58 protein-coding genes and 1 pseudogene (2 of these 59 running past the window's edge) are annotated in these 55,014 nt (G+C 70.9%); 27 read left to right on the forward strand and 32 right to left on the reverse strand.

Annotation, left to right across the window (positions count from 1 at the left end; genetic code table 11):
- The 4 genes in view from RAN62_RS28075 to RAN62_RS28090 are tightly spaced (at most 31 nt apart) and all read right to left on the reverse strand, a layout consistent with a single transcriptional unit that may run on beyond the window.
- On the reverse strand, positions 1-862 hold the 5' portion of the coding sequence (locus tag RAN62_RS28075) for a hypothetical protein (protein WP_305787778.1). 263 nt of this gene lie to the left of the window's left edge; the window shows 862 of its 1,125 coding nt (coding positions 1-862); it begins with the start codon at positions 860-862; the stop codon falls past the left edge of the window.
- Positions 843-1,370, reverse strand: coding sequence for a SigE family RNA polymerase sigma factor (locus RAN62_RS28080; protein WP_305787779.1), 528 nt, complete (start codon positions 1,368-1,370; stop codon positions 843-845). Before RAN62_RS28080 ends, RAN62_RS28075 begins: the two co-directional genes overlap by 20 nt.
- 31 nt (positions 1,371-1,401) lie before the next feature.
- The gene (gene mqnP / locus RAN62_RS28085) at positions 1,402-2,301 is read right to left on the reverse strand and encodes a menaquinone biosynthesis prenyltransferase MqnP (RefSeq protein WP_305787780.1); all 900 of its coding nucleotides are present in this window, start codon (positions 2,299-2,301) and stop codon (positions 1,402-1,404) included.
- Entirely contained in the window at positions 2,298-3,755 is a 1,458-nt protein-coding gene (locus tag RAN62_RS28090; RefSeq protein ID WP_305787781.1) for a menaquinone biosynthesis decarboxylase, read from the reverse strand. Before RAN62_RS28090 ends, mqnP begins: the two co-directional genes overlap by 4 nt.
- A gap of 75 nt (positions 3,756-3,830) precedes the next feature.
- Between RAN62_RS28090 and RAN62_RS28095 the strand changes: the two genes are divergently transcribed.
- Together RAN62_RS28095 and RAN62_RS28100 are read left to right on the forward strand one after the other, a co-directional pair.
- The gene (locus tag RAN62_RS28095; RefSeq protein ID WP_305787782.1) at positions 3,831-4,697 is read left to right on the forward strand and encodes a hypothetical protein; all 867 of its coding nucleotides are present in this window, start codon (positions 3,831-3,833) and stop codon (positions 4,695-4,697) included.
- Between the two features lie 24 nt (positions 4,698-4,721).
- Positions 4,722-5,528: an LLM class flavin-dependent oxidoreductase gene (locus RAN62_RS28100; protein WP_305787783.1), complete on the forward strand. Its 807-nt coding sequence runs from the start codon at positions 4,722-4,724 to the stop codon at positions 5,526-5,528.
- Positions 5,529-5,550: 22 nt separating this feature from the next.
- Here the strand turns inward: RAN62_RS28100 and ccsB are convergent, their stop codons facing one another.
- Genes ccsB through hemL form a run of 6 tightly spaced genes read right to left on the reverse strand, consistent with a single transcriptional unit; the run spans position 5,551 to position 11,455 of the window.
- Positions 5,551-6,528, reverse strand: coding sequence for a c-type cytochrome biogenesis protein CcsB (ccsB, locus tag RAN62_RS28105; protein ID WP_305787784.1), 978 nt, complete (start codon positions 6,526-6,528; stop codon positions 5,551-5,553).
- Complete coding sequence (gene resB / locus RAN62_RS28110; RefSeq protein ID WP_305787785.1) at positions 6,528-8,132, reverse strand: cytochrome c biogenesis protein ResB; 1,605 nt, start codon at positions 8,130-8,132, stop codon at positions 6,528-6,530. The genes ccsB and resB overlap by 1 nt, the downstream gene beginning before the upstream one ends.
- The gene (locus RAN62_RS28115; protein ID WP_305787786.1) at positions 8,129-8,890 is read right to left on the reverse strand and encodes a cytochrome c biogenesis CcdA family protein; all 762 of its coding nucleotides are present in this window, start codon (positions 8,888-8,890) and stop codon (positions 8,129-8,131) included. The genes resB and RAN62_RS28115 overlap by 4 nt, the downstream gene beginning before the upstream one ends.
- Positions 8,890-9,456, reverse strand: a complete 567-nt coding sequence (locus RAN62_RS28120) for a TlpA family protein disulfide reductase (RefSeq protein WP_305787787.1) — start codon at positions 9,454-9,456, stop codon at positions 8,890-8,892. The genes RAN62_RS28115 and RAN62_RS28120 overlap by 1 nt, the downstream gene beginning before the upstream one ends.
- Positions 9,453-10,109, reverse strand: coding sequence for a histidine phosphatase family protein (locus tag RAN62_RS28125; RefSeq protein WP_305787788.1), 657 nt, complete (start codon positions 10,107-10,109; stop codon positions 9,453-9,455). The genes RAN62_RS28120 and RAN62_RS28125 overlap by 4 nt, the downstream gene beginning before the upstream one ends.
- Positions 10,106-11,455 carry a glutamate-1-semialdehyde 2,1-aminomutase gene (gene hemL / locus RAN62_RS28130; protein ID WP_305787789.1) on the reverse strand — a complete coding sequence of 450 codons (1,350 nt, stop codon included), beginning with the start codon at positions 11,453-11,455 and terminating at the stop codon, positions 10,106-10,108. Before hemL ends, RAN62_RS28125 begins: the two co-directional genes overlap by 4 nt.
- A 134-nt stretch (positions 11,456-11,589) precedes the next feature.
- On the opposite strand from hemL, the gene RAN62_RS28135 reads away from it, so the two are divergent.
- Positions 11,590-11,910, forward strand: coding sequence for an STAS domain-containing protein (locus RAN62_RS28135; protein WP_305787790.1), 321 nt, complete (start codon positions 11,590-11,592; stop codon positions 11,908-11,910).
- On the opposite strand, the gene RAN62_RS28140 is transcribed toward RAN62_RS28135, so the two are convergent.
- The gene (locus RAN62_RS28140) at positions 11,900-12,811 is read right to left on the reverse strand and encodes a LysR family transcriptional regulator (protein ID WP_305787791.1); all 912 of its coding nucleotides are present in this window, start codon (positions 12,809-12,811) and stop codon (positions 11,900-11,902) included. The two genes, RAN62_RS28135 and RAN62_RS28140, sit on opposite strands and share 11 nt — an antisense overlap.
- Positions 12,812-12,881: 70 nt before the next feature.
- Here RAN62_RS28140 and RAN62_RS28145 point away from each other — a divergent pair, with 70 nt between their 5' ends.
- A complete protein-coding gene (locus tag RAN62_RS28145; protein WP_305787792.1) occupies positions 12,882-13,781 on the forward strand; it encodes a DMT family transporter in 900 nt (299 codons plus the stop codon).
- A gap of 105 nt (positions 13,782-13,886) precedes the next feature.
- Here RAN62_RS28145 and RAN62_RS28150 read toward each other — a convergent pair whose 3' ends face one another.
- On the reverse strand, positions 13,887-14,435 hold the full coding sequence (locus RAN62_RS28150; RefSeq protein WP_305787793.1) for a response regulator: 549 nt from the start codon (positions 14,433-14,435) through the stop codon (positions 13,887-13,889).
- A gap of 2 nt (positions 14,436-14,437) precedes the next feature.
- A complete protein-coding gene (locus tag RAN62_RS28155; protein ID WP_305787794.1) occupies positions 14,438-18,835 on the reverse strand; it encodes a hybrid sensor histidine kinase/response regulator in 4,398 nt (1,465 codons plus the stop codon).
- Positions 18,836-19,014: 179 nt separating this feature from the next.
- On the opposite strand from RAN62_RS28155, the gene RAN62_RS28160 reads away from it, so the two are divergent.
- Genes RAN62_RS28160 through RAN62_RS28170 form a run of 3 tightly spaced genes read left to right on the forward strand, consistent with a single transcriptional unit; the run spans position 19,015 to position 22,273 of the window.
- Entirely contained in the window at positions 19,015-21,027 is a 2,013-nt protein-coding gene (locus tag RAN62_RS28160; RefSeq protein ID WP_305787795.1) for a SpoIIE family protein phosphatase, read from the forward strand.
- A gap of 32 nt (positions 21,028-21,059) precedes the next feature.
- Complete coding sequence (locus tag RAN62_RS28165; RefSeq protein WP_305787796.1) at positions 21,060-21,620, forward strand: dihydrofolate reductase family protein; 561 nt, start codon at positions 21,060-21,062, stop codon at positions 21,618-21,620.
- 8 nt (positions 21,621-21,628) lie between these two features.
- Complete coding sequence (locus RAN62_RS28170; RefSeq protein WP_438874563.1) at positions 21,629-22,273, forward strand: dihydrofolate reductase family protein; 645 nt, start codon at positions 21,629-21,631, stop codon at positions 22,271-22,273.
- On the opposite strand, the gene RAN62_RS28175 is transcribed toward RAN62_RS28170, so the two are convergent.
- The gene (locus RAN62_RS28175) at positions 22,266-22,805 is read right to left on the reverse strand and encodes a TetR/AcrR family transcriptional regulator (RefSeq protein ID WP_305787798.1); all 540 of its coding nucleotides are present in this window, start codon (positions 22,803-22,805) and stop codon (positions 22,266-22,268) included. The genes RAN62_RS28170 and RAN62_RS28175 overlap by 8 nt on opposite strands.
- A gap of 65 nt (positions 22,806-22,870) precedes the next feature.
- On the opposite strand from RAN62_RS28175, the gene RAN62_RS28180 reads away from it, so the two are divergent.
- On the forward strand, positions 22,871-24,850 hold the full coding sequence (locus tag RAN62_RS28180) for an SDR family NAD(P)-dependent oxidoreductase (RefSeq protein ID WP_305787799.1): 1,980 nt from the start codon (positions 22,871-22,873) through the stop codon (positions 24,848-24,850).
- On the opposite strand, the gene RAN62_RS28185 is transcribed toward RAN62_RS28180, so the two are convergent.
- Positions 24,847-26,016 (reverse strand): FAD-binding oxidoreductase, encoded by a 1,170-nt coding sequence (locus RAN62_RS28185; RefSeq protein ID WP_305787800.1) that lies wholly within the window; start codon positions 26,014-26,016, stop codon positions 24,847-24,849. The genes RAN62_RS28180 and RAN62_RS28185 overlap by 4 nt on opposite strands.
- Before the next feature lie 127 nt (positions 26,017-26,143).
- On the opposite strand from RAN62_RS28185, the gene RAN62_RS28190 reads away from it, so the two are divergent.
- Entirely contained in the window at positions 26,144-28,231 is a 2,088-nt protein-coding gene (locus RAN62_RS28190; protein ID WP_305787801.1) for a S9 family peptidase, read from the forward strand.
- A gap of 34 nt (positions 28,232-28,265) precedes the next feature.
- Here the strand turns inward: RAN62_RS28190 and RAN62_RS28195 are convergent, their stop codons facing one another.
- Genes RAN62_RS28195 through RAN62_RS28210 form a run of 4 tightly spaced genes read right to left on the reverse strand, consistent with a single transcriptional unit; the run spans position 28,266 to position 31,982 of the window.
- Positions 28,266-29,678 carry an FtsX-like permease family protein gene (locus RAN62_RS28195; RefSeq protein WP_305787802.1) on the reverse strand — a complete coding sequence of 471 codons (1,413 nt, stop codon included), beginning with the start codon at positions 29,676-29,678 and terminating at the stop codon, positions 28,266-28,268.
- Positions 29,675-30,364, reverse strand: coding sequence for an ABC transporter ATP-binding protein (locus tag RAN62_RS28200; protein ID WP_305787803.1), 690 nt, complete (start codon positions 30,362-30,364; stop codon positions 29,675-29,677). Before RAN62_RS28200 ends, RAN62_RS28195 begins: the two co-directional genes overlap by 4 nt.
- A complete protein-coding gene (locus RAN62_RS28205) occupies positions 30,361-30,897 on the reverse strand; it encodes a PadR family transcriptional regulator (RefSeq protein WP_305787804.1) in 537 nt (178 codons plus the stop codon). Before RAN62_RS28205 ends, RAN62_RS28200 begins: the two co-directional genes overlap by 4 nt.
- A gap of 32 nt (positions 30,898-30,929) precedes the next feature.
- The gene (locus RAN62_RS28210; protein ID WP_305787805.1) at positions 30,930-31,982 is read right to left on the reverse strand and encodes a DUF2293 domain-containing protein; all 1,053 of its coding nucleotides are present in this window, start codon (positions 31,980-31,982) and stop codon (positions 30,930-30,932) included.
- Positions 31,983-32,066: 84 nt separating this feature from the next.
- Here RAN62_RS28210 and RAN62_RS28215 point away from each other — a divergent pair, with 84 nt between their 5' ends.
- Both RAN62_RS28215 and RAN62_RS28220 read left to right on the forward strand, forming a co-directional pair.
- The gene (locus RAN62_RS28215) at positions 32,067-32,762 is read left to right on the forward strand and encodes a type IV toxin-antitoxin system AbiEi family antitoxin domain-containing protein (protein WP_305787806.1); all 696 of its coding nucleotides are present in this window, start codon (positions 32,067-32,069) and stop codon (positions 32,760-32,762) included.
- Positions 32,759-33,667, forward strand: a complete 909-nt coding sequence (locus tag RAN62_RS28220; protein ID WP_305787807.1) for a nucleotidyl transferase AbiEii/AbiGii toxin family protein — start codon at positions 32,759-32,761, stop codon at positions 33,665-33,667. The genes RAN62_RS28215 and RAN62_RS28220 overlap by 4 nt, the downstream gene beginning before the upstream one ends.
- A 17-nt stretch (positions 33,668-33,684) precedes the next feature.
- Here RAN62_RS28220 and RAN62_RS28225 read toward each other — a convergent pair whose 3' ends face one another.
- From RAN62_RS28225 to RAN62_RS28255, 7 genes are read right to left on the reverse strand one after another with little or no spacing between them, the layout of a single operon-like run.
- Positions 33,685-34,212, reverse strand: coding sequence for a TIGR03086 family metal-binding protein (locus RAN62_RS28225; protein WP_305787808.1), 528 nt, complete (start codon positions 34,210-34,212; stop codon positions 33,685-33,687).
- Positions 34,213-34,245: 33 nt separating this feature from the next.
- Positions 34,246-35,787 (reverse strand): SpoIIE family protein phosphatase, encoded by a 1,542-nt coding sequence (locus RAN62_RS28230; protein ID WP_305787809.1) that lies wholly within the window; start codon positions 35,785-35,787, stop codon positions 34,246-34,248.
- On the reverse strand, positions 35,784-37,130 hold the full coding sequence (locus tag RAN62_RS28235) for a sensor histidine kinase (RefSeq protein ID WP_305787810.1): 1,347 nt from the start codon (positions 37,128-37,130) through the stop codon (positions 35,784-35,786). Before RAN62_RS28235 ends, RAN62_RS28230 begins: the two co-directional genes overlap by 4 nt.
- Positions 37,127-38,158 carry a SpoIIE family protein phosphatase gene (locus RAN62_RS28240; protein WP_305787811.1) on the reverse strand — a complete coding sequence of 344 codons (1,032 nt, stop codon included), beginning with the start codon at positions 38,156-38,158 and terminating at the stop codon, positions 37,127-37,129. The genes RAN62_RS28235 and RAN62_RS28240 overlap by 4 nt, the downstream gene beginning before the upstream one ends.
- Positions 38,155-38,574, reverse strand: coding sequence for an ATP-binding protein (locus RAN62_RS28245; protein WP_305787812.1), 420 nt, complete (start codon positions 38,572-38,574; stop codon positions 38,155-38,157). The genes RAN62_RS28240 and RAN62_RS28245 overlap by 4 nt, the downstream gene beginning before the upstream one ends.
- Positions 38,571-38,987 carry an STAS domain-containing protein gene (locus RAN62_RS28250; protein WP_305787813.1) on the reverse strand — a complete coding sequence of 139 codons (417 nt, stop codon included), beginning with the start codon at positions 38,985-38,987 and terminating at the stop codon, positions 38,571-38,573. The genes RAN62_RS28245 and RAN62_RS28250 overlap by 4 nt, the downstream gene beginning before the upstream one ends.
- Complete coding sequence (locus tag RAN62_RS28255) at positions 38,988-39,827, reverse strand: STAS domain-containing protein (protein WP_305787814.1); 840 nt, start codon at positions 39,825-39,827, stop codon at positions 38,988-38,990.
- A 183-nt stretch (positions 39,828-40,010) separates the two neighbouring features.
- Between RAN62_RS28255 and RAN62_RS28260 the strand changes: the two genes are divergently transcribed.
- The 3 genes from RAN62_RS28260 (at position 40,011) to RAN62_RS28270 (ending at position 41,429) form a co-directional block, all read left to right on the forward strand.
- Positions 40,011-40,364 carry an STAS domain-containing protein gene (locus RAN62_RS28260; RefSeq protein WP_305787815.1) on the forward strand — a complete coding sequence of 118 codons (354 nt, stop codon included), beginning with the start codon at positions 40,011-40,013 and terminating at the stop codon, positions 40,362-40,364.
- Between the two features lie 328 nt (positions 40,365-40,692).
- Entirely contained in the window at positions 40,693-41,136 is a 444-nt protein-coding gene (gene mscL, locus RAN62_RS28265; protein WP_305787875.1) for a large conductance mechanosensitive channel protein MscL, read from the forward strand.
- A 59-nt stretch (positions 41,137-41,195) separates the two neighbouring features.
- Positions 41,196-41,429, forward strand: coding sequence for a hypothetical protein (locus RAN62_RS28270; RefSeq protein ID WP_305787816.1), 234 nt, complete (start codon positions 41,196-41,198; stop codon positions 41,427-41,429).
- Between the two features lie 76 nt (positions 41,430-41,505).
- Here the strand turns inward: RAN62_RS28270 and RAN62_RS28275 are convergent, their stop codons facing one another.
- The gene (locus RAN62_RS28275; RefSeq protein ID WP_305787817.1) at positions 41,506-42,627 is read right to left on the reverse strand and encodes a zf-HC2 domain-containing protein; all 1,122 of its coding nucleotides are present in this window, start codon (positions 42,625-42,627) and stop codon (positions 41,506-41,508) included.
- A gap of 70 nt (positions 42,628-42,697) precedes the next feature.
- Positions 42,698-43,300, reverse strand: a complete 603-nt coding sequence (locus RAN62_RS28280; RefSeq protein ID WP_305787818.1) for a CGNR zinc finger domain-containing protein — start codon at positions 43,298-43,300, stop codon at positions 42,698-42,700.
- A gap of 91 nt (positions 43,301-43,391) precedes the next feature.
- Here RAN62_RS28280 and RAN62_RS28285 point away from each other — a divergent pair, with 91 nt between their 5' ends.
- The 7 genes from RAN62_RS28285 (at position 43,392) to RAN62_RS28315 (ending at position 48,802) form a co-directional block, all read left to right on the forward strand.
- Positions 43,392-44,198: a L,D-transpeptidase family protein gene (locus tag RAN62_RS28285; RefSeq protein ID WP_305787819.1), complete on the forward strand. Its 807-nt coding sequence runs from the start codon at positions 43,392-43,394 to the stop codon at positions 44,196-44,198.
- A gap of 56 nt (positions 44,199-44,254) precedes the next feature.
- A complete protein-coding gene (locus tag RAN62_RS28290) occupies positions 44,255-44,590 on the forward strand; it encodes a hypothetical protein (protein ID WP_305787820.1) in 336 nt (111 codons plus the stop codon).
- Entirely contained in the window at positions 44,587-45,078 is a 492-nt protein-coding gene (locus tag RAN62_RS28295) for a hypothetical protein (protein WP_305787821.1), read from the forward strand. Before RAN62_RS28290 ends, RAN62_RS28295 begins: the two co-directional genes overlap by 4 nt.
- Before the next feature lie 65 nt (positions 45,079-45,143).
- Positions 45,144-47,147, forward strand: a complete 2,004-nt coding sequence (locus RAN62_RS28300; RefSeq protein WP_305787822.1) for a phosphocholine-specific phospholipase C — start codon at positions 45,144-45,146, stop codon at positions 47,145-47,147.
- A gap of 166 nt (positions 47,148-47,313) precedes the next feature.
- Entirely contained in the window at positions 47,314-47,655 is a 342-nt protein-coding gene (locus RAN62_RS28305) for a histone-like nucleoid-structuring protein Lsr2 (protein ID WP_305787823.1), read from the forward strand.
- A 60-nt stretch (positions 47,656-47,715) separates the two neighbouring features.
- A complete protein-coding gene (locus RAN62_RS28310) occupies positions 47,716-48,087 on the forward strand; it encodes a VOC family protein (RefSeq protein ID WP_305787824.1) in 372 nt (123 codons plus the stop codon).
- A 55-nt stretch (positions 48,088-48,142) separates the two neighbouring features.
- Complete coding sequence (locus RAN62_RS28315) at positions 48,143-48,802, forward strand: ribonuclease H family protein (protein ID WP_305787876.1); 660 nt, start codon at positions 48,143-48,145, stop codon at positions 48,800-48,802.
- Positions 48,803-48,844: 42 nt separating this feature from the next.
- On the opposite strand, the pseudogene RAN62_RS28320 reads toward RAN62_RS28315, so the two are convergent.
- Both RAN62_RS28320 and RAN62_RS28325 read right to left on the reverse strand, forming a co-directional pair.
- Positions 48,845-49,084, reverse strand: a pseudogene (locus RAN62_RS28320) (type II toxin-antitoxin system RelE/ParE family toxin); the annotation flags it as partial.
- 174 nt (positions 49,085-49,258) lie between these two features.
- The gene (locus RAN62_RS28325) at positions 49,259-49,474 is read right to left on the reverse strand and encodes a hypothetical protein (RefSeq protein ID WP_305787825.1); all 216 of its coding nucleotides are present in this window, start codon (positions 49,472-49,474) and stop codon (positions 49,259-49,261) included.
- Positions 49,475-49,734: 260 nt separating this feature from the next.
- Between RAN62_RS28325 and RAN62_RS28330 the strand changes: the two genes are divergently transcribed.
- Genes RAN62_RS28330 through RAN62_RS28350 form a run of 5 tightly spaced genes read left to right on the forward strand, consistent with a single transcriptional unit; the run spans position 49,735 to position 53,356 of the window.
- Entirely contained in the window at positions 49,735-50,682 is a 948-nt protein-coding gene (locus tag RAN62_RS28330) for a metal ABC transporter substrate-binding protein (protein WP_305787826.1), read from the forward strand.
- Between the two features lie 2 nt (positions 50,683-50,684).
- A complete protein-coding gene (locus RAN62_RS28335; protein WP_305787827.1) occupies positions 50,685-51,428 on the forward strand; it encodes a metal ABC transporter ATP-binding protein in 744 nt (247 codons plus the stop codon).
- Positions 51,425-52,273: a metal ABC transporter permease gene (locus RAN62_RS28340; protein ID WP_305787828.1), complete on the forward strand. Its 849-nt coding sequence runs from the start codon at positions 51,425-51,427 to the stop codon at positions 52,271-52,273. Before RAN62_RS28335 ends, RAN62_RS28340 begins: the two co-directional genes overlap by 4 nt.
- Positions 52,257-53,075, forward strand: a complete 819-nt coding sequence (locus RAN62_RS28345; protein WP_305787829.1) for a metal ABC transporter permease — start codon at positions 52,257-52,259, stop codon at positions 53,073-53,075. Before RAN62_RS28340 ends, RAN62_RS28345 begins: the two co-directional genes overlap by 17 nt.
- Complete coding sequence (locus RAN62_RS28350) at positions 53,072-53,356, forward strand: metalloregulator ArsR/SmtB family transcription factor (RefSeq protein WP_305787830.1); 285 nt, start codon at positions 53,072-53,074, stop codon at positions 53,354-53,356. The genes RAN62_RS28345 and RAN62_RS28350 overlap by 4 nt, the downstream gene beginning before the upstream one ends.
- Positions 53,357-53,365: 9 nt before the next feature.
- On the opposite strand, the gene RAN62_RS28355 is transcribed toward RAN62_RS28350, so the two are convergent.
- Positions 53,366-53,905, reverse strand: a complete 540-nt coding sequence (locus RAN62_RS28355; protein WP_305787831.1) for a hypothetical protein — start codon at positions 53,903-53,905, stop codon at positions 53,366-53,368.
- Between the two features lie 454 nt (positions 53,906-54,359).
- Here RAN62_RS28355 and RAN62_RS28360 point away from each other — a divergent pair, with 454 nt between their 5' ends.
- The gene (locus RAN62_RS28360; protein ID WP_305787832.1) at positions 54,360-54,818 is read left to right on the forward strand and encodes a hypothetical protein; all 459 of its coding nucleotides are present in this window, start codon (positions 54,360-54,362) and stop codon (positions 54,816-54,818) included.
- A 100-nt stretch (positions 54,819-54,918) separates the two neighbouring features.
- On the opposite strand, the gene RAN62_RS28365 is transcribed toward RAN62_RS28360, so the two are convergent.
- Positions 54,919-55,014, reverse strand: partial view of a WxL protein peptidoglycan domain-containing protein gene (locus RAN62_RS28365; RefSeq protein WP_305787833.1) — the 3' end only. 957 nt of this gene lie beyond the right edge of the window; only the last 96 of its 1,053 coding nucleotides appear in the window; its start codon lies off the right edge, out of view — the gene reads right to left on this strand; it ends in the stop codon at positions 54,919-54,921.

Raw genomic sequence — 55,014 nt, forward strand, 5'->3', positions numbered from 1 at the left:
CGTACGGGTCGAGGATGTTGTCCTTGAGGCCCGTGAACGGCAGGTCGCCCTTGAGCAGCAGCGCGTAGGAGCTACCCTCCAGCGGGATGGCCATCTCGTTGTACGTGGTGCCGGCGGCGGCCAGCTCGTAGCCGTCGGGCACGTAGCCGAGCTTGAAGCCGATCTTCACCGGCGCGGTCGCGCCCACCTTGAGGCCCTTGGCGACGGCGGCGAGCTCCTTCGCCTGCAGCTCCTCGCCGCCGTGGAACTTGATGACGGCCCAGGCGTCGTCCGCGTACTCCCAGGCGTAGGTGCCGTCGTTGCCCGGCTTGCCCTTCTTGGGGTCACCGCCGACGCCCTCGGTGAAGTACGCGTCGCCGGTCTTCTCGCCCTTCTTGACCACCGACGGGTCGAAGGCGCCCGGCTTGAAGACGGTGAGCGCGGCGACCTGGTTGCCGACGTCCCGCTGCTTGCCGTTCTCGTCCTCGAAGACCTGACCCCGGCCCGGGGCGGTGATCGACGCCACCTCGTAGCCGGGCGTGACCAGGATCGCCTTGGAGACGGACAGGTCACCGACGCGGTAGGGCGCGAAGTTGGCGGTGAAATCGCCGTCGGGGTAGGTGAACGGCTTGGCCGACGGCTTGGCGGCCGGGGCCGCGACCTGGGTGGCGGGGGTCGTCGTTTCGCCCCCCGGCAGCAGCTGCGGGACGGCGACCGCACCCGCGACAGCGAGGACGGCGGCGGCCGCGCCGGTGCCCACCCACATGGTGCGCACCTTGCGCTGCTGCTTGCGGCCGGCGGCGACGAAATCGTCGACGGAGTAACGGGGACTGGGCGCGTCCGACTTCGCGTCGCGCAACATGTCAGACAGCTCGGGCTTCACGACGGTTCTCCTTGGTGATGAAGACCTCGGTGCCGAGGATCTGGCGCAGCGCGTCCAGCCCCCGGGAGGTGTAGCTCTTGACCGTTCCCTCGGGGCAGCCCAGCGTCTCGGCGGTCTCCCGGACGCTCAGGCCCTCCAGATAGCGCAGGGTCAGCACGGCCCGTAGCCGCTTGGGCAGCTGCTGCAACGCCTGGCGGACCTTGAGGCGGTCGTCGACGTGGCCGGTGCTGTCGTAGGGCAGCGGCCGGTCCGGCATCGCGTCGCTCTGCGCCCGCTCCCGCCGCCACCAGGGGCGCCGGGTCTCGTCGATGGCCGCGCGGACCACCGCGGTGCGGGCGTAGCCGGCGTGGTTGTCGATCCGCCGCCACTTCACGTACAGCTTCGCGAGGGCGGTCATCACCGCGTCCTCGGCCGCCTGCCAGTCGCCGCACGTGAGATACGCCAGGCCGCGCAGTGAGTCCATCTGCGCGGTGACGAAGTCTCGAAACTCCGTGTCTCTGTCGCTCACGGGGATTAGACGGGAACGGCGGCCGAGGAGGTTACATCACGATCAGGTCAAGGAGCGCGAACACGAAGAGGGCGATGCCCACGAACCCGTTCGCGGTGAAGAAGGCCCGGTTGACCTTGGTGAGGTCGTTCGGCGTGACGACGACGTGCTGGTAGACGAAGGCCGCCGCGGTGAGGAGCAGTCCGATCCAGTAGAACCAGCTCAGATCGACGAGGAAGCCGAACCAGACGAACAGCGCGAACGTGACGACGTGGGTCACGGTCGAGATGTGCAGCGCGGTCCGGACACCGAAACGGGCCGGGGTGGAGTGCACCCCGATCTGCCGGTCGATCTCCACGTCCTGGCAGGCGTAGATGATGTCGAAGCCGCCGATCCACAGGCCGACCGCGACGCCGAGCACCCAGGCCGGGCCCGAGCCGTCGAACGTGCCGGTGATCGCCAGCCAGGCGCCGACCGGGGCCACCGCCTGCGCCAGCGCCAGCACGTAGTGCGGGAAGTTCGTGAACCGCTTCGCGTACGGGTAGACGACGAGCGGGATCACGGCCAGCGGCGACAGCGCCAGGCACAGCCAGTTGAGCAGGGCCGCGGCAGCGAAGAACACCACCAGCGAGACGGCCGCGCCGGTCCACGCCGTGCGCACGCTCACCGCGCCGGTGACGAGCTCCCGGTTCTTCGTACGCGGATTGAGGGCATCGATCTTGCGGTCGAGGATGCGGTTGGCCGCCATGGCGAACGTGCGCCCGGCGACCATCGCGACCGTGACCAGCACCAGGTCGAGCCAGTGGACGCCGGTGCCCAGGCGGTCCATGGCGACCAGCGCCGACAGATAGGCGAAGGGCAGCGCGAACACCGAGTGCTCGATCGCCACCAGCCGCAGGAAGGCCTTGACCTTGCCCGGCTTCTCGGGTGCCGCCGGCGCCAGCGCTGTCATATGCCGTATTCCTTCCACCGCTTGTCCACCAGGGCGCTCACCTCGGGCGCCATGGTCATCGCCTCCGGCCAGCCCCGCGTGTAGCCCTCGGTAGGCAGCTTACGGGTGGCGTCGATCCCCGCCTTGCCGCCCCAGAACTGCTGGTAGGACGCGTGATCCAGGTGGTCCACCGGGCCCTGGGTGACGACCAGGTCGCGGTCGTAGTCGACGTTGCCGAAGGCGCGGAAGGCGACCTCGTTGTAGTTGTGGACGTCGCAGTCCTCGTCGACGACCACGATCAGCTTGGAGAGCGACATGAGGTGGGCGCCCCAGATCGCGTTCATGATTTTCTGCGCGTGCTTGGGGTAACGCTTGCGAATCGAGACGATGACGCAGTTGTGGAAGACGCCGGCGGCCGGCATGTCGTAGTCGACGATGTCCGGGATCAGCATCTTGAGCAGCGGCAGGAAGATGCGCTCGGTCGCCTTGCCCAGGCCGTGGTCCTCCTGCGGCGGCTGCGACGTGACGATCGAGTGGTAGATCGGCTGCTTGCGCATGGTCATGGTCTCGACGTGCAGCACCGGGAAGGGCTCGACCGGCGTGTAGAAGCCGGTGTGGTCGCCGAAGGGCCCCTCCGGCAGCCGCTCGCCCGGCTCCAGATAGCCCTCGAGGACGATCTGCGCCTCGGCCGGCACCTGCAGCGGCACGGTCAGGCAGTCGACCATCTCAACCCGCTCGCCGCGCAGATAGCCCGCGAACAGGTATTCGTCGATGTCGCCGGGCAGGGGCGCGCTCGCCGCATAACTCACGACCGGGTCGCAGCCGATCGCGATGGCCACCGGGAGCCGCTGCCCGAGCCGCTCGGCCACCGCGTGGTGAGCGGTGGAGTCCTTGTGGATCTGCCAGTGCATGCCCAGCGTGTTGCGCGAGTGCTGCTGCAGCCGGTAGAGCCCCAGGTTGCGCTTGCCGGTCTCGGGGTGCTTGGTGTGGGTCAGCCCGAAGTTGTGGAAGATGCCGCCGTCGCCCGGCCACACCTGCAACCCGGGCAGCTTGTTCAGGTCGACCTCGTCGCCGGAGAGCACGACCTCCTGGCAGGGGGCGCTCTTCACCTTCTTGGGCGGGAGCGACTTGAGCTGCAGCACCTTGCCGAGCCCCTCGCGGATGCCGGACCAGCCGACCGGCAGCTCGGGCTTGATCATGGCGCCGATCCGGTCGCCCACCTCGTCGAGCCGGTCGACACCCAGGGCCATCGCCATGCGCTTCTCGGTGCCGAAGAGGTTGATGACGATCGGCATGTCGCCACGCGTCGGATTCTCGAACAGCAGCGCCGGGCCGCCCGCCCGGACCGTGCGGGTGACGATCTCGCTGATCTCCAGCGTCGGATCGACCGGGACGCGCACGCGGCGCAACTCGCCGGCGGCCTCCAGGGCCGCGATGAAGCTCTGCAGATCGGGGTGAGGAAAGCCGCTGGCCATGGGGACCAGTCTTTCACCCGTCACCCGTGGATCACGGCTTCCGTTGCATCAAAGAAGTGTGATGAGGGAGGCTTCTTGAGGTTCCGGCTGTCCGCCTTCGCGGGCCTGATCGCCGTTCTGGGGGCCACGCTGGGGGCCGCCGCGCCGGCCCAGTCGCGGCCGAAGGAGCTGCCGGCCTGCGGCAAGGGCAAGGCGTCGACCACGGCCCCCACCACCCGGCCGAGCATGAGGGCGGCCGGCGCCTGCCGCGCCACCGGGCGGGTCCTCGAGGCGGGGGTCGACATCAACCAGGTGCGCACCCACTACACCCCGAGCGGCTACCACCACCTGGGCGCGGGCACGGCCGGCGAGTGGGGCGGCGTCTCCGGACGCATCGAGGTCGTCGACGGGGCGGTGCGGCCCAACACGTACGACTTCGTCGCCGGCCGCTTCATGGTCAAGCGCGACCTCGGCGGCGGCAGCATCTCGTGGCTGGAGGCCGGCTGGGCCGAGACCGGCTGGGCCGGCCAGGGCCGCCAGCACATCTACACGTTCAACACCAACACGAAGACCTGGCAGTTCTACGACCAGTACCACCTGCGCGCCGGCGACCGCGTCTGGCTCGACCTGCACACCGACGCGGACAATGTCTGGCAGGCGTGGCTGTGGTGGAACAACCGCTGGAACCTCCTGACCGCCCAGCGCCTCCCGGTCGGCCAGAGCGCCTACGTCGAGCAGTACGTCGAGGTCCACGTCGACCCCTCGAAGCCCGCCCACGTCCTGGTCCCGACGGTCACGGTCGACAATGTGCAGCTGCGGGCGCCGGGCGGCGGGCCCTATCGCTTCTGGCGCGAGGATGTGGGCACACTCACGGCCGACGCTGCCAAGCAACGCAACGGCGGGTTCTGCCTCAACTGGCGGACGCTCTACGACACGTGGGACGCCGGCGACTGCCCGGGCTGATCCCGACGCAGAGGGGATAACGGCATGACGAGACCGTTTCGCTTCGGAGTGGTTGCCCCGATCACCACTGACCGGCCGACGTGGCTGGCCCGGGTGCGCCGCATCGCCGACAGCGGCTACTCGACGCTGCTGATGCCCGACTTCCCGCTGCTGCAGCCGGCGCCGGCACCCACGCTGGCCACGGTCGCGGCCCTGACCACCTTGCGCGTGGGCACCTGGGTGTACGCCTCCCCGCTACGCCCGGCCTGGCTGACGGCGTGGGAGGCGCACTCGCTGTCGCAGCTCACCGACGGGCGCTTCGAGCTGGGCATCGGCACCGGCCGGCCGGGAATCGACGACGAGCTCCGTGACAAGGGAATGCCCGCCGTCCCGCCGGCGGAGCGGCTGGACCGGATCCGCGACACCGTCCGGCGGCTGCGCGATTTCGACGGCCCCGACCGGCACACGCCGATCGCGATGGCCGTTCGCGGCCCGAAGGCTCGCGCACTGGCGGCCCAGGTCGCCGACACGGTCACCTTCGTGCAGGCGCCGGACGAGCCCCGGGCCGAGGTCACCCGGCTGGCCCGCGACCTGCGCGCCGCCCGGGACGTCGAGCTCGCGAACGCCGTGGCGGTCATCGGCGACCGGGTCGCGGCGCACATGGCACCGCCCGGCACCGACACTGCCGCGGCTCGTGCGGCGGACTCGCTGGTCACGCTTCCGGAGGATCCGGCGGCCGCCGCCGAGGAAATTCAGCGGCGACGGGAGGAGATCGGTTTCTCCTACTTCGTCATCGGCGCCGACGCCGCCGACGCATTCGCTCCGGTCGTAGCCAAGCTCGCCGGGCGATAGTCGCCGGCGAACTCGTTGCTGCTCACATGCCGCCGGCGTTGGCGTAGGAGTGGAGGCCGGTGAAGAAGAGGTTGACGCCGAAGAGGTTCATCAGCATCGTCACGAAGCCGAGCAGGGCGATCCACGTGGCCGTCGTGCGCTTGACGCTCGGGGTGGCGCGGGCGTGGAGGTAGGCGGCGTAGACGACGAAGGAGATGAAGGCCCAGACCTCCTTGGGGTCCCAGCCCCAGTAGCGGCCCCAGGACGCCTCGGCCCACAGGGGACCGGCGATCAGGGCGCCGAAGGTGAAGAGCGGGAAGCCGAAGGCGTGCAGGCGGAAGGTGAGGCGTTCGAGGGCGGCGGCCGCCGGGACCTTGGCCCCCAGCGCGTACGGGAAGCGGCGCTTGCCCTGGTCGTAGCCGGTGCGGATCAGGAACATGGCCGCCGGGACGCCGCCGATCAGCAGGATGCCGCTGGCCAGGATGATCGAGGAGACGTGGATGATGAACCAGTACGAGTTCAGCGCGGGCACCAGCGGCCCGACCGGCGCATAGGCGATCAGCCCGTCGGCGCCGAGCAGCACGGTCAGCGCGAGCGTGGCGAAGAGGCCGAGGTGGCGGATGCCGGGCCAGCGGGTCAGCACGCCGAGCCACACCGCCGAGCCGACCAGGCCGACCGTGAGGATGTACTCGTACATGTTGCCCCAGGGCATGCGGTCGGCCGCGATGCCGCGGGTGACCACCGTGCCGAGGTGCAAGGCGAAGGCCAGCCAGGTGAGCCCGACGGCGATCGTGCCGAGCAGCTCACCGCGGTCGCGCTTCGGCTCCGCCGCCACCGCTGGCGATTCGTCCGAAATGTCGTCAGTCGGCGCGCCGGCGCCGACGAGCTGCCGGGCGGGACGAGCCGCCGCCCGCCCGATGTGGCTGCGCGCACCGAACGCGTACTCCGCCGCATAGAACACCATGGCCAGCAGGTACGCGAGCACCGTGATGCCCATCAGCTGGTTGGACAACTCCGCCATCAGGGCGTCCCTTCCTCCGGGCCGCGCGCGGCCCCCACAAGTCGTCCGAACTCGTCCGTGAAGCCCGGATAGTCGGAGCGCGGCAGGCCACCGGCCTCCACCAAACTACCGGAGCCCTCCCGGGGCGTGATCCGGAACCACATCCTGCGCCGATGCCCCGACAGCGAGAGCATCAGGCCGAGCAGACCCACGACCGCACCCCCCAGTACGTACGGCTGCGCGGGGTCATAGCGGACCGAGATCGTCGCGAACTCGCGGGTGCCCACGAACTCCAGCTTCGTCCCGTCGTCCAGGGTCATCGTCTGCCCCGGGGTGAGCCGCTGCGGGCGGTCACCGCTGATCTTCTTGAGCGCGCCGTTGTCGATCTGATCCTGGTTGAGCGAGTAGACCGACTGCGGCAGCCCCACCTCGACGCCCAGGTCGCCCCGATAGGCTGTGAGGAACAGCACCGGGTCGTTCTCCGCCGGGAAGATCGAGCTCGCGCCGCCGTTCGGGTCGACCGTGGGCAGGAACACGCCCTCGAAGCCGAGCTGCAGCTTCACGTCGCGCTTGTTGGTCTTCGGGTCGATGTTGATGTCCGGGAACTGCGCCACGCCCTCGCTGGTGAACATCCCGTCGCGGGGCAGGAACGGCACCACCTTGGTCTGCGACACGCCGTAGCGGTCGGTGTAGCGCAGCACCATCGCGTAGCCGTGGCCAAGCGGATAGATGTTGCCCTGGGACAGGCGCAGCGGGCTGTTGACCGAAAACTCCTTCGGCGCCCACGGGCCGTCCTGCTTCGTCTGCAGCTCCACCTTGGCCGCGAAGGACTTGGCCTGCCCGCTGTCCTGGTAGGTCGCCGCGAAGTCGTCGAGGCGCAGGCAGAAGAACGGCAGGTCGGAGGGCTGGACGCGGGGCCCGAGCGAGGACTCGTCGTACTGCGTGACGCTGTTGCAGAACGCCTGGTCCTGGCCCTCGACGAGGATGCGGTTGCCGTGCCACCCGTACCAGTAGCCGAAGCCGACGCCGAGCAGCACCGTGAGCATCGCGGCGTGGAAGAGCAGGTTGCCGGTCTCCTTGAGGAAGCCCTTCTCCGCGGAGACCGTCCAGCTGCCGTCCGCGTGCTCGCGAATCTTCGTGCGGAAGCGCTCGCCGCGCAGGGCCTTGGCCGCCAGCTGCGCCGCCTCGGCCGGAGCGTCGGTGCGCTCCTCGCCGGCGGCGTGCTGGGGCAGGCGGTCCATCCGGCGCGGGGCGTCCGGCGGCACGGTGCGCAGGGCCCGGATGTGGTCCCGCAGCCGGGGCGCCACACAGCCGACGAGCGAGGTGAAGAGCAGCAGATAGATCGCCGCGAACCAGGCCGACGAGTAGACGTCGAACGCGCCGAGCGTGTCCAGCTTCGGGGCGAGGTCCGGGTGCTCGCGGAAGTACTGCGTCACGCGCTCCGGGCTGACCGGGCGCTGCGGCCACACCGAGCCCGGGATCGCGGCCACCGCCCAGAGGAAGAGCAGGACGAGGGCCGTACGCATGCTCGTCAGCTGGCGCCACGAGTTGCGCAGCAGCGTGACCGCTCTATGGGGCCGGCGTGGGGCCGGAGCGGGCGCGGGGCGTTCCTGAACGGCCGTCACAGCAGCGTCCCCGAGTCGAAGTTGAACGTGGTCTGCAGCCAGATGAGGAAGCTGTCCCAGCCCCCGGTGACCAGCGTGACACCCACGAGGATGAGCAGTGCGCCGCCGATCCGGGTCACCCAGCGGCTGTTGCGCCGCACCGCCTTGAACAGGCCGAGCAGCCGCCGGAAGAACAGCCCGAACAGCACGAACGGCACGCCCAGTCCCAGGCTGTACGCCAGGGCCAGCACCACCGCCCGGTCGGTCTCGCCGGCGCGGGTGGCCAGGCCGAGCACGACACCGAGGGTGGGACCGACACACGGCATCCAGGACAGCGCGAAGATCGCCCCGAAGATCGGCGCGCCGATGAGCCCCGCGTTCGGCAGTTTGGTGATGCGCAGCTCGCGCTGCATGCCCGGGACGAATCCGAGGAAGGCCAGTCCCAGGATGATGATCAGGATGCCCAGCACGATGTTGAGCGTGTTCTTGTGGACCAGCAGCGTCTTGCCGATGTTCGCGACCAGGGTGGTGGTCAGCGTGAAGACGATGGCGAAGCCCAGGACGAACAGCCCGGTGCCCGCCAGGATCCGGCCCTTCACCCTGGTCTGCTGCCGGGCATCCAGATCGGACCCGGCCAGGCCGGTGACATAGGAGAGGTAGCCCGGCACGAGCGGGAGCACGCACGGCGACAGGAAGCTGACCAGCCCGGCCACCGCGGCCACCAGCACCGCCAGCAGCAGCGGGCCGCTGCCGGCGACGTCGGCGAAGGTGTCCCCCATCAGCCCTTCGCCTCCGCGGCTATCCGCTCGACCAGCGGCTGCAGCTCGGCGATCGTGGTCGACCGGCGGATGGCGGCCGCGATCCGGCCCTCCCGGTCGAGGATCAGCGTGGCCGGCGTGGTGGTCTGGGTGACGTCGAACTTGAGCGCCACGGCGCTGCTCGGGTCGTAGATGCTCGGATAGCTGACCTGGAAGGCCTGCTCGAAGCGCTTGGCGGCGTCCCGGTCGTCACGCACGTTGACGCCGACGAAGGCGACATTTTTCGCCTTGGTCGCCTGGAACGTGCCCTCGAGGTCATCCGCCTCGGCCCGGCACGGGTTGCACCAGGAGCCCCAGAAATTGACGACGACGACCTTGCCCCGGTCGTTGGCCACGTCGTAGGTGCCGCCGTCGAGCTGCTCGCCGGTGACCTCACGGGCCTCCGGGCGCTGCTCGGGCGTGCACTCGACCACGTCGTCCTTGCTCGTCGTGCACTTCGACGCCCAGCTCGAACTGCCGCACCCCGTCAGGGCACCGGCCGCGACGGCGGCGGTGAGCACGACAGCGGCGAGCCGGCGCATCGTCATGCCCCCTTGGCCGTCCGGGCGCCGGGCGACATCGCGACCAGCGCCGCCGCGGGCTCCGCATAGTCGATGCCGACCACCTTCGCCCCCTCGAAGCGGAAGGAGGTCAGGCTGGCCAGGCCGCACTGCCGGCGCCGCGGGTCGTGCCAGAGGCGCTTGCGCTCGACATAGCGCCGCAGGGTCCAGATCGGCAGCTGGTGCGAGACGCAGACCGCCTCGTGGCCCTCCGCGGCGACCCGGGCGGCCTGGACCGCCTCGAACATCCGCTGCGCGATCTGCAGGTAGGGCTCGCCCCAGCTGGGCGTGATCGGGTCGCGCAGGACCCACCAGTTGCGCGGGTTGCCGAACGCCCCGTCACCCACGGCCACCTTCTTGCCCTCGAAGAAGTTCGCGGACTCGATGAGCCGGGTGTCGGTCGCCGTCTCGAGCTTGAAGTGCGCCGCGAACGGCTCGGCCGTCTCCTGGGCGCGCTCCAGGGGACTCGCGACGACGTGCGTGATGTCGCGGTCGGCGAGCCACTCGGAGGCGGCCTTGGCCATCTGCCGGCCGAGCTCGGAGAGGTGGAAGTCGGGCAGGCGGCCGTACAGGATCTTGGCGGGGTTGTGCACCTCGCCGTGCCGCAGCACGTGCACCGTGGTCCTGGTCTGCTCGGTCATGCTCTTTCCCCCGCTGCCGCGGCGGCGCGCGCCGCGATGGGCAGCGCCGCACCGATGGTCTCCAGCGCCGCGTCGTCCAGGGCGGTCGACACGAACCACGACTCGAAGGCGCTCGGCGGCAGATAGACGCCCTGGCGCAGCATCGCGTGGAAGAAGGCCTTGAACGCCGCGCCGTCCTGCGTCTTCGCCGTGTCGTAGTCCACGACGTCGTCCGGCGTGAAGAAGATCGAGAACATGTTTCCCGCGTACGACAGCCGGTGCGCCACCCCCGCGTCGTTGAGCGCCGCGGACGCCAGCGCGCCGACCGTCGCCGACAGCTCGTCGAGGCGCTTGTAGACCGCGTCGTCCGCCAGGCGCAGGCTGGTCAGCCCGGCCGCGCAGGCCAGCGGGTTGCCGGAGAGCGTGCCGGCCTGGTAGACCGGGCCGGCCGGCGCCAGCCGGGACATGATCTCCGCCCGCCCGCCGAAGGCCGCCGCGGGCAGCCCGCCGCCCATGACCTTGCCGTAGGTGAAGAGGTCGGCGTCCACCGGGTCGAGCCCGGTCCAGCCGCCCGCGGACACCCGGAAGCCGGTCATGACCTCGTCGACGACGAGCAGCGCGCCGTGCCGGTGGGCGATCTCGGCCAGCCGCTGGTTGAAGCCGTCGCGCGGGGCCACCACGCCCATGTTGCCGGCGGCCGCCTCGGTGATGATCGCGGCGATGGCGTCGCCCTGCTCGGCGAAGACCGCCTCGACCGCGGCCGGGTCGTTGTAGGGCAGCACGATCGTCTCGCTGGCCGCCGCGCCGGTGACGCCGGGCGAGTCGGGCAGGCCAAGCGTGGCCACGCCGGAGCCGGCCGCGGCGAGCAGCGCGTCCACGTGGCCGTGATAGCAGCCGGCGAACTTCACGATCTTGGACCGGCCGGTGAAGCCCCGGGCCAGCCGGATCGCGGTCATCGTCGCCTCGGTGCCGGAGCTGACCAGCCGCACCTGCTCGACCGGGGTGCGCCGGACGATCTCCTCGGCCAGCTCGACCTCCCCCTCGGTCGGGGTGCCGAAGCTGGTGCCGTGGGCCGCGGCGGACTGGATGGCGGCCACGATCTCCGGGTGGGCGTGGCCGTGGATCAGCGGCCCCCACGAGCAGACCAGGTCGACATAGCGGCGGCCGTCGGCGTCGAAGAGCCACGGTCCGGCGCCGCGCGCCATGAACCGGGGCGTCCCCCCGACCGCACGGAACGCTCGCACGGGTGAATTGACCCCGCCGGGCACGGTGGCCTGGGCGCGGTCGAACAGGGCCTGGGAGACCGGGGCCTCGTCCGGGTAGGGACGGCCGTCGGCGTGGTATGAGGTGGTCACAGCGACATCCATTCTGTCAGCGCGGGCCTGGGGTCGTCCTGCCAGCCCCGCCCCGGGTTGCGGAAGTCACCTTGCTCCCCGCGCGCAACGCTTGTCCCGATCGCGCCCGGCAGGCCGGATCACGCTGCTCGCGATAGGGTGACGGGGTGGAGCGACCGGAGCTGTCCATCACGGTTGATAGTGCTCCCGACGAGGTCGTGTTCCACCTCGCCGGGGAGATCGACGTGCTCACCGTGGCGAAGCTGTCGGCGATGGTCAACGAGACGCTGGCCGATCCGCCGGGCCGCATCGTGCTCGACATGTCAGGTGTCACCTTCTGCGACTCGCAGGGGCTGGGCACCCTGGTGGTCCTCAGCCGCAAGGCCCAGCATGCCCGCGCGGTGCTGTCGCTGGCCAACGTCGGCGACTTCCTCATGCGGGTGCTCGACATCACGGGCCTGCGCTCGGCCCTCATGATCACTGTGTGAGAGCAGGCAGGGCAGCGACCGTTTCGCGCAGCGCCCGGGCCAGGTCGTCGGCCGGCGGGTTCGGGCGGGCGCGGCGGGCTGTGACGATGCCGACATAGCGGGTCGGGCACGGCTGCTCCAGCGGCACCATCGCCAGGCCGCCCGGCTCCCCGCTCAGCGCGATGCGCGGGATCATGCTGATGCCCACCCCGGCGCGGACCAGCGACTGGGCGAAGACATAGTCGGTGCCCCGGCAGGCGATGCGCGGCTCGAAGCCGGCCGCCGCCGCATAGTGGCCGAGGATGTCGTCGATGATCAGGCAGCCGTGCACCCAGCGCTCGACGGCCAGATCCGAGATCGTCAGCGACTCCCGGGCCGCCAGCGGGTGCCCGGCCGGCAGCACGATCCACATCGGGTCGTCGAGCAGCGGCGTCCAGGTCAGACCGGAAGGCACGGGCATCTGCGGATCGTCGAAGGTGTAGACCAACGCCAGGTCGGCCGCCCCCTCGCGCACGAGCGGCAGGCTGTCCTCGGGCTCGTTCTCCAGCACGGTCAGCTCGACGCCGGGGCGCTCGGCGGCGAACCGGGTCAGCGCCGCCGGCAACAGCCGCTGTCCACCGCTGGTGAACGTGGCCACGGTCAAGGTTTCCCGCTCACCGTCGGCCAGGCGGGCAATCTGACTCTCGGCGTACGCGATCTCCGCCGCGATCGCGTCACCCGCCTCGGCCAGCACCCGGCCCGCCCCGGTGAGCTCGACGCCACGGGTGCTGCGCCGCACCACGGGCGTGCCGACCGTGCGTTCCAGGGCGCTGATCTGCTGCGACACCGCCGACGGGGTGATGCGCAGCGTGGTGGCGGCCCGATTGAAGCTGCCGTGGCGGGCGACTTCCCGGAGCACGGCGAGACGGCGCACGTCGATCATCAGCTGTCCTTAACACGGCACAAGCAAGTGGCCACTACCGCTTACCACGGTAACCGGTGACGCTGGAATCGTGAATCGTCGCGCTTGGTCGCTCTTCCTCCTCGTCTCCATCCTGTGGGGCATCCCGTACTTCCTGATCAAAATCACCCTCGAGGACCTGTCCCCGATCGTCGTCGTGGCCGGCCGCATCGCCGTCGGCGCGCTCGTCCTGCTCCCGGTGGCCGCGCTGCGCGGGAGCCTGGCCGCGCTGCGGGGGCACGCCCGCCCGGTGCTGGCCCTGTCGGTGGTGCACATTCTGATCCCGTTCACGCTGATCACGTACGGGGAAACGCACATCAGCTCCTCGCTCACCGGCCTGCTGATCGCCATCGAGCCGGCCGTCATCGCCCTCCTGATGGTCCGGGCCGAGCCGCTCACCCGGGGCCGGACGACCGGCCTGGTGCTGGGCTTCGCGGGCGTCGCCGTGCTCGTCGGCGTCGACATCTCCGGCGACCGCTGGGGCCTGCTCGGGGCGGCCATGATCCTGGTCGCGGCCCTGAGCTACGCGGTGGCCACGATGCTGGTGCAGCGCCGCCTCGCGACCGTCCCGGCCGAGGCCCTGACCGCGGCCACCACGTCGATCAGCGCGGTGGTGCTCGTACCCTTCGCGCTCTTCGCCCTGCCCACGAGCCCGGTGTCGGGCCGCGCCTGGACCGCCCTCGCCGTGCTCGGCGTCTTCTGCACCGCGGTCGCCCTGCTCGCCTTCTACCAGCTCATCGGTCACGTCGGCGCGGCGAAGGCCGGCTTGGTCACCTACGTCAACCCGGTCGTCGCCGTCCTCCTGGGCGTGCTCCTGCTCGACGAGCACTGGGGAATCAGCACGATCGCCGGCTTCACCCTCGTCGCGGCGGGCTGCTGGCTCTCCGCCCGCCCGGCGACCCCGTCACCCGCGGAAGCTGAACTGCCGGCCGAGCTCGCGAAAGCCGAGTGACCGCAGCGCCGGGCCCCGGCACCGCGGCGGGCTCCCCGAAACGCCCCCCACCCCGCGCGCCCGGTCGAGCAGCGTCACACGCCCCGCGCGCCCGGTCGAGCAGCGTCACACGCCCCAGCGGGCCTTCTCGAGGATCTCGAGCGCCTCGGCGGCGGCCGACGAGCCGCCCGCGCGGAGGGTGCGGGTGGCCTCGTCGACCAGGTCGGTCAGGCGCTGCCACTGGGCGTCGCGCTCGCGGTTGGCCTCGCTCTGGGCCTTGAGCTGCTGGTTTTTGGTCCACAGCTCGACGAAGACGGACACCTTGGCCCGCAGCACCCACGGGTCGAAGGGCTTGGTCAGATAGTCGACCGCGCCCACGGCATAGCCGCGCAGGGCGAGCTGGGCGTCCCGGTCGGCCGCGGTCAGGAAGAGGATCGGGACGTGCCGGGTGCGCTCGCGGCGCTTGATGTGCCCGGCCGTCTCGAAACCGTCCATGTTCGGCATCTGCGCGTCCAGCAGGATCACGGCGAAGTCGTCGACCAGCAGCTGCTTGAGCGCCGCCTCGCCGCTCTCGACCGCGACGCACTGCACGGGCAGGCCCTGCAGGATCGCCTCCAGCGCGAGCAGATTGTCGCGGCGGTCGTCCACCAGCAGGGCCTTGGCTCGCTCAGCCACGGTCACTCTCCGTCCCGGACGTCCTCGGTGGCGTTCACCCAGCGGGCCATGATCTCGATCAACTGGTCCAGGTCGACGGGCTTGGTGATGTAGTCGCTCGCCCCCGCCGCCAGCGCCGACTCGCGGTCGCCGGGCATCGCCTTGGCAGTCAGGAACACTACCGGGAGATCCTGGAAGCGCTGGTTGCGGCGGATCCCGCGGGTGGTCTCGTAGCCGTCCTGGTCGGGCATCATGGCGTCCATCAGCACGATGTCGACCTCGGGGTGCTCGGCCAGCAGGCGTACGCCGTCCACCCCGTTGTCCGAGTAGAGCACGTTGAGCCCGTGCATCTCCAGGGCGCTGGTCAGGGCGAAGACGTTGCGCACGTCGTCGTCCACGATGAGCACCGTGGCGCCGTCGAGCTGCCGGCTCGCCGGACTGACCGGGTGCGGCTCGGGCTCCGGCTGCGGCGCCGTGATCAGGGGCATGTCGAGCGAGGCGAGCGACGGCCGGCGTACGGTCACCGGGCTCTGCTCCGGCATGTGGGGCAGGCTCGGCACCGGGATGGCGTCGGGCACCGGCACGTCCGGCATGTAGAGCGTGAACGTCGAGCCCTCGCCCGGGCGCGACTCCACCACGATCGTGCCGCCGAGCAGCGCCGCGAACTCCCGGCTGATCGACAGGCCCAGCCCCGTCCCGCCGTACTTGCGGCTGGTGGTGCCGTCGGCCTGCTGGAACGCCTCGAAGATGAGGCTGAGCTTCTCGTCGGAGATGCCGATGCCGGTGTCGGTGACCGAGAACGCGACGACCTGGTCGGCGGCGGACAGCGACGGCATGTCGAAGTCCGTGCCGGCCGGCGCCGGATAGATGCTCAGCGTGACCGAGCCGTGGTCGGTGAACTTGACCGCGTTGGACAGCAGGTTGCGCAGGATCTGCTGGAGCCGCTGCTCGTCGGTGACGATCGACTCGGGCAGCTCCGGCGCCACCTCGACCCGGAACTCCAGGCCCTTCTCCTGTGCCTGCGGCACGAAGGCCTGCTCGACATAGCTGCGCACGCCATCGAAGTCGACCTGGTCGGGCTCGACGTCCATCCGCCCGGCCTCGATCTTGCTGAGGTCGAGGATGTCGTCGATCAGCGACAGCAGGTCGGAGCCGGCGCTGTGGATCGTCCGGGCGAACTCGATCTGCTTGCTGGTGAGGTTGCGGTCGCTGTTGTCGGCCAGCAGCCGGGCCAGGAGCAGCAGGGAGTTGAGCGGGGTGCGCAGCTCGTGGCTCATGTTGGCCAGGAACTCCGTCTTGTAGGCCGACGCCCGGGAGAGCTGCTGCGCCTTCTCCTCAAGGCCGAGCCGGGCCAGCTCGATCTCCCTGTTCTTCGTCTCGATGTTGCCCTTCTGCTCGCTGAGCAGCTGCGCCTTGTCCTCCAGCTCGGCGTTGGTGCGCTGCAGCTCGTTGGACTGGTCCTGCATCTCGCGGGCCAGCCGCTGCGACTGCGTGAGCAACTCCTCCGTACGCCGGTTGGCCTGGATGGTGTTCAGGGCGATCCCGATCGTGGCGACCAGCCGCTCCAGGAACGTCAGGTGCAGTCCCGAGAAGACGGCCACCGAGGCGAACTCGATCACGCCGAGCATCTCGCCCTCGAACAGCACGGGCAGCACGACGAGGTCGTTCGGCGGCATCGACATCAGGCCCGAGCGCATGGTCAGGACGCCGTCGTGCGTGGCCCGTACGCGAATGGTCCGCCGGGAGACCGCGGCCTGGCCCACCAGTCCCTCGCCGGGGCCGAACGTGACCTCGTGGTTGCGCGCCACGTAGCCGTAGGAGGCGGCGAGCCGCAGGCGCATCTGGGCTTCCTCGTTGTCCATGAGGAAGAAGGCGCCGAGCTGCGCGTCGACCAGCGGCGTCACCTCGGTCATGATCATGCGGCAGACCTCGCCGAGGTCCCGCTGGCCCTGCAGCAGGCCGCCGATGCGGGCCAGGTTGGAGTCGAGCCAGCCCTGCTCGGCGTTGGCCTTCGTGGTCTCGCGCAGCGCCACGATCATCTGGTTGATGTTGTCCTTCAGCTCGGCGACCTCGCCCTGCGCCGCGACGGCGACGCTCTGGGTCAGGTCGCCGCGGGCCACTGCCGTGGACACCTCGGCGATCGCGCGCAGCTGGGTGGTCAGCGTGGACGCGAGCTGGTTGACGTTGTCGGTGAGGTCGCGCCAGGTGCCGGCCACGCCCTTGACCTCGGCCTGGCCGCCCAGCTTGCCCTCGATGCCGACCTCGCGGGCCACGCGCGTGACCTCGTCGGCGAAGGACGACAGCTGGTCGACCATCGTGTTGACCGTGTCCTTGAGCTCGAGGATCTCGCCCCGGGCATCGACCGTGATCTTCTGCGACATGTCGCCCTTGGCCACGGCCGTGGTGACCGAGGCGATGTTGCGCACCTGGGCGGTCAGGTTGGAGGCCATCGAGTTGACGTTGTCGGTCAGGTCACGCCACGTGCCGGCCACGCCTTGCACCTGCGCCTGACCGCCGAGCTTGCCCTCGGAACCGACCTCACGGGCCACGCGCGTGACCTCGTCGGCGAACGACGACAGCTGATCGACCATCGTGTTCACGGTCATCTTGAGCTCGAGGATCTCGCCCTGGGCGTCGACCGTGATCTTCTGCGAGAGGTCACCGCGGGCGACGGCCGTGGAGACCTGGGCGATGTTGCGCACCTGGGCCGTCAGGTTGGAGGCCATCGAGTTGACGTTGTCGGTCAGATCACGCCAGGTGCCGGCCACGCCGCGCACCTGCGCCTGACCGCCGAGCTTGCCCTCGGTGCCCACCTCGCGGGCCACCCGGGTCACCTCGTCGGCGAACGACGACAGCTGGTCGACCATGGTGTTGACCGTGGACTTGAGCTCGAGGATCTCGCCGCGGGCGTCGACCGTGATCTTCTGTGACAGGTCGCCCTTGGCCACGGCGGTCGTGACCGAGGCGATGTTGCGCACCTGCGCGGTCAGGTTGGACGCCATGTAGTTCACGTTGTCGGTGAGGTCGCGCCACGTCCCGGAGACGCCCTTGACCTCGGCCTGGCCGCCCAGCTTGCCCTCGGAACCGACCTCGCGGGCCACGCGGGTCACCTCGTCGGCGAAGGACGACAGCTGGTCCACCATCGTGTTCATCGTGTTCTTGAGCTGGGCGATCTCGCCCTGGGCGTCGACCGTGATCTTCTGCGAGAGGTCGCCCTTGGCCACGGCCGTGGACACCTGGGAGATGTTGCGGACCTGGTCGGTGAGGTTGGCGGCGAGCTGGTTCACGTTTTCGGTGAGGTCGCGCCAGGTGCCGGAGACGCCCCGGACCTGCGCCTGACCGCCCAGCTTGCCCTCCGTGCCGACCTCGCGGGCCACGCGCGTGACCTCGTCGGCGAAGGACGACAGCTGGTCGACCATCGTGTTGACGGTGTCCTTCAGCTCCAGGATCTCGCCCTGGGCGGCCACCGTGATCTTCTGCGACAGGTCGCCCTTGGCCACGGCCGTGGACACCTGCGCGATGTTGCGGACCTGGCTCGTGAGGTTCGACGCCATGGAGTTCACCGAGTCGGTGAGGTCCTTCCAGGTGCCCGCCACATTCGGCACCTCGGCCTGGCCGCCCAGCTTGCCCTCGGTGCCCACCTCGCGGGCCACCCGGGTCACCTGCTCGGCGAAGAGCCGCAGGGTGTCGGTCACGCCGTTCATCGTGTCGGCCAGCTCGGCCACCTCGCCGCGGGCCGAGACGGTGATCTTCTGCGAGAGGTCGCCCCGGGAGATCGCCGTCGCCACCTGGGAGATCGACCGCACCTGGTGGGTCAGGTTGGACGCCATCGTGTTGACGGAGTCGGTGAGGTCCTTCCAGGTGCCGGCGACGCCGCGCACGTCGGCCTGGCCGCCCAGCTCGCCCTCGGTGCCCACCTCGCGGGCCACCCGGGTCACCTCGGCGGAGAACGACGACAGCTGGTCCACCATCGTGTTGACCGTGCGGCCGATGCGGAGGAATTCACCCCGGAGGGGACGCCCGTCCATCTCGAGGGCCATGTGCTGCGACAGGTCGCCGTCGGCCACAGCGACGATCACGCGGGAGATCTCGGTGGTCGGGCGGGCCAGATCGTCGATCAGGGAATTCACCGAGCGCACGGTGTCCGCCCACGCGCCGTCGAGGCCCTCCTCGTCGAGGCGGTCGGTCAGCCGGCCCTCACGGCCCACGGTGCGGCTGATCCGGCGGACGTCGAGATTCTGCCGCTCCTGCAGCGAGACGACCTCGTTGAACGCGTCGACCAGCTCGCCGAACGTCCCGCCGCGCCGCGCGAGGCGTACTTTGAGATCACCGCGACGCACCCGTCGCAGCGCGTCGGCCACCTCGCCGAGCAGGGCCGTCTCGTCGGTCATGCCGACGCTGACCTCCTTGGCCGCAGTCATGCTGTCCTCACTCAGGTCCGACGGGTCGGGGCGTCCCATCATCCCTCGCCCGCCGGGATGTTCGCGAGATCCGGGCGCGCCCTGTGGATAACCGCGCCGGGCCCGGACAGGCTCGCCCGGCCGGGGCATTGCGAAACGTGGCTTTGTGCAGACGGGCGCCGACAGGAGAGGATGCAAGCGTGCCGGTGGAGGTGGGTCCCACGACGAACGCCCATGTGCGGCGGGTGCGCCTGCCCAACGACCGGCGCACGCCGGCCGCGGCCCGCGCCCTGGTGCGGTCAGTGCTGGAGGAGGCGGGGCTCGAGCCGCTGGTCAACGAGGCTCTGCTGCTGACCACCGAGCTGTCGACCAACGCCGTGGTGCACGCCGGCACCGAGCTCGACATCGAGGTCGCCGCGGACGACGCCGGGCTCACCGTCACGGTCACCGACTTCGCGCCCGGCCCGGTCGAGGAGCTGGCCGTCGGCCCCCGCAACGAGAAATCGGACATCGGCGAGGTCGCCGAGCGCGGGCGCGGCCTGCTGCTGGTCGATCATTTCGCCAGCCGGTGGGGCACGGTCCACGAGGGCACCGGCAAGGGGGTCTGGTTCCGGCTGGAGCACCGGGCCGCGACGCCGGTGACCGCCGCGCTGCCGGTGACCGAGGGCGAGCCGACCCCCAGCGTGGGTGAGCTCACCGCGCTGCTCGAGGTCGACCCGTCGCGCACCACCGACGAGGGCCTCGCCGACTTCGCCACCGAGCTGCTGGTCCGGCTGGCCCGGCTCTCCGGCGCCAGCGGGGCGGTCGTGCGCCTCGACCGCGGCGACGGCTCCGGGCGCATGGTGCTGGCCCGGCACGGCCGCGCCCCGCGCGACGACGCGGCCACCATCCGGGTGCCACTCGCGGTGCACCGGCCGTACGCGGGGGAGCTCGAGCTCGACGCCTCGCCGGACGGCTATGCCCTGCCCCTCGCCACCATCGTCGCCGAGCGGCTGTCGCTGCACCTGGAGAACGACCGCCTGCGCCGCGCCGACCTGCGCCGCCAGACCTGGCTGACCTTCCTGGCCGAGGCGAGCGAGCTGCTGGCGCAGAGCCTCGACGTCAACCTCACGATGGCGCTGATCCCGCAGCTCGTGGTGCCGCGCCTGGGCCAGTGGTGCGCGGTGCACACCACCGACGCCTGGGGCCGGCTGCAGCTCGCGGCGGCCACCCACGCCGACGAGGCGGCCATCTCCCAGCTGCACGGCACGCTCTCCGAGACCGGCCCCGACTCGATCCTGTCCCGGCTCGAGGAGGCGTCCCGGCTCGGTCAGCAGGTGATGTTCGGCACCCCGTCCGAGGGCTTCGCCGTCCCGCTCGTCGCCCGGGGCCAGCGGCTCGGCACGCTCGCCGTCGGCCGCCACCCCAAGCACCGGCACGACGCCGACGAGGTCGCGGTGCTCGAAGATGTGGCCCGGCGCGCGGCGCTCGCCATCGACAACGCGCGTATTCACGACGAAAGGCGCAAGGTCGCCCGTACGCTGCAAGCCTCGCTGTTGCCCCCGGCCCTCCCGCACGTCGACGGGGTCGGGTTCGCGGCGGAATATGTGCCGACCGGTTCCGAGGTCGGCGGCGACTTCTACGACGTCGTGCCGGCCGACGAGGGCTGGGTGGTGGTCGTCGGCGACGTCTCGGGCAAGGGCGTCCAGGCGGCGACCGTGACGGGCCTGGTCCGCGACGTGATCCGGATCCTGGTCGACGACGGCAAGCCGATGACCGAGATCCTCTGCCGGGTCAACCGCACGCTCGTCCAGCGCGGCGGCGGGCGCTACTGCACGCTGGCCATGGCCTCGGTCACCCGCGACGGCGACGACCTGCGGGTCTGTCTGCACCTGGCCGGGCACGACCGGGCGGTGCTGGTCCGGGCGGACGGCCGCACGTCGTTCGTCGGCGAGGGCGGCACGGCGCTGGGCCTGCTGGAGACGATCGCCTCCCCCGACGCCGCGGTGACCCTGCACGCGGGCGACTCGCTGATCTTCTACACCGACGGGGTGACCGAGCGGAGGCGCGGGCGGGAGCTCTTCGGCACCGCCCGGCTCAAGCAGGCCGCGGAGCCGCTGGCCGGCTATCCGGCCGATGTGATGGCGGCCCGGCTGCGGTCGACGACGATCAACTTCTCCGTCGAGGAGCCGCGGGACGACATCGCGATCCTTGTGCTGAGGAACGACGGCTGAGTTCTGTCAGACCCTTCTGGGAGGGTGCCGAGATGGCGACTCAGTACTACACGGCGACCAGCATCGATGGATACATCGCTGATGCGGACAATTCGCTCGACTGGCTTTTCGAGGCCGACTCCGCGGGCGAGCGCTCCGACGAGAACCCCTTCGGCGCCTTCTTCGCGGAGGTCGGCGCCTTCGCGATGGGCGCGACGACCTACGAGTGGGTGCTCGAGCACGAGGGCCTGCTCGGCGAGCCGCTCAAGTGGCAGAACTACTACGGCGACACCCCGAGCTGGGTCTTCACCCATCGCGAGCTACCCCGCATCCCGGGCGCGACGATCACCTTCGTGCGGGGCGACGTGCGGCCGGTGCACGAGGCGATGACCGCCGCGGCGGGCGGGAAGAACCTCTGGGTGGTCGGCGGCGGCGAGCTGGCCGGCGCCTTCGCCGACGCGGGGCTGATCGACGAGCTGATCCTCGGCGTCGCCCCGGTGACGCTCGGAGCGGGCGCTCCCCTGCTGCCGCGCAAGCTGACGGCGGCCCGGTTGCGGCTGACCAGCCTCCAACAGGTCGGACAATTCGCTTATCTGCGATATGCGGTGTCCTGACCTCTGGCATGGTGTTTGTCGTGGCGATGACTCAGTACTACACGGCGACCAGCATCGACGGCTTCACGGCCGATGCGGACGAATCGCTCGAATGGCTCTTCGAGGTGGAGGAGGGCATCGACAACCCGTTCGGCGCCTTCTTCTCCAACGTCGGCGCGTTCGCGATGGGCGCCGCCACGTACGAGTGGGTCCTGCGCAACGACAACGTACTGGACGAGCCGGAGAACTGGCACGAGATGTACGGCGACGTGCCGTGCTGGGTCTTCACGCACCGCGACCTGCCCCTGGTCCCGGAGGCCAACATCTTCATGGTCAGCGGCGACGTCCGCCGGGTGCACGAGGCCATGATGGTCGCCGCCCAGGGCCGCAACGTCTGGCTGGCCGGCGGCGGTGACCTGGTGGCCGAGTTCGCCGACGCCGGGCTCCTCGACGAGATCGTGCTGGCCGTCGCCCCGGTCATGCTGGGCGCCGGCAAGCCGCTGCTGCCCCGCCGGCTCTCCGGCGAGCAGCTGGCCCTGACCAACGTGGCCCAGATCGGCCAGTTCGCCTACCTCTCCTACGCGGTCGGCAACATGGCCAAGCTCGGCCGCCACCTGGCCGCCGACGTGCTCAGCCACTCTGTCATCCCGCTCGCGCCCTCCGCCACTAACTGACGTCGGCCACGCCCCGGACGGCCCGCTCGACGAAGGCGTCGACCGACTCGCCGGCGCCGGGCCGGGCACTGCCGTCGATCAGGAGAGTGCTGAGCCCCTGGGTCAGGGCCAGCGCGCCCGGCAACAGCGGCTCACCCAGGGTGCGCCCCACGGTCGCCTGCAGCTCCGCCATCGCGGTCCGGACCGCGGGGTGCGTACTGCAGATGTGTCCCGCCATCAGCCGGAAGACCTGCGGGCGGGCCAGCGCGAACCGCACACCCTCCTGCACCGTCGCAACCAGCCGGTCGCGCACCGTGTCGCCGGTGACCCCGGCGAGCCGCGCGCGCACGTCGGCGTATCCATGGGCCGCCAGCGCCGCGAGCAGGTCTTCCTTGTCTGCGTAGTGCCGGTAGGGAGCGTTGGGCGAGACGCCCGCCGCCCGGGCCAGCGCGCGCAACGACAGCCGATCGGCCCCTTCCGCCTCCAGCAGCTCCAGGCCGGCCGCCAGCAGAGCAGCGGCCAGGTCGCCGTGGTGATACGTCGCCCGCTCCATGTTGACACTGTACACACTGGCGGGTAAGTATGCAGTGCACACATTGCCGGACCGGGAGCCGCTCGATGACCGCACTGGACGCGCCGCTGGCGCTCGTACACGGGCCTGCCCTGCCCAACCGGATCGCCAAGGCCGCCATGGAGGAGTTCCTGGCCGAGCCGGGCAACGTGCCCGGCGAACGGCTCGAGCGCCTCTATCGCCGCTGGTCAGCCGGGGGCGCGGGACTGCTCGTGACCGGCCACGTGATGATCGACCCGCGCGCCCTGGCCGATCCGCGCGACGTCGTGCTGGAGGAAGGGCGTTCGCTGGAGCCTTTTCAGCGCTGGGCCGAGGCCGCCCGGTCCGGCGGCTCGCGCGTCTGGATGCAGATCAACCACCCCGGGCGCGTCGTGCCGGGCCGGACCGGGCGCACCTGGTCGGCGTCCGACGTCCCGATCGCCGCCGGCCGCTGGTCCCGGCTCTATCCGACGCCGATGCCGATGAGCCGGGCCCTGATCGCCGAGACGGTGCACCGGTTCGCCTCGGCCGCGGCGCTGGCCCGGGCGGCCGGCTTCGACGGCGTCGAGATCCATGCCGCCCACGGCTATCTGCTCAGCCAGTTCCTCTCCCCGCTGACCAATCGCCGCACCGACGCGTGGGGCGGGTCGCTGGAGGACCGGGCCCGGCTGCTGCTCGACGTGGTCGACGCCGTCCGGGCGGGCACCGGGCCGGACTTCACCGTCGCGGTCAAGCTCAACACCGCCGACTTCCAGCGGGGCGGCTTCGCCGAGGAGGACGCCCGCCGGGTCGTGGGCCTGCTCGCCGCGCACGGCACGGACCTCGTCGAGCTCTCCGGCGGCTCGATCGAAAGCCTGGCCACCCACGGGTACGCCGCCGACGGCCGCACCCTCGCCCGAGAGGCCTACTTCCTCGAGGCGGCGGCGGGCATCCTGGCCGACGCCCCGCTCCCCATCATGATCACCGGGGGCATCCGGCGTCTCGCGGCCGCGCGCAGCGTGCTGGACGGCGGCGCCGCCCTGGCCGGAGTCGCCACCGCCCTGGCCGTGGACCCGGAGGCGCCGCAGCGGTGGCTGGCCGGCGAGGACGCCCCGGTGCCGCCGATCCAGGTGCGCTGGCGCGACAAGACCTTGGCCTCGGCCGCGACCCAGGCGCTCGTGCGGCGCACCTTCGTCACCGCCCGCCCGGCCGGCGCTCTCCCCGCTCTCGTCGCCGACCGCCTGCAATTGAGCCGGCTTCCCCGGTCGCCGCTGCGGGGCCGGACCGCGCTTGTCACCGGCGCTTCCAAGGGACTCGGCGCCGCCCTGGCCGAGGAGCTGGCCCGGCGCGGCGCGCACGTGATCCTCGTCGCGCGTTCGGCGGCGGCCCTGACGGAGCTGGCCGCCCGGCTGCGGGACGATTTCGGCGTACGGGCGGAGGTCATCGCCGCCGACCTCGCCGCAGCCGACGGCCCTGACCTGGTCCTGGACCGGCTGCACGCCGCCCCGGTCTCGGTCGACCTGCTCGTGAACAACGCCGGCGCCGGACCGGCCGGACCCTTCCTGAGCCGCCCCTTCGCCCCGGCGCGGACGTCGGTGAGCCTCAACGTGACCGGGCTGATGACCCTCACCCACGCCCTCGGCGCCGAGATGGTGGCCAACGGCAGCGGCGCGATCGTCAACGTGGCGTCGACTGCCGCCTTCCAGCCGATGCCCTACCAGGCCGCTTACAGCGCGTCGAAGGCGTTCGTGCTCTCCTTCACCGAGGCCCTCGCCGAGGAGCTGCGCGGCACGGGCGTGCACGTGATGGCCGCGCACCCGGGCGCCACGGCGACCGAATTCTTCGCCGGCACCACCGCGGCGGGCAGCCTCGCGGGCGCTGAGCCGCCGCACCGGGTGGCCGTGCGCATCCTGGATGACCTGCTCCGGGGCCGGGCCGCCTCCTATCCCGGCCGGGCCACCGACCGCCCGAGCACCTGGGCCGCCCGGCTCCTGCCCCGCACGACCGTCGCCCAGCTCACCGGCTGGTTCAATCGGCAGCTGGGGCTCGACACCGTGACTGACGCCTAGAAAAGATCCTCCACGCGGGCCATGTCGATCTGCGAGCTGACGGCCGGCGGCGCATAGAGGGCGACGCACCGGCCGTCACGGGCCAGCAGCACCCCACGCACGGCGTCGAGCACGCCCTCCACCCGGCGGGGCGTCATCGTGCCGGGCAGCATGGCATGCAGGACGCTGCGGACCACGCCGCCGCGGACCGGGACCGGGATGCCGGTCGCGTCGCTCAGGGCATAGACCGCGGCCTGCAGCGCCTCGAGGGGCGCCGTCACCCGCAGGGCGATGTCTCCCTCATGGAACGGGTAGCGCCCCCACCAGGCCGGCGCGGTCGGCGCCACGGCCGAGCCGTCGCCCAGCGCCTTGGCCACCTGCTCGGCGCGCTGGGTGGCGCCGGCGGCGTCGCCCTCGATCAGCACGGCCAGCGTGCCGGGCGGGCGGGAGACCGGGGTCGGCAGGTCGAGCTCGATGGCGCTGGGCCGCACGCCGAGCGCCTGCACCTCGCCGACCAGGGCGGGCACGTCGCGGGCGGCGGGAACCGGGACGGTCACCCAGCGCCGGGCCTCCGGGAGAGGCTGCAGGCGGACCGTGGCGGAGAGCAGCACGCCGTCGATCTCGGCGATCCCCGGGCGCCCCTCCTCGCCGTCGGACTCGGCCTGGTCGCCGTCGCGGGTCACATAACTGACGGCGACGATCTGGGCGGCGGGCGTGCCGAACCGGTAGCGCAGCGGGCCGGACTCGTTGCGCGCGAGCATGCCGCCGAGGGTGGCGGTGGGCGACGGTGGGTCGACGGCGAGGCGCTGCCCGCGCAGGGCGAGGGCGGCCCGGACCGCCTTGAGCGGGGTGCCGGCGCCGATCTCCGCGGTGGCGGCGGCCACGTCGTGATGCCAGATGCCGTCGAGGCGGCCGGTGTCGAGCAGCAGGTCGACCCCGCGCGGAGGGACGCCCCAGTCCAGCTTGGAGCCGGAGCCGCGGGGGAAGACGGCCAGGCCCCGCTCGGCGGCGAGGCCCATCACCCGGACGACGGCGCGCGTGGTGGCCGGCGCCGCGACGAAGCTGGCGAGGCGGCCCGCCACGTGATCGGAGGCCCGCGCGGGCCGGGCGAAGTCGGGACCACAGATGTCGATCAGCGCACGGAGCAACGGCTCACGCGCCGGCAACCCAGGCCGCGTCGAGTCCATTCACCCTCCCGCCCTCCACCCGAGATCGTCCACTCTGGCATATCGTACACATGTTCGAATCGACCGGGGAGACCCGTCCGGCGGACGGCACGCCACACCAACCGACCGCCCGGTAACGTGGGGCAACGTGACGACCGACATGCCCACGACCCCGCCCGCGGTCCGCCCGGTGCCCGCCGACCGCACCTTCCACGGCGACACCGTCACGGACGAGTTCTCCTGGCTCGCCCAGAAGGAGAATCCGGAGACCATCGCCTACCTCGAGGCGGAGAACGCGTACACCGAGCGGGCGACAGCCCACCTCGAGCCGCTGCGCACCACGATCTTCGAGGAGATCAAGGGCCGCACGCAGGAGACCGACCTCTCCGTGCCGCAGCGCAAGGGCAGTTTCTGGTATTACACCCGCACGGTCGAGGGCAAGCAGTACGGCATCCAGTGCCGGGTCGCGGCCGGTCCGGACGAGGTGGACCCGCCGGCGACCGGCGACGGCGCCCCGCTGCCCGGCGAGGAGGTGCTGCTCGACGGCAACGAGCTGGCCGAGGGCAAGGAGTTCTTCGCGCTGGGCACGTTCGAGCTGACCGCCGACGGGACCCGGGTGGCCTACTCGGTGGACTTCGCCGGCGACGAGCGCTTCACCCTGAAGATCAAGGACCTGACCAGCGGCGAGACCCTGGCCGACGAGGTGCCGAACACCTTCTACGGCAGCGCGTGGTCGGCGGACGGCTCGGAGTTGTTCTACATCACAGTGGACGAGGCCTGGCGGCCGTACCGTGTCTGGCGCCACACCGTCGGCAGGCCGGCGGCGGACGACGTGCTGGTCTATGAGGAGAGCGACGAGCGCTTCTGGGTGGGCGTCGAGCTGACCCGCAGCGAGAAGTTCATCGTCATCGACGCCAACAGCAAGGTCACTTCCGAGGTACGCGTCATCGCGGCCGACAACCCCACCGCCGAGCCGGCCGTGATCCGCGAGCGCGTCCAAGGTGTCGAATATTCGATCGAGCACCACGGCCACCGCTTCCTCGTGCTGCACAACGAGAACGCCGAGGACTTCGCGCTCGCCTACACGTCGGCCGACAACCCCGGCGACTGGGTCGAGCTGATCCCGCACATGCCGGGCACCCGCCTCGAGGGCGTCGACGCCTTCCAGCGGCACCTCGTCATCTCGCTGCGGCGCGACGGGCTCACCGGGCTGCGCGTGATCGCCGACGGCAGCACCGACAGCTACGACCTGGAGTTCCCCGAGCCGATCTACAGCGTCGGGCTGGCGGGCAACCCGGAGTACGACACCAACCTGGTCCGCATCGCGTACACGTCGCTGGTGACCCCCGACTCGATCTACGACGTCGACCTCATCACCAACGCGATGGTGCTCCGCAAGCAGAAGCCGGTGCTGGGCGGCTACGACGCGAGCGACTACGAGCAGTTCCGCGAGTGGGGCATCGGCGACGACGGCACCCGCATCCCGATCTCGATCGTCGCCCGCAAGGGCACGGCCCGGGACGGCCAGGCTCCCCTCCTCCTGTACGGCTACGGCTCGTACGAGCACAGCGTCGACCCCTACTTCTCGATCGCCCGCCTGTCGCTCCTGGACCGCGGCGTGGTCTTCGCCATCGCGCACGTCCGGGGCGGCGGTGAGATGGGCCGCCGGTGGTACGAGAACGGCAAGATGCTCACGAAGAAGAACACGTTCACCGACTTCGTGGCGTGCGCGCGCGGCCTGGTCAGCAAGAAGTGGACCAGCGCCGACAAGATCGTGGCGCGCGGCGGCTCGGCCGGTGGCCTGCTCATGGGCGCGGTCGCCAACATCGCCCCGGACGCGTTCGCCGGCATCGTGGCGCAGGTGCCCTTTGTGGACCCGCTGACCTCCATCCTCGACCCGTCGCTGCCGCTGACGGTCACGGAGTGGGAGGAGTGGGGCAATCCGCTGGAGAGCGCGGACGTCTACGCGTACATGAAGTCCTACAGCCCGTACGAGAACGTCGCCAAGCTGGACTATCCCGCGATCCTCGCCGTGACCAGCCTGAACGACACCCGCGTGCTCTACCACGAGCCGGCCAAGTGGATCGCGCGGCTGCGGGCCACCGCGCCCGACGGGTCGTACCTGCTCAAGACCGAGATGGGCGCCGGGCACGGCGGCCCGAGCGGGCGCTACGACTCGTGGAAGGAAGAGGCGTTCGTCATCGCCTGGACTCTCGACCGGGTCGGCCTGGCCTGATGCTGTCCGGGGGGAGCCGCGCGCTCCCCCCGGCTCATCCGGCTCGCAGTTCTTCCAGGTCGGTGCTCGACCGCAGCACGAGCAGCCCGATGCCGGCCGCCAGAAGCATCATGAGCAGGGTCCCGCCGCCGAGCAGGCCGAGCGCGCCCACCGGCACGGTGGCCGCCTGATCGCTCATGTTGTAGATCTGCCCGGCTCCGACCCCGGTCGCCAGCGCCACCAGCAGCGCCGGGACCAGCGGGCTCAGCACCTGCCAGAGCACCGCCTCGGCCAGGGTCGCCGTCGGCACACCCACCGCGGTCAGCGCCGCATAGGACCGCCGCCGCGCCACGATCCCCTCGGTGAGCGCCACCAGCGTGCCGGCCGTCGAGATCACCACCCCGATGGCGACCGCGATCAGGAACAGGTCGACGCCCCCGAGGTAGAACCCCTCGTCGGCCCCGGCGGAGACGCCGTCCATGGTCTCGTAGGCGTCGAACTGTGCGACGAACCCGGCCCGCACTCCCAGCGCGGCCGCGCCGACCACGACCGAGGCGAGCAGGGCGGCCAGCGTACGGCTGCCGCTCCACGGATCGGCGATGAGCCGCTTGCCCGCCAGCAGCATCGCCGGGCGCGCCCCGAAGCGCCGCAGCAACCGCCCGGTCGTGTACGTGATCCAGCCGGTGCCGAGCACCACCCCGAGGACGCACACCACGCCCCCGACCGCGAGCATGGCGGCCCAGCCGTTGCCGCCGATGCCGAGCCCCACCCAGCCGGGCACCTGGAACAGCACGAAGCCGATCGCGATCAGGGCGCCCGGCCACGGCAGCGGGCCCCGCGACCGGGTCCGGCGAGTCACACCGAGCGGGCTGATCACGACCCGGCGCAGCAGGAACGCTCCCGCCAGCCCGGCCAGGACCGGCACCACGAGCAGCAGTCCGATGATGGTCAGCGCGGGCGGCAACAAATCCGTCGGGAGCAGCAGCAGGCCCTCTTTGGTGCGCCGGTCGAGCAGCACCCGCAACAGCAGGTAGACGCCGAGCCCGGCGACCGAGCCGAGCACTGCCGCGGTCACGGTCTCCGCGCTCGCGATGAGGACGGCCTGCCGCGGCGTCGCTCCGGCCAGGCGGATCGCGGCGAGCCGCCGGTCGCGCGCCGGCGCCCCGAGCCGGATGCACTGGCCTGCCAGCACCAGCACCAGCAGCGACAACACGACGAAGACGGCGGCCACCCCGGGACGCAGGCCCGCCTCATGGAGGTACGGGCTCGAATAGCGCTCGGCTCCGGCGGTGCGCGAGTAGCTGCCGTCCGGCCCGATGACGTCCGCGCCGCCCTTGATCGCCAGCACCGTCGCCGCCGCGAGCAGGGCCAGCGCGGCCAGGGCGGAGCTGGCGGCGGTCAGCGTCGTACGCAGATGGTCGGTCCTGGTGCCCGCCAGCGCGAGCCGGACCAGGGTGCCGGCCCTCACGCGGACATCCGCAGGCCGAGCCCGCTCGCGTCCACCACGCCGTCGCGCAGGGCAACTTCCCGATCCGCGTACGCGGCGATCTGGCTGTCGTGCGTGACCAGGACGACCGCCATCCCCCGCTCCCGCGCCACTCCCACGATCGCGGTCAGCACCCGTTCCCCGGCGAGCGCGTCGAGCGCCCCGGTCGGCTCGTCGGCGAAGAGCACCTGCGGCTCGGTGACCATGGCCCGCGCGACGGCGACCCGCTGCTGCTGGCCGCCCGAGAGCGTGCCGGGCAGCTTGTCGGCGAGCTCGGCGACTCCGAAACGCTCCAGCCAGCTCGCCGCCGTGGCCCGGGCCTGCTTGCGCGGGGCGCCCCCGAGCAGCAGCGGCAGGGCGACGTTCTCGCCGGCGGTCAGCTCCGGCACGAGCTGCCCGAACTGGAAGAGCATCCCGAAGTCCGTACGCCGCAGCCGCGACCGTGCCGCCTCGGACCACAACGCGATGTCCTGGTCCCGGTAGCGCACCTCCCCCGCGTCGACCTTCAGGATCCCGGCGAGACAGTGCAACAACGTCGACTTGCCGCACCCGCTCGGCCCGGTGACGGCGACGACCTCGCCCGCCCCGATCTCGATGTCGACGCCGCGCAGGGCGGGGGTGGGCCCGTACGCGTGGTGCAGCGCGGTGCCACTGATCAGGGCGGTCATGGGTTCACCTCTCGGTTGAGCTCGGAGACGCGCTGCAGGGTGGTCTGCATCCACCGCAGATCCGCGTCGAGATGAGTGATGGCGTAGTCCGCGGCGATGACGTCCCCCACGGTCGCCTGCGCGTCGGTCTTGATCGCGGTCAACTCCCGCAGCCGCGTGCTGTGCGCGGCCCGCTGCGCGACGAGATAACCGGAGGCGGCCTCCACGCCCGCCGCGAGCAGCCCGACCACGACCTTGGCGAAAAGCGTGCTGGTCACGTACGGAGCCGGAGGCTCAACCGCGGCGAGCCACTCGTCGAGCCGCTCGCGGCCGGTGTCGGTGAGCGCGTAGGACGTACGGTCGGGGCCGCCCTCCCGCTCCTGCCCGCTCTGCTCGACCAGCCCGTCCCGCTCGAGCCGGCCGAGCGTGGCATAGACCTGCCCGAAGGCGAGCGGCTTGGCCTGCGGCAGCCGGTCGTCATGCGCCCGCTTGAGGTCGTAACCGTGCCGCGGGCCGTGCGCGAGCAGCCCGAGCAGCACATGGGAGGTGGACATGGCCGCTACTATTCACTGAGTGAATAGCTCCGTCAAGCACGCCAGCGGGTCAGCACCTGCTCGATGTCCGCCCGGATCCGCTCCCGCGCCTGGTCCCGGGGCACACCGGCCATCAACATCTCGTCGTACGCGGTGTCCTCGTGCCGCACCGAGGCGACCACCGCGCGCGTCACCGCGTCCGGATCGAGCGCCCGCCCGGCCGCACTGCGCCCCACCCGGCCGCTGCCCCGCACGCCGGTGTGCCCGCTGATCGCTTCGGCCCGCTCCGGCGGACACCCGGGAAACAGCCGCCTGATCATCCCGGCCAGCTCCGCCTGGAACGTCTCGTCCGCGACCTCCCGCCGCTCCCGGTCCCGCTCCCGGCGCCGCGCCCGGGCATCCTCGTCCGACAGGCACTCCCGCTCGGCCTGCTCGATCGCGGCCCGCTCGACCAGCAACCCCTGCCGCTCGTTCCGCCGGCGCGACCGGTTGAACCGCACCACCACCGCCGAGAGCCGGCTGGCCTTCTTCGCCCGCCGCGTCAACGCCGCGTCCCCCGCCGGCAGAAACACCAGATGATCAAAATCGGTGCAGGTCAGGCAGAACGACTCCCCCGCCTCCAACATCAACATGTCCGCATCCGTACGCCCACAGCCGGCGCACGTGAATCCCCGCGCCGGCAGCACCACGACGAGATCCGGCGCCTTGCTCTGCCGCGCGGTCAGCCGATCCCGCTGCTGCTCCGTCAGCTCCGCGGCCATCCAATGCGTGCGAAAAAGCAGTTCCCGCGCCGGATCGCCGGCCCGGGTGAAGCGCAACGGACGACGGTCCCGCGTGGCGGCCACGTACTCGACCTCGGCCGGCCGCAGCCCCTTGTCGCCGGCCCACCGGCGAAAAATCTCGAGCGCATCGGCGATCCGATCCGCCGACACCGCCGCAACCGCCTCGACATCGGCAGCCCGCCCCTGCCGCCAGTCTGTGACATAGCCGGACGGCACCCAGCCCATGCCGGTCAGCACATCGAGCGGGCTCACAGACTTCTGCCGCTCCAGCGCCTCCTCGGCGGCGGTCGTCACGCGGCGCTCCAGCTTCGTCACAGGCTCCATGCAGGCAAGCTACTCGCCCGGAGCACCCCACACCGGGACAGCACACCACTGCGAAATGCAGCGTAACCGCTCTAGAATGAAGGAGTGATCGAACGATGGACCGACGTCCTCGCCATAGCCGAAGAGCAGTGGGGCCTGGTCACCAGGCACCAAGTGGACGCCACAGGAGTGGCCGGGACGACACTGACCCGGCACGTCCAGCGCGGGTCGATCGAGCGAGTGGCGCACGGCGTCTACCGGATCCGCGGTGGTGGCGAGCCCGATCACCTTGAGCTCCGTGCTGCCTGGCTCCAGCTTGAGCCGCGGATTCCGGCGTGGGATCGCATCCCTGCCGACGGAGTCGTCTCACATCGCTCGGCCGCCACCCTTTACGGGATCGGGCATCTGCCCGCCGACAAGCACGAGTTCCTGCTCCCCAGCAGGAGGCAGACCAGGCGGAACGACGTCAGGCTGCATCGAGGCAACCTGGAAAACGACTGGACCACGCTGCGCGGCCTCCCCGTAACGCGCCCCCGAAGGACCTCCGCGGACCTCCTCGCCGACCACGAAGATCCTGGGGCAGTCGCCCAGCTGATCGCCGACGCCCTTCGAGCCGGCTACGACGAGCCCGCGGCGATCGCTGCGGCGATCGCACCGCACGCCGCGGCTCACGGCCTCCGACGGGGCGACGGAGCTGGGCTGCTGCACTGGCTCCTCGACCTGTCGGGGGATCCCGATCGTCAAAGGTGGCTGGCCGAGCCCGGCCTGGACAAGACTCCGAACCGTGAGGCTGTGGAATGACGTCGCCGCAATCGCCTTATCGAACTCCTGACGCCGCACGCCGGGCAGTCACCGACAAGCTCCGGGCAGAAGCCTCTGCCGGGTCGTGGCCGCTGGCCGACCTGCAACGCCAGTACGCCTACGATCAATTGGTCGAACGGCTGTACCGAACCGATGACCGATGGGTGATCAAAGGCGCTACGGCGCTGCTCGCCCGCCGCGTCTCGGTACGCCACACGGTCGACATCGACGTGTATCGGACCGGCGCGATCAACGACGTGGAACAGCAGTTGCGGGAAGCCGCAGGCCTCGACATCGGCGACTGGATGCGCTTCGAGGTCGGTCCATCGACGAAGTTGAGCGCAGCCGGCGCACAGGCCGCCCAGACGAAGATCCGGTCGCTCATCGGGACCAGATTATGGGCGGCGTTCCAGGTCGACATCGTGGCGGACGGCATAGAGCTGAGCGCTGAGCCAGACGTGGTGCCATCGTTGACTTCGATCTCCACCGTCGGCCGAAAGAGGAAGCCGTGGCGGGTTTACCCCCTGGTCGATCACGTCGCCGACAAGGTCTGCGCCATGGTCGAACGGCACGGCGGCCGCCCGTCGACCAGGTACAAAGATCTCATCGACCTCGTCGCGATCACCGGGCGCGTCGCCATTGCCGCCGACGCGCAGGCGCAGGCCTTGCGCAAAGAAAGCCGTCGACGCGAGTTGGCCTTACCACCGGAATTCGACGTTCCCGACCGAGGGTTGTGGACGGGTGGCTATCGGGCGGAAGCCCGCCGGACGGTCGGCTTCTCCGCCCTCGATCTCGACGACGCGCTTGCTGCGGTGAAGCCGTTCCTGGATCCGCTTCTGTCGGGAGTCGCAACAGGCACGTGGAACCCCACCCAGCACATGTGGCTGCCCCACACTGAGCAATAGTTGCCGACCGGGCGGAGTCAGGCGACGCGGCCGAGGCGGGCGACCAGGCGGTCGAGCGCCCCCGCCTCCGCCTGCGAAGCCACCGCCGGCGCGAAAGCCGGCCGCCCCGCCAGCGCCTCCGCCGTGAATCCGAGCTCCTGCTCCACCACCTCGTCCGGGAAGTGCACCGGCTGCCCGGTCGCTCGCGCCAGGTCCCATCCGTGCACGATCAGCTCGGTCAGCCTCAGGTGCAGCGCCATCAGGCCGGAGACGCGGCCGAAGGGGACTTCGAGGGTGCGGTCGGCGGCGCTCGGGGGACGGAAGGCTTCGACCAGGGCGGCGGCGGTTTCGTCGAAGCCGGCCAGGAGGTCGCGGTGGGTGGGCGGGCGGCTGAGGAGGGCGGAGGTGTCCATGACGTTGCCCAGGGAGAGGTGCTGGACGAGGGCGCGGACGTTCCACTCAGGACATGGCGTCGGATCGGCCCACTGGTCGGCCTTGATCCCGGCGACCAGCACCCCGACGGAGGCGGAGATCTCGGTCAATTGATCGACGGTCGCGGCACCCACGCTGACACTTTATTGCCCGGCGCAAACCGTGGGTCAGAGCGATCGGCGAACGGCCACCACGGCGATGTCGTCTGCCTGTTCCGCCGACCCGGCGAGGGTGACGAGGAGGCGCTGGCAGAAGGCGTCGAGGCGGGGTTCCACCTCGGTCGCGCAGGCGGCGAGGGCGGCCAGGCCGACGTCGATGTCCGCGTCCCGCCGCTCGATCAGGCCGTCGGTGTAGAGGACCAGGGTGCCGCCGGGCGGGAGGGTGAATTCGAGGTCGGCCGGGCGTACGGCGTTGATGCCGAGCAGCGGCCCGCGCGGGGTCAGGAAGTGGGCGCCCTCGCCGTCGACGTGCAGCAGCGGGGGCAGGTGACCGGCGCTCGCCAGGCGCACCCGGCCCGTGTCCGGCTCGAGGGTCAGCAGGCACAGGGTGGCCGACTCGGCGGCCAGGACGGTGCGCATGAAGCGGTTGACCAGCTCCAGCACCGCTCCGGGCGGGTGACCTTCGACCGCGTACGCCCGGACCGCGTGCCGCACCTCGGCCATGACCGTGGCGGCGTGCAGCGAGTGGCCGGCCACGTCGCCGATGGCCACGAGGAGGCGGCCGTCGAGCATGGTGAGCTCGTAGAAGTCGCCGCCCACCTCGGTCTGCGCGCCGGCCGGCTCGTAGCGGACGGCGAGCTCGAGCCCGGGTACGTCGGGGAGGCGGGACTGCAGGAGGCTCCGCTGCAGCGTGACGGCGATGCGGTGCTCCTCGTCGTAGGAGCGCTGGGCCTCGACCGCGGCGGCGACCGCCTGGGAGAGCTGGCGCAGCACCGGGAAGCCCGGGCTCTGGGTGCTGGCGGGGACGGCGACATAGACCGGCGTACGGTCGCTGCGCAGCCGGGCCGACGCGACGGCGACCTCTTCGCCCTCGGGCCAGTCGAGCACCGACCAGGTCTCGGGCGGCTCCCGGCGTACGGTCGACCCGACGATCGGCTCGTGATCGGTGACCGTCCAGGGCCGCACCGCGGCGGCCCCACCGGTCGCGACGGCGGCCAGGCTCTCGCCGTCGGCCGTCTCCGCGACCACGACGCTCGGCCCGCCGAAGATCTCGTACGACCCGACGGCCGCCGCCTGCAGCAGGCCCCCGAGCGTGGAGGCCGAGTTGATCGCGAGCGTGGTCTCGGCCAGCTTGACCATCCGCGCCGCCAGCGTCTCGGCGCGCTGCCGGGCCCGGTAGTAGCGCAGGACGGCCTGGACCGTGGCGATCAGCTCGTCGGGCTCGATCGGCTCGACCAGATAGGCGTCGGCGCCCCGGTTGAGACCCTGCGTACGGTCGACCACGTCCACGGCGTGCGCGGACACGTGGATGACCGGCAAGGCGCCGAAGTCGGGATCGGTCTTGATCCGCTCGCAGACCTCGAAGCCGCTCATGTCGGGCAGCTTGACGTCGAGCACGACCAGGTCGATCTCCGCGTCCGGCAGCATGGCCAGGGCCGCGCCGCCGGTCTCGGCCTCGACCACCGTGAAGCCCGCCCGCGACAGCCAGCTCACCAGCAGATATCGCTTGGTGGCGCTGTCGTCGACGACGAGGACGGTGGCAGGTGTCACGGCGCCACCGGGAGACAGACGGTGAACGTGCTGCCCTTGCCCGGCTCGGAGGACACGCGCAGGGCACCGCCGAGGATGCCGACGAGCCGCCGGGCGTACGGGAGGCCCAGCCCGGTCCCCTTGCCGCTGAGCGCCTGGCTCCCTGGCACCTGGTAGAACTCCTCGAAGATGCGCTCGGTGAGCTCGGGTGGGATGCCGGTGCCGGTGTCGGAGACGGTGAACTCGATGTCGTCGCCGGTGCGGACGGCGCTGAGCCGGACCTCGCCCTCCGCGGTGAACTTGATGGCGTTGGTGAGCAGGTTGCGCAGCACCTGGGCGAGGAGCACCTCGTCGGAGCGCAGCCGGGGCTCGCCCGGCTCCTCGACCACGAAGTCGACGTCGGGCCGGGTCGCCAGCGGGCGCAGCGTGCCGCGGAGCTGGCCGAACACCGCCTTCAGGTCGACGTCGGTCCAGGCCGGCTCGATCCGGCCGGCCTCCGCCTTGGCCAGGTCGAGAAGCTCGTTGACCAGGGTCAGCAGGTCGGTGGCGGAGCCCCGGATCAGCTCGACCTGGCGGCTCTGCTCGGTCGTGAGCGGCTCCGAGGACCCGTCGGTGAGCAGCCGGCCGAGGCCGATGATCGCGGTGACCGGCGCGCGCAGCTCATGGCTGACGTTGGCCAGGAACCGGCTCTTCGCCTCGCTGGCCGCACGCAGCTGCACCGATTTCTCGTCCAGCTCGGCATAGAGGGCGACGACGCCGCGGTTGGTCTCCTCCAGCTCGTCGGACAGCTGGTGGTAGAGCGCCATCACGCCGCGGTTGGTCTCCTCGAGCTCGGCGTTGAGCCGGGCGAGGTCGTCGCGCTGGGCCCGGACCTCGTCCAGTGCGGCGATGAGCTGCTGGTTCTGGACCGACAGCTCGTCGAGCGGCGTGCCCGGCACGTGGTCGGCCAGGTGAGCGCGAATCTCGTCCATGCGGCTCCGGGTCAGCTCCGGCGCGCCGAGGGGCAGCCGGCGTGCCATGCGTACCAGTGTGCCTGGGCCATTGCCGGTCACCTCCAGTGTGTCGACCAGCCGACGCACCTGGGTGAGCTGCGCGGCGAGTCGCCCGGCGTCCTCGGGGAGGGCCGGGTAGGACATCTCCACCTGAAGCGTAGGTACCCGCCCGCGCGGCGTTGTGAACACCACTTCGGCATCCCGGCCCTCGGCCACCACCAGCCGGCCGACCTCACTGAGCGCCGTGGCGATGCGCGTCTGGTCCTGCGCCTCCAGCCCGACCTCGCGCGCGACCTCCCGGCCGAGCTGCCGGACGGTGAACACGTCCTGCTCGCCCCGGATCCGGGTACGCACCAGCGGCTCGTCGGTCATGACGCCTTGGCCACCAGGATCCCGGCATCGTCGCGGCGGGTGCCCGCTTCGCGCAGCAGACTGGCCGCGATGACCTGGGGCGAGTGGTCGAGCAGGCCGAACTGACCCTGAAGGGTCCAGCGGTCGACCAGGCCGTCGGAGTGCATGATCACCAGCGCGCCGGGCGGGAGCGGGTAGTCGTACTCGCGGAGCTGGCGTTTCTGATGTCCCGCGATGCCGGGCAACGAGACCATGCCGCGGCGGGTGCCGTCGGGCGAGAGCACGGTGCCGGAGATGTTGCCGAGGCCGGAACACCGGACCACACCCCGGGCGGGGTCCAGCTCGGCGACGGCGAGCGCGGCCCCGCGGGTGTGATTGAGGGTACGGTGCAGCGCCTCCACGACGGCGAGCGGCGGCCCGGCCGGAGTGCTCCGGAAGACGCGCACGGCCTCCTGCGCAGCCACATGGGCCAGGCGGCCGTGGCCGAGACCGTCGGCGAGCAGCACCTGCTTGCGCCCGTCAAGATCACGGATGGCGTACGCGTCCCCGCTCACCGGCTCCCCGGTCATCGGACGGGTCAGCCCGGCCGCCCACGCGGGCTCGGGTGTCTTCCCCTCCCACACCTGGGCGGCGAGGACCGTGCCGCGGCCCGGGGCGGAGTAGAGGTCGTACCAGCTGGACTGGCGCACGATGGCGCCCAGCCCGATGCCGAGCGTGCCCGCCGTGGAGTGGCCGTCGCCCACCGAACGCGGGATGTCGGCCATGCCGGGGCCCCGGTCGATGGCGACGATCTCGACGCCGGCGCGGTCGTCCACGCGTACGGGCCGGACCAGCATGACGCCCTCGTCGGCGTGCTTCACCAGGTTGCCCGCGGCCTCGGCGACGACGATGGACAGGTCGGCGGTGGTGCGTTCCGGGATGCCCAGCTCGTCCGCCAGGCGCTCGGCGGCGCGGCGCACGGCGGCGGCGCTGGCGGCAGCCTCCACCCGGAACCAGAGACCCTCGTCGAGGAGGCCCTCGGGGAGTGACGCCACTGCGCCTCCGCTCATCGGCACCACTTCGTCACACTGATCGTCGTTCCCCGGCCCACGGCGGTGTCGATGTCGAACTCGTCGACGAGCCGGCGGGCCCCGCTGAGCCCCAGACCGAGCCCGCCGCCGGTGGTGTAGCCGTCGGTGAGCGCCAGGTCCAGATCCGGGATGCCCGGGCCCTCGTCGGCGAAAACAATCCTGATCCCGGCGCGCCGCCCGTTCTCCACCCGGCTCACCGCGACCGTCCCGCCGCCGCCGTAGACGAGCGTGTTGCGGGCCAGCTCACTGGCGGCCGTCACGATCTTGGTCTGGTCGACCAGCGACAGCTTCACGGCCACCGCGAGCGTGCGTACGAGCTGGCGGACGCGGACCACATCCTGGTCGGACGCGACCGTGATCTGTTCGCCGGCCGCGCTGCCGGACCCAGTGATCATGGAACGGTGACCGCCGGCTCGTCGTCCTCGCCCTCGTCGATCCCGAGGTCCTCCTCGGCGGCGCGCTGCCGGGCCAGCATCTCCATGCCGAGCTCGACGTTCAGCGCGGTCCGGATGCCCGGCAGAGACAGGCCCAGCTCGACCAGCGTGATCGCCACCGCGGGCCGCATGCCGACCACGACGGTCTCGGCGTCCAGCACCTTCGACACCCCGGCGATGGTGGCCAGCGTGCGCCCGACGAACGAGTCGACGATGTCCAGGGCGCTGATGTCGATGATCACGCCGTGGCTGCCGGTCGCCACGATCCGGTCGGCGAGGTCCTCCTGCAGCTGCAGGGCGACCTGGTCCTCCATGTCGTCCTGGATCGAGACCAGCAGGATGTCGCCGATCTTGAGAACCGGTACGCGCTCCACTCAGCGCTCCTGTCGCTTGGTCCCGGTCAGCCGGATGACGTGCCGCAGGGCGTCCGCGAGCGACGACTTGGTCGCGATGTCGCCGAACTCGATGCCCAGCGCCACGATCGTCTGGGCGATCTGCGGCCGGATGCCGGAGATGATGCAGTCGGCGCCCATCAGCCGGGCAGCCACGACCGTCTTGAGGATGTGCTGGGCGACCTGCGTGTCGACCGCCGGCACACCGGTGATGTCGATGATCGCGTACGGGGAACCGGTGTCGACCAGCGTCTGCAGCAGCCGCTCCATGACCACCTGGGCCCGCGCCGAGTCGAGCGTGCCGACCAGCGGCACCGCGACCACGCCGTCCCAGAGCTTGACCACCGGCGTCGACAGCTCGAGCAGCTGCTCGGCCTGGTCCGCGATGAGCTCCTCGCGCGCGCGGACGTAGCTGTCGAAGGTGAACAGGCCCGCCCGGTCGATGAAGGCGGAGAAGGCCACGTAGTCGCGCAGCACGTTCGGGTCGCCGTTGTCCAGGACCTTGAGCACCGCGTCCTTGAGCGCGAAGACGCTGATCGCGGTCTCGTTGGCGGTGAAGCCCTGCCGCGCCCGCGCCGACGACAGATCGCTCAGCTGGGCGCGCAGCTCGGCGGCCGCGTCGTCGCCGATGTCCTGGGCCCCGCCGGCGAGCGCGGACTGGAAGCCCTTCTGCAGCTCCGTGGTCTGCCGTTGCAGCTCGGCGTGGCTCAGCCGCCCGCGCAGCGTGGCCGCGATCTGCTCGGTCCAGGCGGCGCCGACGGCCTCCTCGTGCCCCTTGAGCAGATCCGCGAAGCGGCTACCCTCGTCCGAACTCAGCGCCACCGCTGCCTCCCGTGAGCTTCGCCGGGTCCTGCCGCGAGTCGCGGTCAGCCGGGCCGGACTCTACCATCGAGGCAGTTTTTGCTTGCGCTAGACCAACTAATATCCGGTGCTCAGCGCGTCTCCCCGTCCCACGGCGGCGGCGGCGAGTGGAGTAACGTCTTGCCCATAACTGGGAGGTCCTGAATGTCCCTGACGGTACAAACGGCTCAACACGGCGACATGGTCGTCGTGTCGGTCGCCGGCGAGCTCGACATGGCCACCGCACCGCAGCTGCAGGACCAGATCAGCGACCTGCTCGAGAAGGGCCGCACCCGGCTGGTCTTCGACCTGGCGGAGGTCTCGTTCTGCGACTCGACCGGGCTGTCCGTCTTCGTCCGGGCCAAGAACAGCACCGACGACGCCGGCGGCGTCGTCCGGCTGGCTGCCCCACAGCGCGGCGTGCTGCGGATCCTCGAGGTCAGCGGGCTGGTCGAGGTCCTGCACACCTACCCGACGGTGGACGAGGCCGTGACGGCCGAGGAGCCCGCGCTCGACTGAGCCCTGTCGCTCCGTCCTGGCCCTGATGGGCCGCGGCCCATGAGGGCCGCATTCGTTGCGTCGGCCCGGCGTCCTCACCCGCCGTGCCGCGCATCGCACTTCTCCGGTGTCTCCGGGCTGTCGGCACCCCTGCCGTGCGTCCGCCCTGCCGCCTCGGTGCGCCTCCGGTTTGCCGTCCTGCCGCGCGTCCGGTTTGCGGAAAACACCCGTGGCGCGTCCGCTTTGCGGGACGGCCCGGTCGGCGTAGTTTGCCGCTGACCGGCCGGGGGCAACGTCCCGGCCGACCCCGAACCCCTCGGCCCCCGACGCAGGAGTGCGCGTGAGTTCCATGTTCAAAGGCTTCAAAGACTTCATCATGCGCGGCAACGTCGTCGACCTCGCGGTCGGCGTCGTCATCGGTGCCGCGTTCACCGCCGTGGTGACGTCCTTCACCAACGCCTTCCTCAAGCCCCTGATCCAGCTGCTGGGCGGCGACACCAACGTCGGCGCCGGCACGTGGAAGGTCGGCAAGGGCGTGGTCTTCGACTACGCCAGCTTCGTCAACGCCCTGATCACGTTCCTGCTCACCGCCGCGGTGCTCTACTTCCTGGTCGTCTTCCCGCTCAACAAGCTCGCCGAGCGGCGCAAGCGCGGCGAGGAGCCGCCGCCGGAGGCCCCCAGCGAGGAGGTCAAGCTGCTGACCGAGATCCGCGACGCGCTGGTCCGCCAGCAGGTCGCCCCGGGCGCCGTCAACGACATCCTCGGCCGCCACCAGCAGCCGCCCCGCCAGTAAACCACCAAAGATCATCCCCTGACCCCACCGTTCGAACAATTGTTCGATACAGTGCGGGGATGGAACAGCGTAAGCACTGGTGGAACGGCAAGTGGGGGCACGTCGCACGCAAGGACGTGTATCTCCGCACGAGCGGCGACCAGTGGTACGTGGAGCAGCGCGCGGGCGGCGCCGAGGGCGTCTCCCACTTCTTCGAGTACGACACCGAGGAAGCGGCCGTCGACATGGTCCGCGCGCTGCTCACCGGGCAGGACGAGTGGCGCGAGCTCTCGGTCCGCCCCCGCCCGCGCTGACCAGCCGCGCCGGCCCAGCCCACGCCGACTCCGATCGCCTAGCGGCCGCCGGGCCGCGCTCAGGCTGCCGCCAGGCTCAGGCGGCGCGGCGATGCCCCTCGCAGCAGGCACATCCGGCGCCACAAGCACACCCGGCAGCGGCGACGCTCAACGGCTCGCCCCCGGCACCCCGGCCGGCAGCAACTCCGAGCGCCTCGCCTTCCGCCACGACCCCGCGCGACGAACCCCCAGCCACGACCCCGCGCGACAAACTCCCGGCCACGGCCTCGAACAGCTCGGGTGCGGGCGTGGCGAACCCGTCCGTGTGGTGGGCGGTAAGCGGGCCGCCCGGCAACAGGCGCAGACGCGGCGGGCGCGGGACGGCGGGCGCCTCGTCATCCTCCTCGACCAGGTGCCAGCGCAGGCCCGGCGTGATCCTGTCCCCGGGCGGCTGAGCGGTCCCGCCGGCCACCCGCGACAGCGCCACCACCAGCAGATAGCCCAGGATCACGAAGCCGTGGCTCACGAGCCGTTCCGCGTCGACCCGGGCGGCCGAGAGATCGTTGACCGACAGCAGCAGGAGCATCCCGACGAAGGCGGTCAGCATCGGCACCAGCCCCGTGGGCCGGCTCCGGCGCAGGGCGATGAAGAGGTAGCCCGCCCCGACGGCCACGTTCCACGCCGCCGACTCGTGCCAGAGGTGGCCCGGGGTGGCGTCCAGCCCGGTGTGCACGTGCAGGCTGCTCGACCCGCCGCCGACCTGCGCCAGCCCGAGGATGAGCTGCACGGCGCCGACCACGGCCAGGGCCACGTAGAGCGCCGCGGTCGCCCGGGGCCGCCAGTCGCCCGACCGGGTCTCGTGCCACCACGCCCGCACCCGCCCCAGCGGCCCGGAGGACGCAGCCGGCGCAGGAAAGGCAGAGGACGCCGAAGCAGCGGGGGACGCGGCGGAAGCGGCCGGCGCGGAGGGGTCCGTCGGCGCGGAAGGACCCGCCGGCGCGGCGGCGGCCCCGAGCGCGGCCATGATCGAGCCGCTCAGGTCGGGCACGTCCGTGACCAGCCCGGTCCGGCTCAGCCGGTTGACCATCGCGGCCCGGTCCAGCCATTCGCGGCACCCGGCACAGCCGGCCAGGTGCTCGTCGACCCGCGCCCGATCGCCCGGATCGTCCTCGCCGTCCAGTTGAGCGGACAGCATCTCGCGCCACTGCTCACACGCCATATCCCCATAGTCGCGCGGGGACGCCGCCTGGTTCCGGAGCGGGTCACCGGAATTCACGGCAGGCGGCGGTTCACACTCCTCCGGTGCCGCCGAGCAGCCGGCGCCGCTCCCGGAAGGCTCGCAGGTTCGCCGTGTTGCCGCACGTGCTCACGTCGTGCCACACGCCGCTGTTGTTGCGGGACGTGTCGAAGAACGCCGCCCGGCACTCCACGTTGTGGCACAGCTTGAGCCGGGGCCACAGCCCGGCCTGCTGCGCGACCAGTGTCTCGGCCCACAGCGCGGAGGCCAGCCAGCGGGTGCCGCGCCCGGCCGGGATGATCCGGACCCAGCCCGCCGCATCGGGAACCAGGGTCACCGGCACGTCGGCGGGCGGCAGGGCGCCGTCCTGGCCGGCCGTGCGGCCCCCGGCGAGGATCACGCCCTCGAACGTCGTCCGCAGCCGGCGCACCGACCGGAGGTCCGCCGACGAGAGCAGGAGCACCGGCGCGGGGAGGGCGGCGACCCGGGACCACGCGGCCAGCGCGTCGGTCAGCCAGCGCTGGGCGTCGTCGGGCGTGGCGAGCAGATCGGGCGCGTACGCCATGGTGGCCCGGGTGTTGAGCAGGTCCTGGACGAGCGCGAGGCCCGCCGGCGCCTCCCGGACCCCGTGCCGGGCGCTCGCCTTCCATGACATGGACGAAGGGTACCGTCCCGGATCCCGAGGAGTTTTCGCGTGTGATCGCCCGGGTAGCGACCGTGGTGGATGATGTGCCGAAGGAGGCAGCGTGCGCAGATTCCTCACGAGTGTGGTGGCAGCGGCGGCGGCGGTGAGTCTCGCCACGGCCTGCGGCTCCGACCAGTCGGCGGCCCCGGCCCCCACGACAACGACAACGGCCACGGCCCCGTCAGAAAGCGCGACCGAAGACGCGCCGGAAAGCCCGACGGGCAGCCCGACCACGAGCCCCGCGCCGCAGGAGGCCCCGAGCGCCACGCCGGAAAAGCTCAAGCGCGGAGTCAAAGGCGACCGCGTCGTCGCCCTCCAGCAGCGCCTGACCGAGCTCGGCTACTGGAACGGCGGCGAGGCCGACGGCTCCTTCGGCGCGCTCACCCAGCAGGCCGTCTACGCCCTGCAGAAGGCGGCCGGCCTGACCCGCGACGGCGTCGTCGGGACCAAGACCCAAAAGGCCCTCGACCAGGGTGTACGCCCGAAGGCGAAGAGTGACGACGGCCGCGTCATCGAGATCAGCAAGAAGAAGCAACTGCTCATGCTCGTGAACGACGGCGAGGTCGAGCAGGTCTTCAACACCTCGACGGGCTCCTACGAGCGCTACGAGCAGGACGGCGCCTCGCACATCGCCGCGACCCCGTCCGGCAAGTTCACAGTGTCGCGCCAGATCGACGGCTGGCGGGACGCGCCGCTCGGACTGCTGTGGCGGCCCAAGTACTTCAACGGTGGCATCGCGGTGCACGGGGCGTACAGCATCCCGCCGTACGCGGCGTCGCACGGCTGTGCCCGGGTCTCGATCCCGGCGATGAACCACCTCTGGAAGAACGGCAAGATTCCGATCGACACCAAGGTCTGGGTCTACTGACCGAAATTCCCGAATCGCCCTATCCTGAGGGCAGCGAGGGAACGGGGTGGCCCAGGATGACGCAGACTCAACCGCCGGCGGTCGTGCCGGACGAGCTCAGGTGGGCGCTGGCGGAGGCGGGCAAGGAAGCCGTCGCCGTGGCGCCCGGCTGGTTCCGCGCGTGGCCGACCGGTGACGAGCGGTGGTCCGTCGTCAACATCCGCGGCGCCTCGCAGGTCATCGTCAACCACAGCCGCGAGGACGAGCGTCACCCGAACAGCTGGACCGTGCGCGCCCTGTTCGGCGACAAGGCCGTCGAGCTGCGCCTGGGACCCTACGACAACAAGGAACAGGCGATCTGGGTCGCGCACGCCGTGCTCAATCTGGCGTTCGCCGAGGATCCGGCGCCGTGAACCCGTACCCGTATGGGCAGGTCTTCTGGAACGGCATGAGCTGGCAGCAGCTGCCCCCGCCGCCACAGCGCCGTCACCTGCCCGCCGGGCTGATCGGCGTACTCGCCGCTCTGGGGGTGGGGTTGATCGTCGGCGCCGGGGCCGCGGCGGCGAACGCCTATGCCAAGCACACGATCTGCACCTCGATGGAGAGCACCGGCACGCACCGGCCGGCGATGGCCGAGGCGGACGCCATCAGCAGCGTCCACGACACGGCCGACCGCATGCGCGACTACGGTCGCCTGCTCGTTTTCGACCGCTCGCTGAAGAGCGCGATCGACGGCCTCGCCGCGGACCTGGACGAGCTCGCCACGCTGAGCGGCGCGCTCACGAGCAGCGCCGCGAGCACCGACTCGCTGACCCGCTTCTTCCAGGTGATCAGCGCGGTGAACACCCACGCCCGCGACGCCCAGCGCGCCTGCGGCCTGCCCGCCGACGGCATCGCCTGAGGCGGCGCCACCAAAGGTCATCAATGCGCTACCTCCGCTCCATGTCGGCGGACTAGCGTGCGCGCATGTCCACGGTCGATCGCCGTACCTTTCTGCGCATGGCAGGCCTCCCCGCCGCGGCGGCCCTGCCCTCCGGTCTCGACAAGGCGCTGGCCATCCCGGCCCACCACAGCTCGGGCACCATCGCCGACGTCGAGCACGTGATCTTCCTGATGCAGGAGAACCGCTCGTTCGACCACTATCTGGGCACGCTGCGCGGCGTCCGGGGTTTTGCCGACCCCCACCCGATGCGTACGCCCTCCGGCCGTACCGTCTGGCATCAGCCGCAGGCCAACGGCCCGGACCTGCTCCCCTTCCGGCCGGACGTCCCGGACGTGGGGTCGACGTTCCTCCCCGACCCGCCGCACGGCTGGAACGACGGTCACGCGGCGTGGAACGGCGGCCGCTACGACAGGTTTGTGCCCAACAAGGGCGTCACGACCATGACCTACCACACCCGCGCGGACCTGCCCTATCAGTACGCGCTGGCGGACGCCTTCACGGTCTGCGACAACTACCACTGCTCGCTGCTCGGCCCGACCGACCCGAACCGCTACCACATGTGGACCGGCTGGGTCGGCAACGACGGCCGGGGCGGCGGACCGGTCGTCGACAACGACGAGGCGGGCTACGACTGGTCGACCTATCCCGAGCGGCTCGAGCGCGCCGGCGTCCCGTGGAAGATCTATCAGGACGTGGGGCTGGGCCTGACCGCCGCGGGCTCGTGGGGCTGGACCCAGGATCCCTACATCGGCAACTACGGCGACAATTCGCTGCTCTACTTCCACCAGTACCAGAACGCGCAGCCCGGCACCCCGCTCGCCGATCGCGCCAAGACCGGCACGAACGTCAACGCCCTCGGCCGTGATCCGTCCGCGCTGCTCAGCGACTTCCGAGCGGACGTGGCGGCCGGACGCCTGCCCGCCGTGTCGTGGATCGTGGCGCCGGAGGCGTACACCGAGCACCCGAACTGGACCCCCGACTACGGCAGCTGGTACGTGTCGCAGGTCATCGACATCCTCGCCTCGCACCCGGAGGTGTGGAGCAAGATGGCGCTCTTCATCACGTACGACGAGGAGGGCGGCTTCTTCGACCACCTCGTCCCGCCGACCCCGGGCTTCTCGACCGTCCCGACCACGAACGAGATCTTCCCGGGCGACGCCGAGCACCCCGCCGGCCCGTACGGGCTGGGCGTCCGCGTCCCGATGATCGTCGTCTCGCCGTGGACGCGCGGGGGCTGGGTGAACTCGCAGCTCTTCGATCACACGTCGCTGATCCGTTTCCTGGAGCGGCGCTTCGGCCCGCGCGAGACCAACATCACGCCGTGGCGCCGGGCCGTGACGGGCGACCTGACCAGCGCTTTCGACTTCAAGAACCCCAACCGGTCCCGCCACGTGCAGCTGCCGGCGACGTTGCAGCCCGCCGACCTCGTCCGGCATCCCGACGAGCCCCCGGTCCCGCCGGCCGACCAGCAACTGCCGAAGCAGGAGCGAGGGGTACGCCCGGCGCGCGCCCTGCCCTACGCCCTGCACGCGGACGCCTCGGTCGCCGGCGACACCCGCACTGTCACCTTCCGCAACACCGGCCAGGCGACGGCCGTCTTTCAGACCCGCGCCGGCGACGACATCCGCACCTATACGGTCGAGCCGGGCAAAACACTTTCCGGTACGTGGCCCGTCCGCGAACGCGTGGAAGTGCACGGCCCCAACGGCTTCTACCGACAGTTCCTGGGCGGTGCACTGGGCGTACGGACCGGATACGACACCCGGGCCGAGAAAGTGACGGTCGCGTTCACGAATTCCGGGGCGGCCCGGCTGCAACTGACCGTACGGGACACGTACGGCACCCATCCCGTCACCATTTCGTTGCGCCCCGGCGAGACCGAGCAGAAGTCCTGGTCGGTGGTGCGCGCCCACGGCTGGTACGGGTTGCGCGTCACCGCTGCCGGGGGGCTCGAGCACCAGGTGGCCGGGCATCTCGAGAACGGCAAGGACAGCATCACCGATCCGGCAATGGGCGGTCTCGCATGACGGTTGTGTGACGGTCTCGTATGGCGGCCTCGGGACGGCCTCGGGCCGGTCCAGAGACTGTCTCGGGACGGTCTTATTTGGACGGTTAAGCCGCCGTTAACCGTGATTGTCGTGACAGGTATCGTTCTCGGCGAATAGCATTCCCGGCACCGAGAGTGAGACATCAGTGGCACGGCAGATAATCACGGTCCTGACCGATGACATCGATGGCAGCACGGCCGACCGCACCATCGAATTCGGCCTGGACGGCGTCGCCTACACCATCGACCTCTCCGAGGAGAACATCGCCAAGCTGCGCCAGACCCTCGAGCCCTACGTCACCGTGGCCACCCGCGTGAGCCGCGCCGGCGTCCGCCGTGGCGCTCCGGCCCCGGCCCAGTCGGCCCCCACCCGCACCAGCCGCGCCCAGAACCAGGCCATCCGCGACTGGGCCGCCCAGAACGGCTACGAACTGTCGGACCGCGGCCGCATCCCGGCCAACATCGTCACGGCCTACAACAACCGCTGACGCATTCCCCGGCCGGCGGCAATCCCCCCGATTGCCGCCGGCCACTTATCCTCGGCCCCCGTGACATCCTTCATTCGCAACGTGTCCTTCGACTGCGCCGACCCCTACGCCCTCGCCCACTTCTGGAGCGAGGTGATCGGCCACCCGGTGAGCCCCGGCTCCACCCCCGCCGACACCGAAGTCGTCATCGAACCCCCGCACGGCCCCCGCCTCTATTTCCAGGCCGTCCCGGAACCCAAAACCATCAAGAACCGCGTCCACATCTGCCTCCAGCCGAGCAGCCAGAACCGCGACGCCGAGCTGGACCGCCTCCTCGCCCTGGGCGCCCGCATCCAAGCCGACCACCGCACCCCCGACGGCAACGGCTGGATCGTCTGCCTCGACCCCGAAGCCAACGAATTCTGCCTCACCCGCTCCGCCGCCGAACGCTGACGCCGCCCCGCCCTTGACATCGACGAACTACAATTTGTAGTCGGGGGTGTCGCGAATGGCGGACGGGCAAGCAAAGCGACAGCAGGCAGTCGACATATTCGCTGCCGGCACATGCGCCGACGATCGCGCTGCGGGCGGCTGGGGAGTCGTCCTCCAGTACGGAAGACACAGCCGAGAGCTGCACGGCGCCGCATTCGCTCCGACATCCACCGACCGGCTGCTGTTGACCGCGGTGGCCGAGGCCTTCGACCGGCTGACCCGGCCCACCGCAGTGCATGTTCACGCCGATCAGGCCCTTGCCGGTCGTTACCGCGACCTCGGATCGCGCCTGTCCGCGGCCGCCCAGCCGCATCAGGTCCGGTGGGTCGGGAATGACACCTCCGGCGCGGAAGCCGAACGGGCCGGCGCCTTGGCGCGAGCCGGCTTGCTCGAGGCCGCACAACGACTCGACTCCCGCTGCATCCACGACCTCATCACCCGCCAGTGCTGGCAGTGCCGGCCGTCGGCCGCCCCACGCCCGGAGCGCGTCGCCATCACCTCCGGTGGCGCCGTCTTCCACCTCAGCGAGGGCTGCGCCGCTCTCCACGACGGCTGGCGACGCCTCGAGCGGCGGGGCGGAGTCCGCTCCGACCTGACCTGGGTACCAACCGTGGACGCCATCGCCGCCGGCCGCGGCGCATGCGAAATCTGCTGCGCCGGCCACAACATCCGGTAAGACTCCTGAACGCTCGACCACCTGCGCGACGTCTCGGCCCGAACGTGGCCGCAGCTCCTTGAGGTTCCCGATAACTGACCCCTGAAGGGTGTCGACCATTGGGCGGCCAAGCGCCGGCCCGGTCTCCGCGAGCATGTCGATGGCGACGTTAACCGACCGGAAGACATCCGGATCCGCCTGGCGTAACGCCCGTAACCAGGCACGCACATCAGACGTAGTCTTGATCGACCACCGACGAGGTACATCCTGAGGCAGGGCCCAACTATAGCTTGGGCTAAACATGAGCAACAGCAGTTCGCGCACCGCGCCGATCGCCCGGAACAACTCCCCAGGCCAGGATGAAGGTGGGCCACCAGGCACTCGAACCCTGTGGTACGTGGGAGCCGGGGCGCGCAGAGGGTCTACCAGTCGGACTGTCCAGGGCGACGCTGCTGAGAACGACAAGCCGGACTGACGTCACGCCTCGTCGTCGGAGAAGAACTCGGCCTGACGCAATTGCAAGATTTGAGCTTGGATCTGGACGAGCCGCCACACGCCAAGCGCGGCGCCCATCGCAACGCCGCAGAGCAGGCCGACGCCGAAGTTTGCGGCCCAGCCTCCAGCGGCGGTGGCAAGAAGGACCCAGAGCGCGTCGAGCAGTCCCAGGCTGGCTCGAATGTCGGACTTCGGCATGGGCGTCATGATGCCAGCGCCGCAGCCGGACGGGCACCGGACGTTCGTCTACCGAACCTCGGCCACCGCTTCGCCAGGTCTTTGCCGCTCGGCCCGACAGCCGACCCACCGGACCCGGGAGCCGGCGCGCGCGCAGCCTCAACGATCGCGGCGGCGGGACGGCGCTCGTCGGCCGGATATGAACACATCGTCATCTTGTGATTAGACGATAAAATTTGAAAACGATTACCGTTACGGGCCTCAGGATCGGAGTGGTAATCGTGATTCCAGTCAAGCGTGCTTTCGTGGCCCTCGCGGCCGTCTCTCTTCTTACGGCCTGCGGCTCCTCGGGGGAAGAGGCCGGTGCGGACGCCGGGTCCAAGCTCGCCGTGGTGGCGACGACGCCCGAGGTGGCCGACTTCGTGCGCGCGATCGGCGGAGACGGCGTTGCGGTGACGCAGATCATCAAGCCGAACGTCGATCCGCACGACTACGAGCCCACCCCGGCCGACCTTCAGGCGATCTCCCAGGCGAAGGTCGTCGTGAAGAACGGCGTCGGCCTCGAGGAGTGGCTTGACCAGACGATCTCGTCGGCCGGCTTCCAGGGGACCGTGGTCGACTCGAGCCAGGGCGTGACGCTGCTCGAGGGCCACGAGCACGAGGAAGGCGAGGAGGAGCACGCCGGCGAGGAAGGCGAGGAGCACGATCCGCACATCTGGCACGACCCGCGCAACGCCAAGATCATGGTGACGAACATCGAGAAGGCGCTGGCGGCGGCCGAGCCGGCACGGGCTTCCGCGTTCGGGCAGAACCTCACGGCGTACTCGGCTCAGTTGGACAAGCTTGACGCGGACAACGAGGCCGCCTTCGCGAAGATCCCCGCGGCGCAGCGCAAGCTGGTCACCAACCATGACGCGTTCGGTTACTACGTGGCGCGGTACGACATCGAGTTCGTGGGCTCGGTGATCCCCAGCCTCGACACGTCCGCCGAGCTCTCCGCGCAGCAGCTCACCGATCTGGTCGCGAAGATCAAGGCGACCGGCACCAAGGCCATCTTCACCGAGAGCTCACTGCCGGCGAAGAGCGCCGAGGCCATCGCCCGGCAGGCCGGCGTCAAGGTGGTCTCCGGCGAGGACGCCCTCTTCGGCGACAGCCTCGGGCCGGACGGTTCCTACCTGGCCGCCGAGCAGCACAACACCGAGGTCATCACGTCCGCGCTGGCGGGCTGACGATGCTCGGCTACGCCGGGGTGAGCGTCGGCTACCAGGGCCGGCCGGTGCTCACGGGCGTCGACCTGACCCTGGAGGCCGGGCAACGGCTGGCGCTCGTCGGGCCGAACGGCGCCGGCAAGTCGACGCTGATCAAGTCGCTGCTCGGGCTGGTCCCGGTGCTCGACGGCACGGCGACCGTGCTCGGCCGGGCGCCCGCCGAGGCTCGTGACCAGGTCGGGTACGTGCCGCAGACCGATGCGCTCGACGCCGGCTTCCCGGTCACGGCCGCCCAGGTCGTGATGATGGGCCGCTACCGGCGGATCGGATGGTGGCGGCCCGCGCGGGGGGCCGACCGGCAGGCCGTACGCGCGGCATTGGATCTTGTGGGTCTGGCCGACCGGGCCGGGAAGCACTTCGGCACGCTCTCCGGCGGGCAGCGCCAGCGGGTCCTGCTCGCCCGGGCGATCGCGGCGGAGCCGAAGCTGCTGCTGCTCGACGAGCCCTTCAACGGCGTCGACGTGGTCAGTCAGGAAGCCATCCTCCGTGTGCTGCGCGAGCTCACCGCAACGGGCACCGCGCTCGTACTGAGCACCCACGACCTCACCGTGGCCCGCGACCTCGCCGACATCGTCTGCCTCGTCAACGGGCGGCAGTGGGCCGCCGGACCCCCGGCCACGACGCTCACGACCGACAACCTCAGGCTCACGTACGGCGGCCACGCCATCGATCTCGCGGACGGCCGGACTGTGCTGGTCGACCCGTGATCGAACCGTTCCAGGCCCCGTTCATGGCCCGGGCCCTCGCCGAGGTGGCCCTGCTGGCGCTGATCTGCGGCCCCGTCAGCGTGTTCGTCTTCCTGCGCAAGCTGTCGTTCGTCTCCGACGCGCTGACCCACACGGTGTTCCCGGGCGTGGTCATCGGCTTCGTGGCGGGCGGGCTCGAGGGCCTCTTCGTGGGAGCCCTGGTCGCCGCGCTGGTCACCGCGGTGGTGCTGACCCTGCTGACCCGGGGCGGCCGCCTCTCCGACGACGCGTCGACGGCCGTGGTCCTGACGGCGATGTTCTCGCTCGGGGTCGTGCTCGTGTCGCGCCGGTCCTCGTACACCTCGGATCTGACGTCCTTTTTGTTCGGACGCCTGCTGACCGTCACGCCGCAGCAACTCGCCGAGACGGCCGTCCTCGCCGTCGTCATCCTGACCTTGCTGGCGATCGGCGCGCGGGCGCTGGTTTTCCGCGCGTTCGACCCGGCGGGCGCGGCGGCGGCCGGCTATCGGATCGCCTGGCTCGACCTCTGGCTCAACCTCATGGTCGCGCTGGTCGTGGTGGCCGCGGTCCGCGCGGTGGGCACGATCCTGGTCGTGGCCCTGCTGGTCGTCCCGGCGGCGGCCGCCCGCATGGTGACGGCCCGGCTCCCCGTGATGGCCGCGGTGGGGACTGCGTTGATCTTGTTTTCCGGGTACGGCGGACTGTGGCTGAGCTGGACCGCGTCGATCGACTACGGGGTGTCGCTGACGAGCGCTTCCGCGGTGGTGCTGCTGCTCGTGGCTTCCTATGTCGTGCTGCTGTTGCTGTCTTTCCTGAAGGGCTCGCGTCGTGAACTGGTGGGATGACGCCCTGCACCGGGCGACGCTCGAAGTGATGCTGGTCGGGGCGCTCGCCGGGCTGATCGGGGTGCAGGTGGTGCTGCGCCGGCTGTCCTTCTTCACGCTCGCCCTGACCCACGCGTCGTTCCCCGGCGTCGTGGCCGCCTCGATCATCGGCGTCAACATCTACGCCGGCGGCATCGTGGCGGGTGCCGTTGTCGCTTGTGCTGTGGCGGCGCTGAGCCGGGCCCGCGGACAGAACGCCGCCGCAGCCACGGGAGTCATGGTGTCGGGCGGGTTCGCGCTGGGCGCCGGACTGGTCGCTACCCAGAGCGGCTTCAGCCGAGATCTGTCATCGTTCCTGGTCGGCTCGATCCTGACCGTCTCCCCGTCCGACCTGATCGTCACCGCCACGGTCCTGGTCCTGGTGGCCGGGGTCCTGACGGTCTGCGCGCGGCCGTTGCTTTTCGTCGGCTTCGACCGTACGGGCGCCCGTGCCGCCGGCTATGCGACAAGCCGCTGGGATCTGCTGTTGCTGCTGACGATCGAGGTGGTGGTCGTGACGGTGGTCCCGGCGGTGGGGACGATCCTCGCCCTGGCCCTGATCGTGGCCCCCGCAGCGGCAGCCCGCCTGTGGTCGACGCGGCTGTCCATCGTCACTGCTCTGGCCGTCGTGTTCGGCGTGATCTCGGGGCTGGGCGGCTTGTGGGCATCGAGCCAGTGGAACGTGGCCGCAGGCGCGAGCATCACCCTGGCCGCGACGGGGATCCTGATCGTGTCGGGGGTCGCTTCTCGTCTCCGGCCCCTCATGACGGCGGCGGCGACATGAGCGCGCCGGACCTGTCGCGGGCGGTGGCGGTGCTGCGCGGCATGGCGTACGAGCACCGCCTGCACATCCTCATCCTCCTGCGCGAACACGGCGAGCTGACCCCGGCCGCCCTCACCGACGAAATCAACGCCGACCCGACGGCGGTGGCCCACCATTTGCGCTTCTTGCTCGACGCCCGCCTGATCCGCCGCGAACGCCGAGGGCGGAACGTGTTCTACGCCCTGCGCGGGGAGGCGACCAGGCGGTTGCTGGCCGAGGTGCTGCACTACGCGGGCAGCTGAGCGTTGCCGTCAGGACTTCTCCGCCGATGCGAGGTCGACCGCGTGCTCGGTCGTGTAGCGGTTGCACGCGTACTCACGGTCCGTGCCGAGGCAGACGCCCCAGCGAACGACGAAGTCCTCTGTGAAGCGCTTGTCGCGGTTGAACTCGGCCACGACCCTCGTGCTGCCGTGCCGCTTGACCATGATGCTGTCGTCGGATTTCTCGCACCGGGCGGACCCGCCGGCGACCCGATCCCGGCCGCTGGAGAACAACACCGTCGGCAGACTCCACTGATTGATGGCGTTGTTGCCCCCGTCGCTGCAGTCGAGCTCCTGCTTCTTCGTGGTGATGTTCGTCGCGACCGCGTCGATCCGCACCGCATCGTCGCTCACGACGACGCGGGTGAAAGTAATCATGAACATGTCGACGGCCATGCCGTCAGCGCGGATGTACGGGTCGGGTGGATAGCCCGCCAGCGTGTAGGAACCGTTCCGAAGCTCGGGCAGCCGGCTGTTGTTGATGGCGTCCTCGGCTTTCTGCCAGAGGAAGACCAGACAGCTGATCAGCATGATCGGGACGCTGAGCACAGCGATCCAGAACGTGCCTATCGCTTGGCGTTCCTGCCGCCAGTGCTCAATCGTCGGCACAGCTCGGCGCCTCCCCTGGGAGCGTCAGGTCGTTATTCCCCTGACCGGCCAAACGCCCCAGCTCAGGACCGGTGATGACCGGCTTCCCCATTCATGCCATCGAGTGATCACTATCCGCGGTCGTCAGCGTTCTCCGGCCGGCCGATCGTGTTCGTCACGGTTCCGGAGGCGCCGTTCTCTGCGCCGATACTGCCCCGCGTACGAGCGCTGGGCGTCGTCGACCGCCTGGGCGTCGGGATCGGCGGCGGCTCCGTAAAGCTCGGTCCCAACGCCGGCTGTGTTAGCTCGGACGAAGGACAGGCCTGTCCTCGCCAGGGGCCAGGTCCCACAATGGAGGAATCCACCACGGCTGCGCCATTTCACCAATGGGGGAACGATGAAGAAGCTCGCTTCCAGGGTTGTCGTGATGGCCGCAACAGTCATTGCCGGGCTTGCCCTGTCGGTCGCGCCGGCGTCAGCCGACGACTACGGCAACGGCGACGACCTGCACCTCGGCATTGCCAACAAGAACTGTGGGTACGCGACGTGCAGCTACTACGTCACTCGCGAGTCCACCAAGATGCTGGACGACTACTTCTCGAGGAACGGCCTGGGTGTCAATTCCACTACCTTTGCGGTGTGTGGCGCGCTGGGCTATGTGACGTGGGGTGTCGGCGGCGCTTACTGTGAAGTCACGGCGATCATCGTCCAAGAGCAGACGAAACGCGCTGCCAATGATCACGGCCCGAAGGGCGCCTGCCTCAAGCTGACTGTCACCAACAGTCACGGGGTCGGACCGGAGATCCCGACCTATTGGTCCACCAACAACGGCAAGTACTGCCACGACTTTTCCTGACTGCTGCCGCTGCTCCAGTGACCCTTCGGTGGTATCTGCACGTGTCAACGCGTGCAGAAGCCCCCGGACCGTGGTGGTCCGGGGGCTTCTTCGGATTTCGTTACGCGGGGAGCTGGGCTTCCTTCTCCTTGAGCGCCTGCTGCACAGCCTCCGCGACTCGGGCGTCCTCGCGCTGCTTGCGACGAGCACGGTTCCG

This window comes from Symbioplanes lichenis, from assembly GCF_030709675.1.
Lineage (GTDB): Bacteria > Actinomycetota > Actinomycetes > Mycobacteriales > Micromonosporaceae > Actinoplanes > Actinoplanes lichenis.

What these genes read in the sequence shown, in the direction of transcription:
- RAN62_RS28335 (WP_305787827.1), top strand. Translation starts at nt 50,685, where the DNA reads ATGCTCGGCTACGCCGGGGTGAGCGTCGGCTACCAGGGCCGGCCGGTG.
- RAN62_RS28205 (WP_305787804.1), bottom strand. Translation starts at nt 30,897, where the DNA reads ATGTCCACCTCCCATGTGCTGCTCGGGCTGCTCGCGCACGGCCCGCGG.
- RAN62_RS28180 (WP_305787799.1), top strand. Translation starts at nt 22,871, where the DNA reads ATGACCGCACTGGACGCGCCGCTGGCGCTCGTACACGGGCCTGCCCTG.
- RAN62_RS28300 (WP_305787822.1), top strand. Translation starts at nt 45,144, where the DNA reads ATGTCCACGGTCGATCGCCGTACCTTTCTGCGCATGGCAGGCCTCCCC.
- RAN62_RS28170 (WP_438874563.1), top strand. Translation starts at nt 21,629, where the DNA reads ATGGTGTTTGTCGTGGCGATGACTCAGTACTACACGGCGACCAGCATC.
- RAN62_RS28350 (WP_305787830.1), top strand. Translation starts at nt 53,072, where the DNA reads ATGAGCGCGCCGGACCTGTCGCGGGCGGTGGCGGTGCTGCGCGGCATG.
- RAN62_RS28175 (WP_305787798.1), bottom strand. Translation starts at nt 22,805, where the DNA reads ATGGAGCGGGCGACGTATCACCACGGCGACCTGGCCGCTGCTCTGCTG.
- RAN62_RS28115 (WP_305787786.1), bottom strand. Translation starts at nt 8,890, where the DNA reads ATGGGGGACACCTTCGCCGACGTCGCCGGCAGCGGCCCGCTGCTGCTG.
- RAN62_RS28155 (WP_305787794.1), bottom strand. Translation starts at nt 18,835, where the DNA reads ATGACTGCGGCCAAGGAGGTCAGCGTCGGCATGACCGACGAGACGGCC.
- RAN62_RS28185 (WP_305787800.1), bottom strand. Translation starts at nt 26,016, where the DNA reads ATGGACTCGACGCGGCCTGGGTTGCCGGCGCGTGAGCCGTTGCTCCGT.
- RAN62_RS28235 (WP_305787810.1), bottom strand. Translation starts at nt 37,130, where the DNA reads ATGACCGACGAGCCGCTGGTGCGTACCCGGATCCGGGGCGAGCAGGAC.
- RAN62_RS28210 (WP_305787805.1), bottom strand. Translation starts at nt 31,982, where the DNA reads ATGGAGCCTGTGACGAAGCTGGAGCGCCGCGTGACGACCGCCGCCGAG.
- RAN62_RS28275 (WP_305787817.1), bottom strand. Translation starts at nt 42,627, where the DNA reads ATGGCGTGTGAGCAGTGGCGCGAGATGCTGTCCGCTCAACTGGACGGC.
- RAN62_RS28220 (WP_305787807.1), top strand. Translation starts at nt 32,759, where the DNA reads ATGACGTCGCCGCAATCGCCTTATCGAACTCCTGACGCCGCACGCCGG.
- hemL (WP_305787789.1), bottom strand. Translation starts at nt 11,455, where the DNA reads ATGGATGTCGCTGTGACCACCTCATACCACGCCGACGGCCGTCCCTAC.
- mqnP (WP_305787780.1), bottom strand. Translation starts at nt 2,301, where the DNA reads ATGACAGCGCTGGCGCCGGCGGCACCCGAGAAGCCGGGCAAGGTCAAG.
- RAN62_RS28260 (WP_305787815.1), top strand. Translation starts at nt 40,011, where the DNA reads ATGTCCCTGACGGTACAAACGGCTCAACACGGCGACATGGTCGTCGTG.
- RAN62_RS28240 (WP_305787811.1), bottom strand. Translation starts at nt 38,158, where the DNA reads ATGAGCGGAGGCGCAGTGGCGTCACTCCCCGAGGGCCTCCTCGACGAG.
- mscL (WP_305787875.1), top strand. Translation starts at nt 40,693, where the DNA reads ATGTTCAAAGGCTTCAAAGACTTCATCATGCGCGGCAACGTCGTCGAC.
- RAN62_RS28200 (WP_305787803.1), bottom strand. Translation starts at nt 30,364, where the DNA reads ATGACCGCCCTGATCAGTGGCACCGCGCTGCACCACGCGTACGGGCCC.
- RAN62_RS28125 (WP_305787788.1), bottom strand. Translation starts at nt 10,109, where the DNA reads ATGACCGAGCAGACCAGGACCACGGTGCACGTGCTGCGGCACGGCGAG.
- RAN62_RS28120 (WP_305787787.1), bottom strand. Translation starts at nt 9,456, where the DNA reads ATGACGATGCGCCGGCTCGCCGCTGTCGTGCTCACCGCCGCCGTCGCG.
- ccsB (WP_305787784.1), bottom strand. Translation starts at nt 6,528, where the DNA reads ATGGCGGAGTTGTCCAACCAGCTGATGGGCATCACGGTGCTCGCGTAC.
- RAN62_RS28325 (WP_305787825.1), bottom strand. Translation starts at nt 49,474, where the DNA reads ATGCCGAAGTCCGACATTCGAGCCAGCCTGGGACTGCTCGACGCGCTC.
- RAN62_RS28270 (WP_305787816.1), top strand. Translation starts at nt 41,196, where the DNA reads ATGGAACAGCGTAAGCACTGGTGGAACGGCAAGTGGGGGCACGTCGCA.
- RAN62_RS28290 (WP_305787820.1), top strand. Translation starts at nt 44,255, where the DNA reads ATGACGCAGACTCAACCGCCGGCGGTCGTGCCGGACGAGCTCAGGTGG.
- RAN62_RS28360 (WP_305787832.1), top strand. Translation starts at nt 54,360, where the DNA reads ATGAAGAAGCTCGCTTCCAGGGTTGTCGTGATGGCCGCAACAGTCATT.
- RAN62_RS28100 (WP_305787783.1), top strand. Translation starts at nt 4,722, where the DNA reads ATGACGAGACCGTTTCGCTTCGGAGTGGTTGCCCCGATCACCACTGAC.
- RAN62_RS28245 (WP_305787812.1), bottom strand. Translation starts at nt 38,574, where the DNA reads ATGATCACTGGGTCCGGCAGCGCGGCCGGCGAACAGATCACGGTCGCG.
- RAN62_RS28165 (WP_305787796.1), top strand. Translation starts at nt 21,060, where the DNA reads ATGGCGACTCAGTACTACACGGCGACCAGCATCGATGGATACATCGCT.
- RAN62_RS28315 (WP_305787876.1), top strand. Translation starts at nt 48,143, where the DNA reads ATGGCGGACGGGCAAGCAAAGCGACAGCAGGCAGTCGACATATTCGCT.
- RAN62_RS28140 (WP_305787791.1), bottom strand. Translation starts at nt 12,811, where the DNA reads ATGATCGACGTGCGCCGTCTCGCCGTGCTCCGGGAAGTCGCCCGCCAC.
- RAN62_RS28280 (WP_305787818.1), bottom strand. Translation starts at nt 43,300, where the DNA reads ATGTCATGGAAGGCGAGCGCCCGGCACGGGGTCCGGGAGGCGCCGGCG.
- RAN62_RS28355 (WP_305787831.1), bottom strand. Translation starts at nt 53,905, where the DNA reads ATGCTGATCAGCTGTCTGGTCTTCCTCTGGCAGAAAGCCGAGGACGCC.
- RAN62_RS28090 (WP_305787781.1), bottom strand. Translation starts at nt 3,755, where the DNA reads ATGGCCAGCGGCTTTCCTCACCCCGATCTGCAGAGCTTCATCGCGGCC.